Annotated in this window: 49 protein-coding genes (2 of these 49 only partly in view); 36 read left to right on the top strand and 13 right to left on the bottom strand. The window is 63.1% G+C overall.

Annotated elements, in window-relative coordinates:
• Together P0D70_RS09280 and P0D70_RS09285 are read right to left on the bottom strand one after the other, a co-directional pair.
• Positions 1–1,025 carry the 5' portion of a beta-ribofuranosylaminobenzene 5'-phosphate synthase family protein gene (locus P0D70_RS09280; RefSeq protein ID WP_408184219.1) on the bottom strand. It extends 4 nt beyond the left edge of the window, so the window shows 1,025 of its 1,029 coding nt (coding positions 1–1,025); it begins with the start codon at positions 1,023–1,025; its stop codon lies off the left edge, out of view.
• 193 nt (positions 1,026–1,218) lie between these two features.
• Positions 1,219–1,617, bottom strand: a complete 399-nt coding sequence (locus P0D70_RS09285; RefSeq protein WP_408184220.1) for a 4a-hydroxytetrahydrobiopterin dehydratase — start codon at positions 1,615–1,617, stop codon at positions 1,219–1,221.
• Positions 1,618–2,040: 423 nt separating this feature from the next.
• Between P0D70_RS09285 and P0D70_RS09290 the strand changes: the two genes are divergently transcribed.
• From P0D70_RS09290 to P0D70_RS09360, 15 genes are all read left to right on the top strand, one after another.
• Positions 2,041–3,858 carry a methanol/ethanol family PQQ-dependent dehydrogenase gene (locus P0D70_RS09290; RefSeq protein ID WP_408184221.1) on the top strand — a complete coding sequence of 606 codons (1,818 nt, stop codon included), beginning with the start codon at positions 2,041–2,043 and terminating at the stop codon, positions 3,856–3,858.
• Positions 3,859–4,028: 170 nt separating this feature from the next.
• Positions 4,029–4,448, top strand: a complete 420-nt coding sequence (locus tag P0D70_RS09295) for a c-type cytochrome (RefSeq protein ID WP_091803505.1) — start codon at positions 4,029–4,031, stop codon at positions 4,446–4,448.
• A 30-nt stretch (positions 4,449–4,478) separates the two neighbouring features.
• Positions 4,479–5,390 carry a substrate-binding domain-containing protein gene (locus P0D70_RS09300; RefSeq protein WP_408184222.1) on the top strand — a complete coding sequence of 304 codons (912 nt, stop codon included), beginning with the start codon at positions 4,479–4,481 and terminating at the stop codon, positions 5,388–5,390.
• The gene (locus tag P0D70_RS09305) at positions 5,387–6,160 is read left to right on the top strand and encodes a hypothetical protein (protein WP_408184223.1); all 774 of its coding nucleotides are present in this window, start codon (positions 5,387–5,389) and stop codon (positions 6,158–6,160) included. Before P0D70_RS09300 ends, P0D70_RS09305 begins: the two co-directional genes overlap by 4 nt.
• 15 nt (positions 6,161–6,175) lie before the next feature.
• Positions 6,176–7,138 (top strand): LysR family transcriptional regulator, encoded by a 963-nt coding sequence (locus P0D70_RS09310; protein WP_091803496.1) that lies wholly within the window; start codon positions 6,176–6,178, stop codon positions 7,136–7,138.
• The gene (locus P0D70_RS09315; RefSeq protein ID WP_408184224.1) at positions 7,135–7,719 is read left to right on the top strand and encodes a DUF3280 domain-containing protein; all 585 of its coding nucleotides are present in this window, start codon (positions 7,135–7,137) and stop codon (positions 7,717–7,719) included. Before P0D70_RS09310 ends, P0D70_RS09315 begins: the two co-directional genes overlap by 4 nt.
• 210 nt (positions 7,720–7,929) lie before the next feature.
• Complete coding sequence (locus P0D70_RS09320; protein WP_408184225.1) at positions 7,930–8,949, top strand: AAA family ATPase; 1,020 nt, start codon at positions 7,930–7,932, stop codon at positions 8,947–8,949.
• Positions 8,950–8,952: 3 nt separating this feature from the next.
• A complete protein-coding gene (locus tag P0D70_RS09325) occupies positions 8,953–9,816 on the top strand; it encodes a DUF58 domain-containing protein (RefSeq protein ID WP_408184226.1) in 864 nt (287 codons plus the stop codon).
• A gap of 119 nt (positions 9,817–9,935) precedes the next feature.
• Entirely contained in the window at positions 9,936–10,772 is an 837-nt protein-coding gene (locus P0D70_RS09330) for a calcium incorporation protein MxaA (RefSeq protein WP_408184227.1), read from the top strand.
• Positions 10,769–11,755, top strand: coding sequence for a vWA domain-containing protein (locus tag P0D70_RS09335; RefSeq protein ID WP_408184228.1), 987 nt, complete (start codon positions 10,769–10,771; stop codon positions 11,753–11,755). The genes P0D70_RS09330 and P0D70_RS09335 overlap by 4 nt, the downstream gene beginning before the upstream one ends.
• Positions 11,752–12,336, top strand: coding sequence for a tetratricopeptide repeat protein (locus P0D70_RS09340; protein ID WP_408184229.1), 585 nt, complete (start codon positions 11,752–11,754; stop codon positions 12,334–12,336). Before P0D70_RS09335 ends, P0D70_RS09340 begins: the two co-directional genes overlap by 4 nt.
• The gene (locus P0D70_RS09345) at positions 12,333–13,286 is read left to right on the top strand and encodes a vWA domain-containing protein (protein WP_408184230.1); all 954 of its coding nucleotides are present in this window, start codon (positions 12,333–12,335) and stop codon (positions 13,284–13,286) included. Before P0D70_RS09340 ends, P0D70_RS09345 begins: the two co-directional genes overlap by 4 nt.
• Positions 13,287–13,557: 271 nt before the next feature.
• Positions 13,558–15,291: a pyrroloquinoline quinone-dependent dehydrogenase gene (locus P0D70_RS09350; protein ID WP_091803476.1), complete on the top strand. Its 1,734-nt coding sequence runs from the start codon at positions 13,558–13,560 to the stop codon at positions 15,289–15,291.
• Between the two features lie 2 nt (positions 15,292–15,293).
• Complete coding sequence (locus P0D70_RS09355; RefSeq protein ID WP_408184259.1) at positions 15,294–15,914, top strand: c-type cytochrome; 621 nt, start codon at positions 15,294–15,296, stop codon at positions 15,912–15,914.
• Positions 15,915–15,929: 15 nt separating this feature from the next.
• A complete protein-coding gene (locus P0D70_RS09360; protein WP_408184231.1) occupies positions 15,930–16,592 on the top strand; it encodes an ankyrin repeat domain-containing protein in 663 nt (220 codons plus the stop codon).
• 103 nt (positions 16,593–16,695) lie between these two features.
• Here P0D70_RS09360 and P0D70_RS09365 read toward each other — a convergent pair whose 3' ends face one another.
• Positions 16,696–16,962: a hypothetical protein gene (locus P0D70_RS09365; protein WP_408184232.1), complete on the bottom strand. Its 267-nt coding sequence runs from the start codon at positions 16,960–16,962 to the stop codon at positions 16,696–16,698.
• Positions 16,963–17,337: 375 nt separating this feature from the next.
• On the opposite strand from P0D70_RS09365, the gene P0D70_RS09370 reads away from it, so the two are divergent.
• From P0D70_RS09370 to P0D70_RS09400, 7 genes are all read left to right on the top strand, one after another.
• Positions 17,338–19,380 carry a TonB-dependent receptor plug domain-containing protein gene (locus P0D70_RS09370; protein ID WP_408184233.1) on the top strand — a complete coding sequence of 681 codons (2,043 nt, stop codon included), beginning with the start codon at positions 17,338–17,340 and terminating at the stop codon, positions 19,378–19,380.
• A 1-nt stretch (position 19,381) separates the two neighbouring features.
• Entirely contained in the window at positions 19,382–19,912 is a 531-nt protein-coding gene (locus P0D70_RS09375; protein ID WP_177205119.1) for a YfiR family protein, read from the top strand.
• Positions 19,909–21,831, top strand: coding sequence for a putative bifunctional diguanylate cyclase/phosphodiesterase (locus tag P0D70_RS09380; RefSeq protein WP_408184234.1), 1,923 nt, complete (start codon positions 19,909–19,911; stop codon positions 21,829–21,831). Before P0D70_RS09375 ends, P0D70_RS09380 begins: the two co-directional genes overlap by 4 nt.
• 216 nt (positions 21,832–22,047) lie before the next feature.
• Complete coding sequence (locus P0D70_RS09385) at positions 22,048–22,326, top strand: hypothetical protein (RefSeq protein WP_091808875.1); 279 nt, start codon at positions 22,048–22,050, stop codon at positions 22,324–22,326.
• A gap of 339 nt (positions 22,327–22,665) precedes the next feature.
• Complete coding sequence (locus P0D70_RS09390; protein ID WP_408184235.1) at positions 22,666–23,871, top strand: trypsin-like serine peptidase; 1,206 nt, start codon at positions 22,666–22,668, stop codon at positions 23,869–23,871.
• A gap of 342 nt (positions 23,872–24,213) precedes the next feature.
• Entirely contained in the window at positions 24,214–24,726 is a 513-nt protein-coding gene (locus tag P0D70_RS09395) for a redoxin domain-containing protein (protein ID WP_408184236.1), read from the top strand.
• Complete coding sequence (locus P0D70_RS09400; protein WP_408184237.1) at positions 24,723–25,250, top strand: DsbA family protein; 528 nt, start codon at positions 24,723–24,725, stop codon at positions 25,248–25,250. Before P0D70_RS09395 ends, P0D70_RS09400 begins: the two co-directional genes overlap by 4 nt.
• Before the next feature lie 149 nt (positions 25,251–25,399).
• On the opposite strand, the gene P0D70_RS09405 is transcribed toward P0D70_RS09400, so the two are convergent.
• The 7 genes from P0D70_RS09405 to P0D70_RS09435 form a co-directional block, all read right to left on the bottom strand.
• Positions 25,400–27,664, bottom strand: a complete 2,265-nt coding sequence (locus tag P0D70_RS09405; protein ID WP_408184238.1) for a xanthine dehydrogenase family protein molybdopterin-binding subunit — start codon at positions 27,662–27,664, stop codon at positions 25,400–25,402.
• Entirely contained in the window at positions 27,661–28,173 is a 513-nt protein-coding gene (locus P0D70_RS09410; protein WP_091803447.1) for a (2Fe-2S)-binding protein, read from the bottom strand. The genes P0D70_RS09405 and P0D70_RS09410 overlap by 4 nt, the downstream gene beginning before the upstream one ends.
• A complete protein-coding gene (locus P0D70_RS09415) occupies positions 28,170–29,453 on the bottom strand; it encodes a c-type cytochrome (protein ID WP_408184239.1) in 1,284 nt (427 codons plus the stop codon). Before P0D70_RS09415 ends, P0D70_RS09410 begins: the two co-directional genes overlap by 4 nt.
• A 75-nt stretch (positions 29,454–29,528) precedes the next feature.
• Positions 29,529–30,662, bottom strand: coding sequence for an alkene reductase (locus P0D70_RS09420; protein WP_408184260.1), 1,134 nt, complete (start codon positions 30,660–30,662; stop codon positions 29,529–29,531).
• A 156-nt stretch (positions 30,663–30,818) separates the two neighbouring features.
• The gene (locus P0D70_RS09425) at positions 30,819–32,033 is read right to left on the bottom strand and encodes an MFS transporter (RefSeq protein ID WP_091803441.1); all 1,215 of its coding nucleotides are present in this window, start codon (positions 32,031–32,033) and stop codon (positions 30,819–30,821) included.
• Between the two features lie 37 nt (positions 32,034–32,070).
• Complete coding sequence (locus P0D70_RS09430) at positions 32,071–33,219, bottom strand: FAD binding domain-containing protein (protein ID WP_408184240.1); 1,149 nt, start codon at positions 33,217–33,219, stop codon at positions 32,071–32,073.
• Positions 33,216–33,869: a DsbA family oxidoreductase gene (locus P0D70_RS09435; protein WP_091803436.1), complete on the bottom strand. Its 654-nt coding sequence runs from the start codon at positions 33,867–33,869 to the stop codon at positions 33,216–33,218. Before P0D70_RS09435 ends, P0D70_RS09430 begins: the two co-directional genes overlap by 4 nt.
• Positions 33,870–33,987: 118 nt before the next feature.
• Here P0D70_RS09435 and P0D70_RS09440 point away from each other — a divergent pair, with 118 nt between their 5' ends.
• The 12 genes from P0D70_RS09440 to P0D70_RS09495 all read left to right on the top strand — a co-directional run bounded on the left by P0D70_RS09440 (position 33,988) and on the right by P0D70_RS09495 (position 52,115).
• A complete protein-coding gene (locus tag P0D70_RS09440; RefSeq protein ID WP_091808871.1) occupies positions 33,988–34,908 on the top strand; it encodes a LysR family transcriptional regulator in 921 nt (306 codons plus the stop codon).
• A gap of 365 nt (positions 34,909–35,273) precedes the next feature.
• Positions 35,274–35,963: a hydrolase gene (locus P0D70_RS09445; protein WP_091803430.1), complete on the top strand. Its 690-nt coding sequence runs from the start codon at positions 35,274–35,276 to the stop codon at positions 35,961–35,963.
• A 71-nt stretch (positions 35,964–36,034) separates the two neighbouring features.
• Positions 36,035–37,903, top strand: coding sequence for an amidohydrolase (locus P0D70_RS09450; RefSeq protein WP_091803427.1), 1,869 nt, complete (start codon positions 36,035–36,037; stop codon positions 37,901–37,903).
• A 39-nt stretch (positions 37,904–37,942) separates the two neighbouring features.
• Positions 37,943–39,415 carry a mechanosensitive ion channel domain-containing protein gene (locus P0D70_RS09455; protein WP_408184241.1) on the top strand — a complete coding sequence of 491 codons (1,473 nt, stop codon included), beginning with the start codon at positions 37,943–37,945 and terminating at the stop codon, positions 39,413–39,415.
• Positions 39,416–39,604: 189 nt separating this feature from the next.
• Positions 39,605–40,246 carry an HD domain-containing protein gene (locus P0D70_RS09460; RefSeq protein ID WP_091803421.1) on the top strand — a complete coding sequence of 214 codons (642 nt, stop codon included), beginning with the start codon at positions 39,605–39,607 and terminating at the stop codon, positions 40,244–40,246.
• Positions 40,247–40,274: 28 nt separating this feature from the next.
• Positions 40,275–40,517: a DUF1427 family protein gene (locus P0D70_RS09465; protein WP_091803418.1), complete on the top strand. Its 243-nt coding sequence runs from the start codon at positions 40,275–40,277 to the stop codon at positions 40,515–40,517.
• Positions 40,518–40,600: 83 nt separating this feature from the next.
• Positions 40,601–41,548 (top strand): VOC family protein, encoded by a 948-nt coding sequence (locus tag P0D70_RS09470; protein ID WP_091803415.1) that lies wholly within the window; start codon positions 40,601–40,603, stop codon positions 41,546–41,548.
• A complete protein-coding gene (locus P0D70_RS09475; RefSeq protein WP_408184242.1) occupies positions 41,538–43,034 on the top strand; it encodes an alginate export family protein in 1,497 nt (498 codons plus the stop codon). Before P0D70_RS09470 ends, P0D70_RS09475 begins: the two co-directional genes overlap by 11 nt.
• A gap of 99 nt (positions 43,035–43,133) precedes the next feature.
• Positions 43,134–44,855, top strand: a complete 1,722-nt coding sequence (locus tag P0D70_RS09480) for an FAD-dependent oxidoreductase (protein ID WP_408184243.1) — start codon at positions 43,134–43,136, stop codon at positions 44,853–44,855.
• Positions 44,856–45,143: 288 nt separating this feature from the next.
• Positions 45,144–45,530 carry a response regulator transcription factor gene (locus P0D70_RS09485; RefSeq protein WP_286162101.1) on the top strand — a complete coding sequence of 129 codons (387 nt, stop codon included), beginning with the start codon at positions 45,144–45,146 and terminating at the stop codon, positions 45,528–45,530.
• A gap of 1 nt (position 45,531) precedes the next feature.
• Positions 45,532–51,117 carry an ATP-binding sensor histidine kinase gene (locus tag P0D70_RS09490; protein WP_408184244.1) on the top strand — a complete coding sequence of 1,862 codons (5,586 nt, stop codon included), beginning with the start codon at positions 45,532–45,534 and terminating at the stop codon, positions 51,115–51,117.
• Positions 51,118–51,293: 176 nt separating this feature from the next.
• Positions 51,294–52,115 (top strand): alpha/beta fold hydrolase, encoded by an 822-nt coding sequence (locus P0D70_RS09495; protein WP_408184245.1) that lies wholly within the window; start codon positions 51,294–51,296, stop codon positions 52,113–52,115.
• Here P0D70_RS09495 and P0D70_RS09500 read toward each other — a convergent pair.
• From P0D70_RS09500 to P0D70_RS09510, 3 genes are all read right to left on the bottom strand, one after another.
• The gene (locus P0D70_RS09500) at positions 52,105–53,919 is read right to left on the bottom strand and encodes an ATP-binding protein (RefSeq protein WP_408184246.1); all 1,815 of its coding nucleotides are present in this window, start codon (positions 53,917–53,919) and stop codon (positions 52,105–52,107) included. The genes P0D70_RS09495 and P0D70_RS09500 overlap by 11 nt on opposite strands.
• 320 nt (positions 53,920–54,239) lie before the next feature.
• Positions 54,240–55,154, bottom strand: a complete 915-nt coding sequence (locus tag P0D70_RS09505; RefSeq protein ID WP_091803393.1) for a helix-turn-helix domain-containing protein — start codon at positions 55,152–55,154, stop codon at positions 54,240–54,242.
• 184 nt (positions 55,155–55,338) lie between these two features.
• Complete coding sequence (locus P0D70_RS09510) at positions 55,339–56,301, bottom strand: LysR family transcriptional regulator (protein WP_408184247.1); 963 nt, start codon at positions 56,299–56,301, stop codon at positions 55,339–55,341.
• A 290-nt stretch (positions 56,302–56,591) separates the two neighbouring features.
• Between P0D70_RS09510 and P0D70_RS09515 the strand changes: the two genes are divergently transcribed.
• Positions 56,592–57,584 carry an MBL fold metallo-hydrolase gene (locus tag P0D70_RS09515; RefSeq protein WP_408184248.1) on the top strand — a complete coding sequence of 331 codons (993 nt, stop codon included), beginning with the start codon at positions 56,592–56,594 and terminating at the stop codon, positions 57,582–57,584.
• A gap of 57 nt (positions 57,585–57,641) precedes the next feature.
• Positions 57,642–57,671, top strand: partial view of a DUF3331 domain-containing protein gene (locus P0D70_RS09520; protein ID WP_408184261.1) — the 5' portion only. Its footprint extends 456 nt past the window's final position; 30 of the gene's 486 nt are visible here — the first part of the coding sequence; the start codon lies at positions 57,642–57,644; its stop codon lies beyond the right edge, outside the window.

Consider the following 57,671-nt stretch of genomic DNA (forward strand, 5'->3'; position numbering starts at 1 on the left):
GCGGCGTCGATGTGCTGCTGCTGCCGTGCTTCGGCGGAGCGCACCGTCGCGCCGCGATTGCGTCCGGTGACGATCGTGCATTCGATGTGCGGCAGTCCGCGCGTGGCCTCGCGTGCCGTGGCGAGCGCAGCTTCGGCCTCGCGCGCGTTGGCGACGATCGCAAAGCCCGTCGGTCCCCACGAGGTCTGGCCGATGCCCGCGGTTCGCTCGGCGGCCACGGCGCGCAGCGCGCGCTCGACATCGGGGCTCGCGAACACGCCGCCTTGCACGGGCGCGAAGTATTCGCCGATGGTTTGCTGCATCTGCGTCAGACCCTGCGCAAAGGGCACGATGTTGCGCTCCGCGGCGCCCGGCAGAATCTTCATCAGCACGAGGTGGCACAAATGCGCGGCGAGTTGTTGCGGAAACGGCGCGAGCGCGGCGAGGCCGCGGCGCTCTTCAGCACCGTGCAGGCCCTCGCGGGCGTTGTCGCTGACAAGCAGCACGCGCCAGCTATCGGGAAACGTCTGGCGCGCGAGCAGAGGCGGCACGCCCGCATGCAGATCGCCGGACGGTCCCCCGTCCACCAGCAGGCCGCCGGAGTCGAAACCGAGTACGCCGATGCCCGAACGGGCGCCGCGTCCGAGCAGACTGGCAAGCTCGGCTGTGGTCGCCACGTGGCCGAGCAGACGAACGAAGGCGCTGCCCACGGCGAGCGAGAGTTGCGTGCCCGATCCCATGCCGCTGTGCGCGCGCGGCGTGCGGATCACTTCGATCGCGACGGGCGTCGGGTCATAGGCCGCGTGCAGCCGTTCCAGACAGATCGCAATGCGCTCGCGTTCCGCATCGGTCACCACACCGTCGATCCGGTCGCGCTCGGCGAGCCGCGCTTCGACGCGGGTGCCCGCGCCGTCGATGACCAGCCCGAGACTGCCGAACGCGCGTCCGAGCGAGGCGTTCGGATCGAGAAACCCCAGATGCAGCCGCGCGGGCGCGTCGACCGACACGGTGGCTTGAGGCGGAAGGCGGCGAACGTGAAGCTGCATCGCGAGTGTCCTTGTTCGTGCTTGAGTGGCCGCGCATGACTTGCAGTGCATGAGTTGCCGTGCATGAGTTGCCGTGCATGAGCGGGCATACTCGAAGAGGCCGCCGCGGCGACCGCGCGTGCCGCGGCGCGGCGGCCCGGCGGGGGACTTCAAGCGAAACCCGTACCAGGCCCGCGGCGAGCGGCGGCGCGCTTCAATCGCTCGGGGTGGTTTTCGGCTTGTCGTACTTGATATATCGGAAGCGTTGATCGTCCGTCGGCGTGCCTTCGAGGGGCCCGCCTTCAGTGCCCGGCTGCCACTGAATGAACGACTCGATCTTGCCGGCGAGCGCGAAGTCCTTGTCCGTGATGCCTTTTGCGGAATGCGTCTTGAGCTTCACGGTGACGAATGCGTAGGAGACCGTGAGATCAGGGTGATGCCAGGCCGCTTCCGCGAGATGGCCCACCGCGTTCACGACCATCAAAGTTCCTTTCCAGCCTTCGGTGCGGTATTTGCGCCGCAGCCAGCCGTCTTCCAGATACCAGTGCTGTAGCGGGCCGACGAGGCGTTGCTGGATCTCCTCGTCGGAGTAGACCTGTTCTGCGTTTGCCATGACCGTTGCTCCACACGTGTTGGAACCACCCTTAACCACATGATGCGCTGCAAATGACAGGCCAGTGAACGGGTCGCGCCCTGGGTGCGCGCGTTCTGTTGCTGCCTGCTTCGCGACGGACACGCTTCGTACCGGCGCGTGACACAGTATGTCCCACCCGGGGCGGCGCAGCCGTTGCGGCCACGCTGCCGATGCGCGGCACGCTTCGCCCCGCGGCGCGCCCGGACGAGCTTCTGGCGGCGAAGGATGCGCACGGTGGTTCGATTCCGGCATGGAATATGCGTTGGCCGTCATGCGCCATAAAGCCCGGCAACGATCGGGAAGCGGCGCTGATCGTTACCCGCATTCGAGGAGGCGCGCCCGATGCGACGAGGTAGCGTGGGTCATTCGTGAGTTGAACAGCAAGACCATTCTGGAGGAGACATGAACTTACGCACCACGGTTCTTGGGCTCGCGATCCTCGCGTCGGCAGCCTTGAGTTCTTTCGTTGCACAGGCCGACTCGCAGCTCGACGGGCTCATGAAGAATCCGTCCAACTGGGCGGCGCAGGCGGGTGATTATGCCAACCGTCGCTATAGCCCACTCAAGCAGATCAACGAAAACAACGTCGGGAAACTACAGGTCGCCTGGACCATGTCGACCGGCGTGCTGCGCGGCCACGAAGGCTCGCCGCTCGTGATCGGCGACACCATGTATATCCACTCGCCGTTCCCTAACAAGGTCATTGCCATCAACCTGAAGGATCAAACGTTCATCTGGCAGTACCTGCCGAAGCAGGACGAGTCGGTGGTCTCCGTGATGTGCTGCGATACCGTCAACCGCGGGCTCGCCTATGGCGACGGCAAGATCTTCCTGCAGCAGGCGGATACCAAACTCGTCGCGTTGAACGCGAAAACCGGCGATGTGGTCTGGACCGCGCAAAACGGCAATCCCAAGGCAGGTGAAACCAACACCAACGCGCCGCACGTGTTCGGCGACAAGGTGCTGACCGGCATCTCCGGCGGCGAGTTCGGCGTGCGCGGGCGTCTCATTGCGTATGACATCAAGACCGGCAAGCCGGCCTGGACGGCCTACAGCACGGGTCCGGACAAGGACATGCTGATCGATCCCGACAAGACGACGACCTATGCCGACGGCAAGATGGTGCCGGTGGGCGCGGACTCGTCGCTGAAGTCGTGGAAGGGGGATCAGTGGAAACTGGGCGGCGGCACCACCTGGGGCTGGTACGCGTGGGATCCGAAACTCAACCTTGTCTACTACGGCACCGGCAATCCGGGTACATGGAACCCGACGCAACGTCCGGGCGACAACAAATGGTCGATGTCGATCTTCGCGCGTGATCTGAACACCGGTCAGGCCAAGTGGGTCTACCAGATGACGCCGCACGACGAGTGGGACTATGACGGCGTGAATGAAATGATCCTGTCGGACCTGTCGATCGACGGCAAGAAGGTTCCGGCTATCGTCCACTTCGACCGTAACGGTTTCGGCTACACGTTGAATCGCGAATCCGGACAACTGCTGGTTGCGCAGAAGTTCGATCCGGCGGTGAACTGGGCTGATCACGTCGATATGAAGAGCGGCAAGCCGATTCGCAACGCGGCCTATTCGACGCAGGCAGCCGGCTCGGATCACAACGTGAAGGGCATCTGTCCGGCGGCGCTCGGCTCGAAGGACCAGCAGCCGGCAGCGTTCGACCCGGGCTCGAGCTTGTTCCTCGTTCCGACCAACCACGTCTGCATGGACTACGAGCCGTTCGATGTCGACTACGTGTCGGGCCAGCCGTATGTGGGCGCCACGCTGTCGATGTATCCGGGCCCGAACGACAACAACTCGATGGGTAACTTCATTGCCTGGGATGCTTCGAAGGGCAAGATCGTCTGGTCCAAGCCGGAGCGGTTCTCGGTATGGTCGGGCGTGCTCGCGACCGCGGGCGGCGTGGCCTTCTACGGCACGCTGGAAGGCTACATCAAGGCAGTGCGCATCAAGGACGGCAAGGAACTGTGGCGCTTCAAGACACCGTCGGGAATCATCGGCAACGTGTTTACCTACGAGTATCAGGGCAAGCAGTTCATCGGCGTCTATTCGGGTATTGGCGGCTGGGCCGGTATCGGCATGGCGGCGGGCCTCGAGAAGTCGAATGAAGGCCTCGGCGCGGTGGGCGGTTATCGCGAGCTTGCGAAGTACACGGCACTGGGCGGCACGCTGTTCGTGTTCGCCATTCCCGGCGGCAACAGCTGAACGGCCGGGTCGGGTTGAAACGCGCGGCCGGTTTGCCCTGTGAAGGTTCGGGCAGCCGGCAGCGCCTTCGATCACACGAGTCGTCTACGAGTTATCCGGGCCGCGCCTTTTCGTCTACGCGTCGATGAAACGCGCGAGGCGCGGCCCCACTTTGAAGGAGACATGTGCATATGAAAGGCCGATCAATCTTGTTGCGGGCGGCTCTGCCCGCCTTTTTCATCGTACTGCCCGCTGCGTTCGCCCAGACCAATCCCGCGATTGCCCAGGTGGCGTACAAGGTGGTCGATGGCAGCAAGGTCGACAGCAATACGCTGCAAGGATGGAAGACCTGGCGCGCGCTGGCCTGCGAACGCTGTCACGGCGCGCAGCAGCAGGGCATGGTCGGACCGTCGCTGGTCGAAGCGTTCAAGACGCTGGACAAAACGGAGTTTCACCGCACCGTATTCGGCGGCCGGGTCGACAAGGGCATGCCCGACTTCAGTTCGAGCCAGATGATGCAGAAGAACTGGGAGAACCTTTACGCCTATCTGAAAGGGCGCTCCGACGGCCAGATCAAGCCCGGCGATCTGCAGGCCATCGACGCGAAATAGCGCCCGCGTCTCTACTTCAGGAGGTTATCGATGCGTCATGGCAAACGAATGCCCACGCACGTCGCGCTCGTCGCCGCCGCGCTGTGCTACGCGGTGATGGCAGGCGGCGCGGTGCGTGCCGAAGGCGAGGCAATGCCGAATAACGATGGCGCCGACGGCGTGCTGCGAGTCTGTGCGGACCCGAACAACATGCCTTTGTCCAACAACAAAGGCGAAGGTTACGAGAACCGGATTGCAAGCCAGATGGCGAGCGATTTCGGCTACAAGCTCGAGTACACCTATTTTCCGCAGCGCATGGGCTTCGTGCGTCACACGTTGCGCGAGAAGGTGCCCGAGACGGAGCGCTACAAGTGCGACCTGATCATCGGCGTGCCGAAAGGCTACGACATGACCTCCACGACGCAGCCCTACCTGCGTTCCACGTATGCGATGGTGTTTACCAAGCGGCCTGAACTCGCCGGCATCAACACGCCGGACGATCTGCTCAAGTTGCCGCCGGACCAGTTGCACAAACTGCGCTTCGGCATTTTTTCGCAGACGCCCGCGGTCGACTGGCTGCTCAGTCATGACCTGATCGATCAGGCGGTTTCGTATCAGGTGCAAAGCGGCGATCCGCAAGAATATCCCGGCCAGATGATCGAAAAGGATCTGCAGGCGGGCAATGTCGATGTGGTGTTCCTGTGGGGGCCGATTGCGGGTTACTTCGCCAAGCGTTCCGGCGATACGGTCAAGCTCGTGCCATTCCCCGCCACGCCGGGGATCCGCTTTGACTATACGATCTCGATGGGCGTGCGCTACGGCGAGAAAGCGTGGAAGGACAAGGTCGATCAATGGATCGGCGCGAACCACGACAAGATCGACAGCATTCTCACGAGTTACGAAGTGCCGCTTCTGAAGCCCGTCGACACGCCGGCCGGCAAGCCCGCGGACGGGTCGCCATGAAGGGTGCGCGAATGCGGTTGCGCCGCGCGTGGCGGCAAGTGCTTGCGGTGGGTGTCACGTGCGTGGCGTGTGGGATGCATGCCGCGGCGTTTGCCGCGAACGCCGATGAAATCTCGGCCGCCGAGCGGCTCATCTTCACGACGGATCATTTGCAGGGCGTGCAGCAGCAGACCGAGCTCGACTACACGTTCCTCAGCTCGAATCAACCGGCGCACAGCACGGACGTCGTCAAGGTGCTGGTGCTCAGCGCGGACAATGCCAAAGGCGATGCCCAGGTGTCCGATCACAGCGGAGCCGTGCCCTTGCCGAATGCCGGGTTGCAGTGCAATCCGGTGATCATCTATTTCCTCGAACGCGATATCACGGAGATGCAGAACCTGACCGGCGGGCAACGGCGCTACTTCCAGCAGCGTCTGCGGCTCGCGCTCGCCGCGGGGCCGAAGATCGAGACGGTGACCAGTCAGATCGGCGGCAAGACGGTCAAGGCCCGGCAGATCGTCGTGCAGCCGTATCTGGGAGACCCCAATGCTGAACGCTTCGCGCAATACACCGGCAAGCGCTATACGTTCCTGATCGCGGATTCGCTGCCCGGCCGGGTTGCGCTGATCCGCACCGACGTGCCCGGCGCGAACAACGATTTTGCACATCCGGTGCAGACCGAGACGCTCAGCTTCCAGGCGGCGTTGCAAAAACTGCCGTCGCCGCCGCACGCGCCGCACGCGCCGACTACGCCGGTGAAGCCTTCCGACGCGCCTCGCGCGAGCCGTTAGCGAGGCCGCGCCAAGGTGAATTTCATCCGCTCGCTGACCTTGCGTCAGTTGCAGATCTTTGTGGTGGCGAGCCGGTACACGAGCTTCGCACGGGCCGCGGAGGAACTGCATCTGACTCAGCCGGCGGTGTCGATGCAGATTCATCAGCTCGAAGAGGCGGTGGGTCTGCGGCTGTTCGAGCGGATTGCGCGCAAGCTCACGTTGACCGAAGCGGGTGAAATGCTCAGCCACCACGCGAGCCGCATTCTAGGCGAGATCAAGGATGCCGAAGACGCGATGACCTCGCTGAAGCAGGCCGATAGCGGCTCGATCGCGGTGGGTATAGTCAGTTCCGCGACATACTTCGCGCCGAAGCTGCTCGCCATGTATTCGCACCTGTACCCCAAGGTCGATGTGCACTTTTCCGTCGGCAATCGCGACGCGCTGCTACGCCTCTTGCAGGACAATGCGATCGACCTCGCCATCATGGGTCGGCCGCCGCCGGAACTCGACACCACGACCGAGCCGCTCGCGTGGCATCCGCAAGTGGTGATCGCGCCGCTCGACCATCCGTTATGCGGCGCGCGGCGCTTTGATCTGCAGGAACTGCGCGGCGATACGTTCCTGCTGCGCGAGCCCGGTTCGGGTACGCGCATGGCGGCCGAGGAAATGTTCAGGCAGCATCTCTTCACGCCCGCGAAGGTCGTCACGCTCGGCAGCAACGAAACGATCAAACAGGCGGTCATGGCCGGCATGGGGGTGAGTCTGATTTCCCTGCATACGCTGCTGCTGGAACTGCGTACCAAGGAAATTGCGTTGCTCGACGTGAACGGCACGCCGATCGAACGGACGTGGCAAGTCGTGCATTTGCGGGCCAAACAACTGTCGCCGACCTGCACGGTGTTCCGGCAGTTCCTGCTGGAGCAGGCCGCCGTTTATCTGGAGCGCGAGTATGCGCCATACACCACGTTGCCCGCGAAATCAGGAGTGGTGAGATGAGCATGACAGGACGTGGGGCGTTTGTGCGATACGTGCCGTACGTGCGATACGTGCGGACCCTCGGCGTGATCTGCGTGGCGCTCGCGTGCCCGCAGGCGTTCGGCGCGCCGACCTCGATCGCGGTCATGGATTGCGTGCTGATCGACGATAACGCGGCCTATAACGATGCCGCGACCAACCGCATCCAGCAAGCGCGCATCGAAATGGTCAGCGAGTCGCTGCGCGAGCAGTTGCGCGACACCCAGCGCTATCGTGTCGCCGACAATGCGCCCGCCACCGGTCTGATCGCCGAACTCGGCGCGTCGCAAGATCTGAACGCGTGCGCTGACTGTGCGCGGCAGGTGGGACGCAAACTCGGCGTCGAACAGGTCGGCCGGTGCTGGGTCCAGAAAGTCAGCAACCTGATTCTGAATATCAACCTGCATGTCGAAGATGTCGCGAGCGGCGCAACCGTCTTCCAGCGTTCGGTCGATATCCGCGGCAATACCGACGTATCCTGGCGCCGCGGCGCAGCGGCGCTGGCCGGACTGCTTGCCGGCAGTGCGGCGGCGGGTTCGGCAGCGAGCGGCATTTCACCGTGAGAGGGTCCGGGATTCTTCAGCGGCGGCACACTGTGTACTCGAATACGTGACACGTTGACATCGTTCCTCGCGCGGGCGCGCCTGCTGCGCCCGGCAGCGTACTGGCACAGAGTATGCGGCGACGTCCGCGCATAGCCATGAGAAGCACATTCATTTGGTGGGTTCATGACGAGCCCGCGCCTGAATTGTCTGCTATAGGGGATTGCATCGATGGGTGCTGGCGAATTGCTTCAGGACTGGCGCGTGCATGCGCTGCAGATCGAAGATGAAGTCTCGCGCGTCGTGATCGGCCAGCCGCAGATCATCCGTCTCATCACCGTCGCCCTGTTTGCCCGCGGTCATGTGCTCCTCGAAGGCGGAGTCGGTGTCGGCAAGACAACCGTATTGCGCGCGTTTGCGCGGGTGGTGGGCGGGGAGTTCGAACGCGTGGAAGGCACCATCGATCTGATGCCCGGCGATCTCGTCTATCACACGTACGTCGACGCCGAGGGCAGGCCGCGCATCGACCCCGGTCCGCTGCTTCGACACGGCGAGGGGCTGAGCACGTTCTTTTTCAACGAGATCAATCGCGCGCGCCCGCAGGTTCAGTCGCTTCTGTTGCGCGCGATGGCGGAGCGTTCGGTGTGGGCGTTCGATCGCGAATTCCGCTTTCCGCATATGACGGTCTTCGCCGACCGCAACAAGGTCGAGAAGGAAGAGACCTTCGAGCTTGCATCGGCCGCGCGCGATCGCTTCCTGTTCGAGTTGGGCATGCCCACGCCGACCGAGCCCGACGTGCGGCGGGCGCTGGTATTCGATCCGACGTTCCATGACGTCGACATGCTGCTTGCGCGACTGCCGCCCGCGATCGTTCCATGGGAACAGTTGAACCAGGTCGGCGCGGTCATTCAGGAGAGTGTGCAGTCGAGTGAGACGATCGAGCGCTACGTTCTGGATATCTGGCAGGCAACGGAGACGCCACAGCGTTTCGGCATTGCGCTGGAGGGCGTCGATATGGATCGCCTCATTCTGGCGGGCGCGAGCCCTCGCGGCATGAGCGCGCTGCTGCGCGCCGCGCGCGTGGTGGCGTGGCTGGCCGGCCGTACGCATCTTGTGCCCGAGGATATTCATGCGGTGCTGATGCCGGCGCTGGGGCATCGCGTGTTCTTCACGCCGATCTACGAACTGCGCCGCCAGGAGCTCGCCGAAGCGCTCACGGCGCAAATCATGAACAGGCTGGCCGTACCCTGAGCCATGAACGCGACCCCCGAATTTCACTACCGTTTGCCGATGCGCGCAGGCGGTTCTCGTCCCGGCTCGCATCCGGGATCGAGCTTCGGCGCCGGCCAGGAATTCGCAATGCATGGCCGCCTTTTCGACTACCCGGATCCGCGCCGCCTGGATTTGCGCGCCAGCGTGCGCGCCGCACGCTCCGAATGGCTGGTGCGGGTTCACTTGCAGCGCGCTGCGGTGCCGGTGCAGGTGATCGTCGATGTTTCCGCTTCCATGCACTTCGGCACGCGCCAGACGAAATTGCAGGTTGCCGCCGACTTTGTCGAGGCGTTGGGATATAGCGCGTTTCGCGTCGGCGATCAGCTGGGCATGCTCGCCTTCGATAACGCCGCGCGTGACGATCTATTCATGCCGGCGCGATACGGGCGGGGCGTCGGCAACCTGCTCGCGACGATGTTGCGTGACAGCACGAGCGACACAGCCGGAAGCGGCGGCATTGCCGGACTGCAACGCGCCGCTTCGACGCTGGCCGGGCGGCGCGCGCTGATCTTCCTTGTTTCCGATTTTCACTGGCCGCTCGCGGAATTGCCCGCCGCACTCGACTTGCTGGTTCATGCCTGTGTGGTGCCGATGGTGGTTTGGGATACCGCTGAGATCGCACCCCCGCACGGCGCGCCGCTGCTTGCGGTCCGTGACGCCGAGTCCGCCCGGCAGCGCACGCTATGGCTGCGTGGCAGCGTGCGCGCGCGTTGGCGCGAGGCTGTCGCGCGGCGGCGTGCTGAACTCGCGACGATGTTCGGCAAGCGTGGCATGCAGCCGTTTTACATCGAGAGTGCTTTTGATCCAGAGGCGATGTCGCGCTATTTTCTGGAGACGATCGCATGAGACTCGATGGGCGCTGCGCTGGCAGATCATATAGTTCGCTGCGCGGGACATCTGTCGCGAAGAGGTTTGTCTCTTCGCTAGCGTGGTTGTTGGTGGTGGTGTTGGCACCGATGCCGTTAATGAGCGTCGCCGCAGGGCCGGCCGTTGTGTTTCAGCCAACGGTTCAACAGCCGCGCGCATTCGGCCACCTGCTCGGCGATATCCTCACGCAACGCATTCTGCTGTCCGCCGGCGATCACGATGCGGGTTCGGTGGCGCCGCCTTCCGTCGGCCGCACTGACGAGTGGCTGGAACGGAGGCCCGCCCGGTTCGAAACCGGTGCCGACGGTCGTCGCTGGATGGTAATCGACTACCAGATCGTCAACGTCGCGCCCACGCTCACCAGGATTGCTCTGCCGGCGTTGACATTGACCTCGGCGTCCGGCGCGACGCTGCAGGTCGCGGAGTGGCCGCTCAGCATCGGCCCGACGACACAGGTCGATGCCTTCGATGCCGGTGACCTGCAACTGATGCGGCCTGACCGGCAGGCTCCTGCGCTACCGACCGCGCCGCTGCGGCGGCAGGCGAGTTTCGCGCTTGGCCTGCTACTGCTGACGCTGCTGTCGTGGGCGGGTTGGTGGCGGTGGCGCAACTGGCGCGAGTCGGCGCGGTTGCCGTTTGCGCGCGCGTGGCGGCAGATGCGGCGGCTGAACCCGCCGAACGCGGACACGTCCGCCGATGCATGGCTCTGCCTGCACCGCGCACTGAATGAAACAGCGGGCCATGTCGTTCACGCGGGTTCTTTGCCCAGCCTGTTCGCGCGAGCGCCGTATTTGCAGCCGCTACGCACGCAACTCGAACAGTTCTATCAGCAATCGACCGAGCGCTTCTTCACGCCTGCACCGGTGCTCGCCCGTTATCCGCTGCGAGGGCTGTGCCGCGCACTGTATCGCGCAGAGCAGCGCCATCAGCGATGAACACGGCATTCGACTTCGCCTATCCGTGGCTGCTTGTTCTCGGGCCGTTAGCCGCGCTGCCGTTGTTGCCGCGACGCGGCGACACGCTGGCCTTCTCCTGGGTCGCATGGCTTCCGGAGGATCGCGTCGGGCAATGGCTCGGCTTCGTCGTGCGGGGCAGTGCCGTGCTGGCGATGGCGGCGATTGTGGTTGGCCTCGCCGGCCCGGGACGCTCGCAACGACAAGTGCTGCGTACCGGCAGCGGAGCCCAGATCCTGATCCTGATGGACCGCAGTGCGAGCATGGACGAAACGATGAATAGCAAAGGCGTGGAGTCGCCGGCGGGTGAATCGAAGAACAAGGTGGCGCGCGCTTCGTTGACGAACTTCGTGGCTCAACGGCCCAACGACCGGCTTGCGTTCATGATGTTCGGCACGAGCTCGGTGCTGGCGATGCCGTTTACCTACGACTCCCGTGCGATCGAAGCCGCGATTGCAGGTACGGCGGTGGGTCGCGGCATGCCGGACACGCAACTCGACCATGGGTTGCTGGCGGCCATCGGCGAGTTCAATGGCTGGGCATCGTCGGGGCGCCGGGCGATCGTGCTCGTCTCGGACGGTGGTGCGAGACTCGACGCGGAAGTACGGCGCCTCATTCAGGATGGACTGATGCGCAACCAGATCGCGCTTTACTTTATCTACTTGCGCAGCGGCACCTACAGTCCCGATCTGAACGCTGCGGTTCCCGCGAGTGAGTCTTCGGCCGAAGCCGAGTTGCATCGCTTCTTCCTCTCGCTGAAGACCCCGTACCGGCTTTTTCAGGCCGGCGATGCGCGAGCGATGAAGGACGCGATGGCCGAGATCAATCGCCAGCAAAACGCGCGGACTTCGTTTGTCGAGCATTTGCCACGGCAGGATCTCAGCCCGTATTGTTTCGCGCTCGCGCTGGCCGGTTGTGCGCTGTTGCTGGCTTTGCGGCTGCTTCAGGTGCGGGCCTGGTCATGAAGCGCGCGTCGATTCATCTCATCTTCGCGGCCGTCGCGCTGTGTTGCGCCGGTGTCGCGGCGTATGACGGGGTTCGCCTGCGGCACGCGCAGCACGTCAATGAGGCCGTCGCGGCAGTCGCGGCTGAAACAGCCAAAACAGCCGGCAAAGCGGCCGCGACAGGCGCTCCGCGCGACGAACAGGGTCGACGCGAGGACGGCCAGGTTCGACTCGCGCGCGCCATCGCGTTGTCGAACGCGGGTGCCTACGACAGGGCAGGCCCGCTCTTCGAGGACCTGATCCGCGACGGGCAATCTGGCGAGGTAGGGCGCGCGGCGCTGTTCGATCTTGGCAACATGTACCTGCGTGAGAGCATGGGCGACAGCCGCTCCGGCACGGTCCGGTCGGCCGCCATGATCGAGGAGGCCAAGGCGCGCTACCGGACCTTGCTGCGTGCCGCGCCGGACGATTGGGATGCGCGCTATAACCTCGAACGGGCGCTGTGGCTCGCGCCTGAAACGCACTCTACGGCGGAATCGCCGGAGGTCAAGTCGCAGCACAACGTCAAGGTGAGCGATCCGCAGAGCAAGGATCTGCCATGAGATTCGGCGCGCCGAAGCGTGGGCTTTCCGGACGGCGGCACTGGACGACGCCCGTGGCGCTCGTGTTGTTGATCGCAGCGGTCGCCATGCCTCGCGTGATACTCCCACGCAATACGTTCAGCTACATCGTCACCTTCGACATTACGCAGAGCATGGATGTCGAGGACATCGCACTGAATGACGCACCGGTGAGCCGCCTGGCGTTCGCGCGGGCTGCGGCGCGCGACGCGCTGGGGCGATTCCCATGCGGGTCGAAGCTTGGGTGGAGTGTGTTCACCGGTCAGCGGACGTTGCTGTTGCTGCCGCCCGTCGAAGTCTGCAGCAACTACGATGCGTTACTGTCCTCGCTCGACAGGATCGACTGGCGAATGCGCTGGACCAACTGGAGCCGCATTGCCGAGGGCGGCGTCTATTCCGCGGTTCGCGTGGCGCAGGACATCGGTCATGGCGCGGCCGTCGTGTTCGTCACCGATGGACAGGAGGCGCCGCCAATCCTGCCTTCGGATGCACCGGCGCGGGACATCAACCCCGCTCAGGTCAAGGGCTGGCTGATCGGCGTTGGTGGCGATCAGGCCGCGCCCATTCCGCGCACCGATGCAGACGGCCGGCGTGACGGCTACTGGCAGGCAGAGGACGTGATTCAGGTACCCACGCGGCCGGGATCCGAAACGCGGGCGGAAAGCCACGAGGAGCTGTCCGAATTGCACGGGCACTACCTTGCCGCCGTGGCCGAACAGATCGGCTTCGGATATCGCCGCCTGTCGAGCACTGCGTCCTTGAGCGAGGCCCTGCTCGATGCGCGATTCGCTCACCGCGAACCGGTGCCGACGGATTTGCGCTGGTGTCCCGCGCTGCTCGCGTTGCTGTTGCTCGCCTGGCGATTCGCACCGGAGTTCCACTCGTCGACGCGTCGCGTGAGCGCCGGACGTGCGAACTCGTCATACGGGTAAATCCGCTCTGCTCATTACCTGCCGAGGGTCTGGAAAATTTGGAGCGTATCGCCTACGCTTAAGCGAGCCGGCCTTTTGGGGCGAGGGCATGACCTTCGCCCGTCTGTGCGCAGCCGACCCATTCTGACAAAGCAATCAACGGTTCTAAATCGTACGCTTTTGTTGTTTGAGAGGGTTGTGCCATCCTGCTTTTCTACGCCATTGCTGGCGTGGATGAATGCCGCACTCCAGTGCTGAAATTCTTGAACAATAAAAAGCCAAGGAGACGCTCATGCCATTCGTTCGCATTCCAGATGCTATTGGTCTTTCCCTGCTCGCCATTGCATTCGGCCTACCCTCTGCTTTTGCCGCTGACGAAGTTCAGAACACTTCGACTACGACGAGCTCACCCGTGCCGTCGACGCTGCAGCCTGTAAGTCAGGATCAACTCGACAAGGCGGCCACCACGTCCAACGACTGGCTGCTTTCGAACGGTTCCTACGCGCAGACGCGCTACTACCGCGGCGCACAAATCAACAAGACGAACGTGGCGAAGCTCAGACCGGCTTTCATCTTCCAGACAGCCGTCAACGAGTCGATGGAAACGGCGCCAATCGTATCGAATGGTGTGATGTTCATTACCACCTCGTTTAACCACGTGTATGCGGTCGACGCGGTCACGGGCAAGGAGTTCTGGCATTACAAGCACAAGATGGGCTCGGTCACGACGTTTTGTTGCGGGCCCAACAATCGCGGCGTAGCTATAGCCGGCGACCGGCTCTTCATGGGCACGCTCGATGCGAAACTCGTCGCGCTCGACGCGAAAACCGGCAACGTGCTGTGGCAAACGCAAATTGCCGATCCCGATCAGGGCTACTCGGAAACGATGGCGCCGACGGTCGTCGACGGCAAGGTGCTGATTGGCACGAACGGCGGCGAATATGGCATTCGCGGGTTCCTCAAAGCGTTCGATGCAAACTCCGGTCAATTGCTGTGGACGTTCTATACGATTCCGGAAACCGGCCAGGAAGGCGTGTGGGCCACGAAAGATGCGACTGGCCGCGACGAGAAACGCGATATCGATGCCGAGAAAAAACAGCTCGCCGCGAAGGGGGGTGATTTCTACAAGACGCTCGGCGGCGGTGTGTGGATGGCGCCCGCCGTCGATCGGCAAACGCATACGGTGTTCTTCGTGGTGGGCAATCCCTCGCCGGACCTGTATGGCGCAATCCGCCCGGGAGACAACCTCTATACGGATTCACTCGTCGCGATCGATCTGGACAGCGGCAAGTACAAATGGCACTACCAGTATGTGCCGCATGACGTGTGGGATCTCGACGCCGTGAGCCCGCCGATGCTGATCGACGTGCGCGACACCAACGGCAAGATGATTCCGGGCGTGGTGCACGGCGGCAAGACCGGCCACGTGTACGTTCACGATCGCGCCACCGGGCGGCTGATCCGCTATTCGCAGGCGATGATTCCCCAGGAGAACATGTGGACGTTGCCGACAGCCGCGGGCGCGCGGATGCTGCCCGGCGCGAACGGCGGAGTCGAGTGGTCGCCAATGGCGTTCGATCCGCAAACGCGCCTCGTGTATGCGGCCAATCTGCATCAACCGATGACGTATCAGGTCGAGGACGCGGCCTATCCGGGTGGCAGCAAGCTCTGGCTGGGCGGCGCGTTCAAGACGATCGCGGCCGAACAGCAATGGGGCAAACTCTCCGCGGTCAACGTCGATACGGGTAAGGTGGCGTGGGACTTCAAGACCGAACAACCGCTGATAGGCGGCGTGCTGGCGACGGCGGGCGGTCTCGTATTCAACGGCGAAGGCAACGGCCTGTTCCGCGCATTCGATTCCGCCACCGGCAAGAAGCTCTGGGAGTTCCAGTGCGGCGCCGGCGTCAATGCGCCCGCGGTGTCGTACATGGTGCACGGTAAGCAATACGTCGCGGTCGCGGCGGGCGGCAATACCCAGCTCGACTTCAAGCGCGGCAACACCGTGGTGGTTTTTGCACTGCCATGACGATGCGCATGCCGATGCTACGGGGAACACGGGGAGCGGCGCGCCGCTCATGGACGGCATGGCTGTGCGGTTGGTTCGCCGCCGCATGGCTGCCGTTGAACGCGCACGCCGACGCCGAGGCGGGCAAAGCGAAAGCGCAGGTGTGCGTGGCCTGTCATGGGCCGATGGGCAATTCGACCAATCCGGACTATCCGATTCTCGCAGGTCAGAGCGCGCGCTATCTCTATCTGCAACTCAAGGACTTCAAGGAAGGGCGGCGCAGCGACCCGCGCATGTCGCCGATGGCGGCGAACCTTTCGCGCGACGACATGCAGGATCTGGCTGATTACTTCGCCGCGCAAAAGCTGGTGTCCGTTCCATTCAAGGCGGATAGCGCCAGCATCGAAGCCGGAAAGAATAAAGCTGCCGAGGTGTTATGCACGATGTGCCACCTGGGCGGCTTTTCTGGTCAGAACGAGATTCCACGCGTCTCGGGTCAACTGTATCCGTACATCGTCAAGCAAATGCAGGACTTCCGTTCGCATACGCGGACCAACGACGCCGGCAACATGGCCAGTGTGACCCGCAATCTGACAGACGACGACATTCGCAATCTCGCCGCATACATCAACAATCTCCAGTAGTAGGGAGGCGATGCCGTGAAACAAACTCTCATCCGTACCACTGCTGTTGTCGCGTTGCTTGCGGGCGCATTCGGGGCATGCGTGCCCGCGCATGCGCAAGACGACGGAGAAATAAACAGGCAACTGCTTGCGGCCGCGAAAGACGGAGACGAGCCGTCGGCTCTCGCGGCGCTTCAACGCGGGGCCGCAGTGGATGCCATGACCCGCATCGGCGACACTGCGCTAATTACCGCGTGCAAAAAAGGCGACGTGCGAACGGCGCGCATGCTGATCGAACATGGCGCGAACGTTCAGCACGCCAGCGCGCCGGGCGTCACACCGTTGATGGCCGCGGCGTACGGCGGCTTTGATGAAATCGTCGCGCTGCTGCTGGCGCACGGCGCCGATCCGCTTGCCACGGATCGCATCGGCAAGACTGCGATGGAGTATGCGGCCGGCCAGGGACAGTCGAAAGTGGTGAGTCAACTGCTCGATGCCGGGGTCGACGTGAATCGTCCTTATAAGAACGACCTCACTGCGCTGATGTGGGCTGCGGGATACGATCGCGCGGATACTGTCCGGCTGCTGATCGCACGCGGCGCGAATCGGGCGATGAAGGACAATCGGGGATTGACGGCGAAAGATATCGCGGTGCAGACGAAGTCGGATCAGGTGGCTCGTCTGTTATCTGCCGGATAGTGCGGGAATGAGTCCGGCATGCGCGGACGCACATGCGTTGAGAAGAGTGAGCGCCACGACTCCAGCATCAGACGGCGCTCATCGTTCGGAACGAAGCGCTCGTTCACCGAATACGGAACTTGAATTCAAGCACGGCCAACGAAGCGTCGGGCTGACCTTGCCGTTGCAGATCCTCCGCAAGAAGCTTTTGAAACAAGGCTAATTCTCGATCTCCATATAGTTCGACGAATTCGGCGAATACTTCGGTAATGGCATTGCTGCGTGTCGCCGGCGTCAGCGTACTGCCAATGTATGAGCGCCCTCTTGCAAGCTCGAGCGCATACGCAGAGCGAGCATTCCCGACGGCCGCGCTAATTTTTCCCCTTGCCATCTAATCTCTCTTTTTTTTGTGGGCCGACCGCAGGCCTTTTTAGGTCCGTTCATGCGAACCGGGAAAACGGTCTACCTCGAATTTAAGGGGAAATGCTGAAGGAAATCTTAAGGGAGCGGAATAGAGCAGACATGACGTGCCCCCTCTAAAACCGGAGGCCAGAAATCAGGGCGCACATTTTTCTTCGTCAGCGAATTCACGCGCGAAGAAGTTACCGATCGGATATCGGCATCAGTATCAACCCTTAGCGCTTGTCATAACGGGCCCACGGCTGAACGCGGCGCTTTGCGCCCGATTCAAGTTTGCGCCGGAAAAGCCGATAAGAAGCTGGATGAATGCACCATTTCCTGCGCTACGTTAGTAAGTTTTACTCCCATGTCCGATTTGCGTAACTTTGCGCGCGGTGTTAAGTGCACGTTGCGCCTCACATTACTTGCCGCAGCGTCTGCTGTTATCGCGGCACACAACGTTCGAGCGGCCGCGCAGGCGAAGCCGGAGCTATCCACGAGCGAGCATGCGCCGGGCGATCTGACCGCGCTACCGCTGGAGGCGTTGATGCAGGTCACGGTGAGTAGCGCCAGCCGGCTTGCCCAGCCGATATCCGACGCACCGGCCGCGGTCTTCATTCTGACGGCCGCCGATATCCGCGATTTCGGATGGAAGACCCTCGCGGATGCGCTCGCGTCGCTTCCCGGACTCTACACAACCTACGACCGGACCTATTCGTATCTCGGCGCACGGGGCTTTCAGCGCCCGGGCGACTACAACAGCCGGTTTTTGCTGCTGATCGACGGAGTACGAACCAACGACTCGGTATTCGACCAGGCTGCCATTGGCACCGATTTTCCGGTAGACCTGGATCTTGTCGAGCGTATTGAGTATGTGCCGGGTCCAGGATCGGCTGTGTACGGTTCGAACGCGCTATTTGGCGTCGTGAACGTGATTACAAAGACCGGCGAAAGTCTCCGCGGTGCTCAGGTCGCAGTCGCAGCAGGGAGTTTTGGCGAGAAGCAGGCACGCGCAACTTACGGCTGGCATGGCACGAATGGCGCGGACGTACTGCTGTCGGCGAGTTCTTTTGTCAGCAACGGGCAGAGCCTGTTTTATCCGGAGTTCGATACGCCCGACCAGAACAATGGCGTGGCACAAGGACTCGACTACGATCGCAGTCAGAAGTTGCTCGCCAAGTTCACGTACGGCGAGTTCGGCCTTAGCATGGGCTATGGCAACCGGACGAAGGGCGTCCCCACCGCGCCGTATGGCGCGATATTCAACGCGCCGTTCAGCACGACCGATACGCATAGTTTTATCGACGGCACTTTTCAGCACACAATCGCGGAAGGCATACAACTGGCGTCGAGCGCGTACTGGGGACGTTACGACTATCGCAGTCCGAGTCTTTATGCGCCAGGGCCGGTGGAGAACGTCGATGGCGACCACGCGCTCTGGTACGGCGTCGACGTTCACACCACGTTCACGTCCCTTCCGAAAAATAGAGTCGTGCTGGGTTTCGACTATACGCGCGACGCTCATCGCGATCAGTACAACTTCAACGTCGAACCCTACGAGAGTTTTCTCGACGACCGGCGCTCCGGTAACCGCACCGGAATCTACGGTGAAGACGAACTGCAATTGCCCGCGAATTTTTCGCTCAATGTCGGACTTCGTTACGACGTGGAGACAGCGGCAGGCGGCAACGTGAGTCCACGCGTGGCGCTCGCCTACAAGCCGACCAACAGCGACACAGTGAAACTGGTGTACGGTCGCGCCTATCGCGCGCCGAACGCCTATGAACTCTATTACGCTGTACCGGGGGTGGGTGGACAGTCCGCGAATCCTTCATTGAAGGCTGAGCACATCACGACCACCGAACTGATCTACCAGAGACAGTTTGGCGCGACGGGTCGCGCGACACTTTCTCTGTTCCATTACGACATTCGCGACCTGATCTCGGAAACGACTTCGCCGGCCGGGCTGTACGTTTTCGAGAACCTCGACCGGGCGAAAGCGAACGGCGCTGAAATAAGCTATGAGCAACGATTCGGTGAAACCCGAGTCCGGGCCAGCTATTCGTGGCAGATCGCCCGAGACGGCGCCACCGGAGACATTCTGCAAAATTCACCGCGGCATCTCGCGAAACTCAATCTGGTACTGCCGCTCTTTGGCAATGCGGCGCGGCTCGCCACCGAACTGCGCTGTGTATCAAGCCGACTCGCCGAAAGTGGCCACGCAGCAGGGTACTGCCTGGGCAATCTGTCCGTCGGCTCGACGCGCCTGATCCAGCATGCCGACGTGTCGTTCTCGGTGTACAACGTAGCCAACACACAGTATGCGGATCCGGCGGGCCCCGGCTATACGCAGGAGGTCATTGCGCAGCAAAGCCGCACCTTCCTCGTCAAAATGGTGTACGGATTCTAGTATGCGGTTCAATCGCACACTCCGCACATTCACCGTGTTGGGCTCGTTAGTCCTCGCGGTCATTGCCGGGCCGTCGAACGCACAGGTTGACGAAGCGATGCTGAGCGCAGCATACATCTACAACTTTACCCAGTTCACCACCTGGCCGGCAGGAGGGCTCTCCGATTCGAAGCTGGTCGTCTGCGCGAACGGTGAGAGCGCGCTGGGAATAGCGCTCGCGAACCTTAACGGAAAGATCGTGAGCGGACGCGCGTGGACTTTCGGCTCGCTGAGCCACGGTGATGGTCCGTCAGGATGCAACGTCGTTCTCGTCGAAGAAGGTAAGCCATTGTCGAAGCAAACGAGAGAAGTGCTCAACTCCGACAGGCCCGTACTCGTCATCACCAATTCCACGCTGGATACACAGGACACGGTGATTCGCCTGGTCACGGACGGAAACCATTTGCGTTTCGATATCAACAACCGCGAGGCGGCTCGGCGACATCTTTCGCTCAGCTCGAAGCTGCTTCAACTGGCAAGGACTGTCCTATGAGCTTGATCGAACGGAACAAGCCAAGTTTGTCGCGCGCGTTGGGACGGGTCAACATCATCGGAGTGGCGGTCGCTCTGGTGATTTCGAGCGTTGTCCTGCTCGTCTACGAGGCGGTTTCGCTTCGAGGCGCGCTTGCGGACAACGCCCGGCTTCAGGCCGCAATGGTCGCGGAAAATATGTCGGCGCCACTGATCTTCCGCGACAGCGAGGTGGCGAGCGAAGTGTTGGCGCACCTCGGCAAGCTCCCCTATATCGAAAGCGTTGCAGTCTTCGATGCGAAGGGCGGTCGCTTTGCCCGCTTCGTTCAGCGAGGGCTATCGGAATTTGAACAGAACGAAGGCACGGAGGCCGCGGCGCAGACACAAGTGCGCCTTTCTTTCAAGGACGTGATCGTCGCCGCACCCGTGGTTCAGGGTGGCGTGCGGGTCGGCACGGTGGTCCTCGTTGCGACGACCGACGGAATGAAGGCGGAATTCACGCGCTATGCCTGCTTCCTGTTTCTAGCGTCGGCGTGTGCGCTGTGGATAGCGTCGTTCGTCATGTCGCGTACCAGAGCGCGCGTCATCGAGGCGGAACGACAATTGGAATACTTCGCTCTGACCGACCCGCTGACTGATCTGCCCAACCGTCGCGCTTTCTATGACGAACTGGCTGGCTGTCTGCGTCCGGCTGCGGGTGTTTCCCCGCAGGTGACACTTGTCCTGATCGATCTCGACGATTTCAAAAAGATCAACGATACGCTCGGACACGGTGCCGGGGACGAACTACTGCGCGCGGTAGCGCACACCCTGCGGGGCACCGTTCAGCAACGAGATGTCGTGAGCCGTATCGGCGGCGACGAATTCGCGGTGTTGGCAACTTCGGATACCGACCGGATCCAAAGCCGAAGGACCGCGGAGAAGATCGTGCGCAGCCTTGGGCGGTCGTTCGAACTTGAAGGGACGATGGTGCCCGTCACCGTGAGCGTGGGCTTTTCGCGGTATCCGGATGACGCCGGCGATATTGCGTCCCTCGTGAGTAGCGCGGATATTGCGCTCTATGCGGCCAAAGGCGGCGGTAAAAATCTTGCGGTCGAGTTCCGGCCGAAAATGACGGCAGAGGCGCAGCGGCGTGCGTCGCTGGAGCGCGATCTGCGCGAAGCGGTCGAGCGCGATGGCCTGGACATTGCCTATCAGCCGCAATTCGATTGTCGCACCGGGCGGTTAGTCGGCGTGGAAGCGCTTGCTCGTTGGGATCACCCTTCACAAGGGGCTATTTCTCCCGGCGAATTCGTGCAGATTGCGGAGAGTAGCGACTTGATTCTGTCACTCGGCCGATGGATTCTGAACCGCGCCTGTCAGGATGCCGTGCGGTGGAATCGCGATGCCGCGACGTCTGTTAGCGTCTCGGTGAATGTATCGGCGCGACAACTCCGGCATCACACTTTCGATGCCGACGTGCTTGCAACACTGCAGGAGACCGGTTTGCGACCGGAGTTGCTTGAACTTGAACTGACCGAGAGCCTGTTGATGGAGAATGTCACGGTGGCGGCGGAGGTCATGAGAACGCTGCGTGCACGAGGTGTGCGCCTGTCGATCGACGACTTTGGCACGGGCTATTCGTCCCTGTCGTACCTGCAGTCGTTTCCGCTCAATCAACTGAAAATCGATCGCAGCTTTGTGAAGGCGTTACCGTATTCGGGGCAGCCAATTGTTACAGCCATTATTTCGATGGCGCACAGTTTTGGTCTCACTGTCGTCGCGGAAGGGGTTGAATATCCGGCGCAACTGGCGTGGCTATGCGATAGCGGGTGCGACTTCGTTCAGGGTTATCTCACGGGCCGGCCAATGACATTTACCGCATTGATGGAGGCATTGGAGGAAGAGCGCGAGCATTTCCTCGCCGCCGAGCGCACTGAGTCGGCTGGACCCGTCGCGTAGAAACATGTAACTTCACGTTGCGACTCTCAGGCTTAGTCCTGACGCAGCTTCAGTATCTTCCATGTGCAGGAGATGGAGTTGGGGCTTGCAAAACGATTCGATACGAATTGGCGTTGATCGCGTCAAAGTACCGAATCGCGCTGCTTGCGATCTTGAATAGTGGCCGCTAACGACGCGGCCGACACGCGGCGCGAGCGTCGCAGAATCGGGGGTGAGATGAAAAGTTTTTTCGTTGGCGCAGCGCTGGTGAGTATGGGCATCACCGCTTCGGGATTTGCGCATGCGACGGATATTGGCGTGGGCATTAACATCGGTACGCCACCTGTCGTGGTCGCGCCGGCCCCGGTCGTCGTCGTGTCGCCTGGATGGCACGGCGACCGCTATTGGGACGGCCACCGCTATTGGGATCGCGACGAATGGGAGGAACACCACCATCATCACGGACATAAGGACGGTCACTGCCCGCCCGGACACGCAAAGAAGGGCGAATGCTGAACCGCGCAACCATCCATGTCTCTGGCGTTCCGCCAGAGACATGGATGTGCATGAACAAAGTGTAGATTCGCTCGCGTCGCGTCTACCATTATCGGCGGCAGGCACCGTACGTTGGCGTACGGCCTGCCGTCGTGCTTTTTGGTTCGTCACGGGTTGCATGCACGCGCGCGCCTTCGAATGGCGCGTGAATGGATGAGCGGCTAGAGAGCAGGGCCCGAAAAGACCGGATTTCCCGGCTTTACCTTCCGTACTTGAAACGCAAGCGTACGGTTCGTTCTAGATACAGAGAAGACTTTCCCCGGTCGCCCTGAGAAGCACAGGACGCGGCGGGACAATTGAGTGGAAGGCACCCGTCACGCCGAGCTGCTGACGTGTGATGGAAACGATACGCAATGGTCTCTTTGCTTCAGCCCCCTCGACTATTTCAGGAGAGTCGTGATGCCCTATCATGCGAACCGTCTGCGGCCGTTGACCCGTGCGGAACTGGAAGTCCTCAGCCCTCTCAAGGCGACCAGAGAGAACCTGCGTGTTACCGCGAGATCCATCTGGTCTACTACCTACGTAACTGTGCCACCAGGCGTGGAGCTAGCGCCAAAAGTGAAAAACGAGCGAATGGATGTGCGCCCCGATGGTCAGAGCCTATGGAAAATCGGCATCGAGATGAGCGCCGGTTCGACGCCCGGACTGCCCATGGGCTGTACGGTCCAGACTCACGAAAAGACCGATACGATGGGACAGATTTCCGGCCACCCGTCGTTCCGGCCAGAATGGATGGACGTTCGATTCATTCCCAAAACGGGCATCCGCCGCCCGCAGCCGCAGATGCGAGACGGAAAAGGGCGCAAGGTCAAACCACTCACGGTCTTTCCCGGCGATGCACGCCAGGTTCTGTTCGATACAAGCTGGCCATGGCTACTGACGGGAAAGATCGTTACGAGCGACGGCACCTCCGGTTCGGGCGTGCTGATCGGCGACCGCCTCGTTCTGACAGCACGCCACGTCATGCCTTGGAATAGCATCGGAACCGGCAACTGGTGGATGAAATTCACGCCGTACTATTTTGACGGTACGGAGCCGTTCGGGTCGTCTTACGTCAGCGACGCCCGCCACTATGGGACCGACGACACGGACTTCAACCTGTCGCACGACTATGCGGTATTACGGCTATATGAGCCCTTGGGCAACCGGTTAGGCTATATCGGCACGACGAGTTTCGACGACGGCTGGAGAGGGCTGAACGTATGGGAGAACGTGGGTTACCCATTCGATGTCGCAGGCGGGGAGCGACCCGCGGTGCAAAGCTGGCAATCCTTCGAAGACGACTACGAAGACGACGACGGACAGACATTGGAAACGGAGGCGAGCCTGAACCACGGCAACTCCGGTGGCCCGTTCTTCGCATGGTTCGAAAATGGCAGTCAGGTTCGCGCGTGCGGCGTGGTATCGAGCGAAGTGAGTTTCGACGGCGACGCGGACAATTCGGTCAGCGGCGGGGACAATCTGGTCAACCTGGTCGACTGGGCGCGAGCGAATTGGCCGTTGTAGGGCGCTAAATGCGCAAGGCAATCCGGATTCGGGTGGCTCGGGGCAGTATGACGAGCAGCCACCCGTTTTCGATAGGACCGTATCAGTTGCCTGGAAACACGGGAATGGTCTTTCAGCAGCAGTCCCAGCATCTGGCCATCGGCGTCGAATCGCCGGCCGCCCGAATCAAACTCCCCTCGCTTGAAATCCCACCATACAAAGGTGTGACCCACACCTCCCTTTCTCTGATCCGCCGATCCCAACGCATAACTATTCCGGCGATCCCATCCGGCCTATTCTGCTGAACACAACGAGCCGCAGCAAAGTCGTGGCCCGAAATGCTTCGAGTGGAGAGTATCCGACATGACCGTACCGCTTTCTCGCCCCGCCATTCCCGTTCTCGAAGCCGGCATGCCGGCGCCGGATTTCACGTTGCAAGCCACACCCGACCAGAAGATCACCCTGTCCGAGTTGCGCGGCACGCCGGTGGTCATCGCGTTCTACCCGGCCGACTGGAGCCCTGTGTGTGGCGACGAACTCGGTCTTTTCAACGCCGCGCTCGGTGAATTCCGCCGGTTGGGGGCGCAGCTGATCGCCATTTCCGTGGATAGCGCGTGGTCGCACACGGCATATGCAACACAACGCAAGCTTCACTTTCCGCTGCTTTCGGACTTCGAGCCGAAGGGTGAAGTCGCACGAAGCTATGGTGTGTACCGCGCAAAGGAGGGTGTTTGCGAACGCGCGTTGTTCGTTCTCGATGGGAACGGCATTGTGCGGTGGGCCTATGTTTCTCCCATCACCGTGAACCCGGGCGTCGACGGAATACTCGGCGCACTCGAACAAATGAACAATTCCACGCAACAGGACACCCCATGAGCCATCTCTCAGCGCCGGTCGGATCTCTGGACCATATCGAGGGTGCGTTCGGCGCGCCCGTCACGTTGATCGAATACGGCGATTTCGAATGCCCCTATTGCGGGGCGATGTACGGTGTGATCAAAGCGGTGCAGCAAGCCATGGGACCACAACTGCGATTCGTCTTCCGGCACTTCCCGTTGACGGATATGCATGCTCACGCGCTGCACGCCGCGCAGTTTTCGGAAGCTGCGGCGACTCAAGGCAAATTCTGGGAAGCGCATGACATCCTGTATGAAAATCAGACGGCACTGAGCGATACGGATTTGGCGCGGTATGCGGCGCAACTCGGCCTGCACGCGCGCGATCTGGCCGCGGCGTTCGAAGGCACTTACGACGGGCGTATCCAGCATGACTTCGACAGTGGCTTGCGCAGCGGCGTGAACGGCACGCCTACTTTGTTCATCAACGGCCAGCGTTATGACGGCGAGCGCGACGCCGAAACTCTGCTCGAAGCGCTGCGCGCCGTCGCCCGTCACGTGTGAGTGTGCGGATAGAAGAAAAGGGCGGCAAGGTCAACCTTGCCGCCCTTTTTCACGAGCACGCGAAAGCGTCGAAAACAGAAGTCATCCGCACGCTCAGCGCGATGCGGATGACGGATTCCCCAAACCGCTAAACGTCGATCAAACCTCGATCAAACGTCGATCAGTTTGCGCAGGCTTTCGCCGGCAAGCGGCATGTCGCGCAGGCGCTTGCCGGTGGCATCGAATAGCGCATTGCCGAGCGCGCCCGCGGTCGGTCCCATCGACGCTTCCGCCGCGCCGAGAAACGGTGCGCCCGGCCGGTCGATCAAATGCACATTGACGCTGCGCGGCACCGCGGAGAAGCGCAGGATCGGATAACTGCTCCAGTCGAAGCTGCGAATCCGCTTCGTATCGAACTGCAATTGTTCATACAGCGTCCAGCTTGCCGACTGAATCACGCCGCCCTCGATCTGATTGCGGATGCCGTCGGGATTGACGATCTGTCCGGAATCCACCGCGACTTCAGCGTGTTCGAGAATCACCTGACCGGTTTCGGGCACGACGGATACCTCGACGGCAATCGCGACATAGGCCATCAGGTTCTTATACTTCGCGAACGCAAAGCCGACGCCGTGATTGCGCTTGCGCGGCGCACGCGGCCAGCCGAATTTCGCGGCGGCGAGTTTTATGACGTCACGGGCACGCGGGTCCTGCATGTGCTTCAGCCGGAACGCCACGGGGTCCTTGCCGGCAGCGGCGGCCAGTTCGTCCATGAACGTCTCGATCGTGAAGATGTTCATGTGCGCGCCGAGCGAGCGCATGGCCGACGTATGCAGCGGCATGGTCGGCGAGAAGTTGTTCATCACGTGCATGTTCGGCAACGCGTACAGCGGGATCGCGTTGCGATCGCCGCCGCCTTCGGGCTGCACCATCGGCACCGAGGGCGCGGGCGCGAATGGCTGCTCCAGCAACTGCGCCGGAATGAGCCGGCCGGCGTTGACGATGCGCTCGTTGTGCGAACTGCTCCACAGCGCGTAGTTCCAGTCGACGATGCTGCCGCTCGCGTCGAGCGAGGCGCTGACTTCGGTCACCATCGCGGGCGTGTAGTGATCCCACGTGTTCTCCTGTTCACGCATCCACTGCACGCGCACCGGCTGGCCGTCCATTTCGCGTGCGATCAACGAGGCGTGCGCGGCCACGTCGTCCGCGCCGTTGTGGCCGTAGCAACCCGATCCTTCCACATGAACACAGCGGATCTTGTCTTTCGGCATGGCGAGCATTTCGGCAAGCCCGTCACGCAGCGGGTAGACTCCTTGCGAATGGGTCCAGACGGTCAGCGCACCGTCCTTGAAGAGCGCAACCGAGCAGGACGGCCCGATCGAGCCGTGCATCATGTAACGCTTGGTGTATTTCGCGCCGAGCGTTTTCACGGCAGTGCCGGTGGTGCTGTGCGTGTTGGCGATTTCGATGTGTTCGGTGGAGATCGTCTTCAGATCGCGATGTACGGTAGCGGGGTCGGGCAGTGCGCGCCCGGCCGTCCATTGGCTTCCAGCGGCGAGCGCGCGTTGCGCCTGCACGGCTTGCCACTCGCCTTTGGCGACCACGGCGAGCATGCTGCCGTTTCTGATGACCTTGAGGACGCCCGGCATCTTCAGAATCGCGGGCGTGTTCGTTTGCACAAGCCGCGCCTCGTAGACGGGTGGCATCACCACACGGGCGTGCACCATGCCCGGCATCATCATGTCCTGCACATAACTCACGCCGCCCGTCACCTTGCGGGGAATGTCCACGCGCGGCAACGAGGTGCCGATCATGTCGAACGTCGCGGGGTTCTTCAACGGCGAGACGGGCGAGGCCATGCGATGCAGGTCGACGAGTCCCACCGCCTCGCCATAGGTCATGCTGCGGCCATCCGGCGCCTTGATCACCGCATTGCGCGCGCTCAGCACCGTGCTGGCGACGCCGAAGTGCTGGGCCGCGGCATCGACCAGCAGTCCGCGCACCTGAGCCGAAGCGTTCAGCAGCGCACTGCCGCTGTCGGCGATCGTGTGACTGCCCGCGGTGAGACCTTCATCGGGCGACGCACCCGTGTCGGCGGTCAGAAACGTGATCAACGAGGGCGCCATGTCCAGCTCTTCCGCTGCGATCTGCAACAGCGCGGTGCGTACGCCCGTGCCCAGTTCCACCTTGCCGGTGTAGACGGTCATGTTGCCTGCCCGATCGATTCTGATCCACGAATCGAGGTACGGGTTGGTCTTCAGGCTGCCGGCGAGCGTCTGGGTCGCCTTGCCGATATGCACGGCGGCGCCTTCGTCCGCGATCACTTCCTGCGCCATCGCGCTCACGCCCGGAACCATGCTGAAGCTCACGACGAGTGCGCCGGACAGCAGAAAGCGACGGCGTCCTTCGTTGATTTCCTCTTCCTTGACGGTCATTGCGCGCCTCCGTGGCTTGCCGCGCCTTGGGGTTTCGCCGCCGTCGCGTCACTTGCCGGCAGATGCGCGACTTCGCGAATCGCCGCGAGAATGCGAGTGTGCGTACCGCAGCGGCACAGGTTCGGTTCCATATGATCGAGCAGTTCGCGCTCGGTAGGCCGCGGATTGCGATCAAGCAACGCCTGCGCGCGCATGATCATTCCGGCGATGCAATAACCGCACTGCGCCGCCTGGTGATCGATGAACGCCTTTTGCAGCGCACCGGGGTGTTCGATCGTGCCGAGACTTTCGATCGTGCGCACGGGCCGTTTGCCGATCGACGAGACCGGAACCAGGCACGAGAACACCGCTTCGCCATCCACGATCACGGTGCAGGCGCCGCATTGTCCGAGGCCGCAGCCGAACTTCGCGCCATGCAGTTGCAGGTCGTTGCGCAATGCGTAGAGCAGTGGCGTGGAAGGATCGATATCGAGCGCGTGCTGCACGCCATTCACGGTTAGATTGATCATCGCGCGTTGTTCTCCTTTCTGACCTTGGCCGCCATCGCCTCGACGTCCTGCCACGGGCCGCGCTGCGAATAGGTCGCGCGAACGTAGGCGGCGAGATCGGCGATCTGCTGGTCGTCGTAGATCTGGCTGAAGGCGGGCATGTAGTTCTCGCTGTCTTCGCCATGCCAGCCGTTGCCGCTCAATATCATCTGGACCGCGTTGCGCGGCGTCGCGGCATTGACGGCGGTGCTGAACGCAAGCGTGGGGCGCTCGCCGATCGACTGCATCGGCGCAGCGGGTCCGTGGCATTGCGCGCACGAGGCGGCGAACAGGGTCGCGCCGCGTTGCGCCCCGGCAGACTGGACACCCTGGTTGGCAGTGGACACGCTCGCCGGGAGCGGCTGCGGTTTCTGGATCGACAGCAGATAGGTGGCAATCGCCTGCACGTCCTCCACTGGCACGGTGGCGAGATCGCGCGTGACGGGCAGCATCGGTCCGGCCGCCGCGCCGTGTTCGCTGGCCCGGCCCGAACGTAGGTACGTGACCAACTGGTCTTGGGTCCACGGCTTGGGCGCCGCGCCGAGCGCATTGAGCGCGGGCGCTTCCCAGCCGTCGACCACGCCGCCGTCGAATGCGTGTCCCGACTTCTCGCCGCCGATCGGATTGAGCGGCGAATGACACGACGCGCAGTGGCCGAGGCCATCCACCAGCAATTTGCCGCGGTTCCACTCGGCGTCCTTCGACGCCTCCGGCTGCTGCGCGCCGGGATGCAGAAACAGCACGTTCCAGAACGCCAGCAGCGGCCGGAAGTTCAGCGGGAAAATCAGTTCGTTGGCGGGCGCGACCGCGTTGACCGGTTCACGTGTCATCAGATACGCGTAGGCGGCCGAGATGTCGGTATCGGACATGCGCGTGAAGTGAATATACGGAAACGCCGGATACAGCAGATGCCCGTCGCGCGCGACGCCATGACGAAGCGCGCGCGTGAAGGCTTCGAGCGACCAGTTGCCGATGCCCGTTTCGGCGTCCGGCGTGATGTTGGTCGCGTAGATCGTGCCGAACGGCGTGGCGAGCGGCAGGCCGCCGGCGAATGGCTTGCCGCCCTTCGCGGTGTGGCACACGATGCAGTCGCCGAGCGCGACGACACGCGCACCCGCGAGCCTCGTCTGCGCGTCGAACGAGGTCGGCGCGGGCGGGCTGACCGGCGCGATGGCGGGCTTCCACATCAGCAGGAAGGCGACGGCCAGCGCGGCCACGACAACCACGCCGCTTCCCGCCAGCAGTCTAGACTTGCGAGTCATTCATGCACCTCTCACCAAAGTCCTGGAACGAACCGGCCGCGTGATTCGCGCCGGACGTTTGCCGCATCGATCGCGTCATGCTCGTGCCGCGCCTGCTTCTACGCCCTGGCCGGCGCTGCCGTGGAACGGATAGTCGATATAGCCGGCCGCGTCGCCTGCATACCAGCCAGTCGGCTTCGGGGCCGCGAGCGGCGCGTGGGCCGCAATGCGTTCGACCAGATCGGGATTCGCGATATACGCGCGAGCGAACGCCACGAGGTCGGCCTGGCCTTCGCGAATCAAGGTCTCGGCATGCTCGACGGAAATGCCTCCGTTGACCATCAATGTGCCCGAGAACGCGCGGCGCATGCGTTCGATAATGCGCGGCAAATCCGGCTGGCCGCTCCAGCCGTTCGTATCCGCCGCATGCACGTAGGCGACGCCGAACTCGTCGAGCATCTTGCCGACGTAGTCGTAGGTCGTGTCCGGGTCCGCGTCGCGTACGTTGTTGTAGTGCGCGTACGGCGAGATGCGTACGCCGACCTGGTCGAGCGGGACCACCGAGCCGATCTCCGTGAGAATGTCGCGCAGGAAATTCGCGCGGTTCGCCACCGAGCCGCCGTAGCGGTCATCTCGCGTATTGGTGGTCGATGAGAGGAACTGATGCGGCAGATAGCCGTTCGCCGCGTGCACTTCCACGCCGTCGAAACCGGCGGCGATCGCGTTGGCCGCGCCCTGGCGGAACGCGTCGACGGCGAGCTTCACTTCGTCGAGCGACATGGCGCGCGACGGCGTGGCGTGAATCTTGGTGTACTGGCCGTTGTGCAGTTGCGCCCACACCTGCAACTGTTCGAGGTCGTCGTTCACGCCCGAAGGGGAGAGCGGTGCTGCGCCGCCGAGCAGCGCGAACGAACTGACGCGGCCGCCATGCCACAACTGCATGAAGATGCGGCCGCCCGCGGCATGCACCTGGCTCGTGATATGACGCCAGCCGTCGATCTGCTCTGCCGTGATGATGCCGGGCGTCAGGTCGAACGCCGCTGAGGCCGGACTGACATTCGTGGCCTCCGTGACGATCAAGCCGGCCGACGCGCGCTGCACATAGTACTCGGCCATCATCTCGGTCGGCCGGCCGCGCAACGGCGCGCGCGAGCGGGTCATGGGCGCCATCGCGACGCGGTTCGGCAAGCTCAATCCCGACAGGTCGTAGCCGTCGAGCAGGGGCGAAATGGAGGACATGGTGATTCCTTGATGAGCAATCGAGCGTCGTTCAGGTGAATGACTCTGCTGGTCAGCGTATCGCCGAGCCCGCGAAATTTCCTGAAGCCACGCTGAAATGTTGTTAATCCGGACAGCGAGCCGCCCGGTTGCGAAGCAATGCGTGTATCAGGCGTGGCGGGCGGCGTACGGACGGCCGATCACCAGGTAGTGCGCCAGCGCGACGATCGGAAAGGCCGTGGCAACCGCGGCGACGAGCGGCCAGCCGCCGTGTTCGTAAAGCGGGCTGGCGAGCGCCGAGCCGAACGCGCCGCCCACGAAGATGCTCGTCATATACAGCGCGTTCAGGCGGTTGCGGCTCGCCGCGTGCAACGCATAGATCTCGCGTTGACCCAGCACCATGTTCATCTGCACGGCGAAGTCGAGCACGATGCCGGTCGCGACAAGCCCGAGCACGCCCCACGCGGGATGGATCAGCGTGGGCGCATAGGCGAACGCGCCCACCACCAGCGCGATCAGCGTCGCGCGCACCGTATGGCCCGCATCGGCGAGACGGCCCGCCACCGGCGCGGAGGTCGCGCCGATCGCGCCGACCAGCGCGAAGATGCCGATCTCGGTTTGCGAGAGCCCGAACTGGCGGGTCAGCTCGACGGGAATCGCGGTCCAGAACAGGCTGAACGAAGCGAACATCAGCGCCTGGTAAAACGAACGGTGACGCAGCACCGGCATCGTGCGAACCAGGTGGCCGAGCGAGCCGATCAGTTCGAAGTACGTGGCCTGGTGATCGGGCTGGCGGCGCGGAATGGTCAGCGCGAGCACGCTGGTGACGATCGCCATCAGCACGGCGGCGGAACCGAATACCGCGCGCCAGCCGAAGTGCCCGGCCACCACGCTGGAGATCGGCCGCGACAGCAGGATGCCGAGCAGCAGGCCGCTCATGATGGTGCCGACCACCTTGCCGCGCGATTCGTCCGGCGCGAGATGCGCGGCGAGCGGAATCAGGATCTGCACGGCAACCGAACTGAAGCCGACCAGCAGCGAGATGCCGAGGAACACGGCCGGTTGCTGCGCGAACGCCGCGGCGGCGAGGCTGGCGATCGACACCAGCGCGGTGGTGATCATCAGCTTGCGGTTTTCCAGCAGGTCGCCGAGCGGCACCAGAAAGAACAGGCCGAATGCATAGCCGATCTGCGTGAGCGAGACGATCAGGCTGGCGGTGCCGCCGGACATGTGGATGGCCGGTGCGATCAGTTCGGTGATCGGCTGCGCGTAGTACAGGTTCGCGACGATGGCGCCGCAGCAGAACGCGAACAACGCGATCAGTCCGCGTGTCAGCTTGACGGGGCTGTTGGCGGCCGCCGTGGTGGATGCCTGGGTTGACATGACAACTCCTTGAAGAAAAGAAACGGAATACGTGGACTCAGCGCGCGAGGTTCATCACGCGGTCGCCGAGTGAAATACCCAGATCGGTCATCAGCCTGCCGCGTTGCAACTGTTGGTTCTCCCAACGTTTCAGGGCTGAATCGATCGTCGCGCCGCTTTGCCAGGTCGAGGACAACGCGAGCGCCAGCGCATGGGCATTGGCGGCCGCTTTCGCCGTGCTGCCCGCCGTGTGAGGGCGCGGCACCGAAGCGGCGTCGCCGAGCAGCACCGCGCGGCCGAACACCATCTTCGGCGAGCGCAGATCGACGATCGGCTGCATGAAGGGCGCGTCGGTGGCATCGACCAGTGCGCGGAACGTCGGCCCTAACGACGCCTGCGCGTCTTCGCGGAGCTGTGCGATGTCGGCGCCCTTGGTCGAGCCGGGCGGCAGCGAGAACGCGCGCCGGATGCCGTGACGATCGACCAGCAACTCTTCGAGCCTTGCCGCGCTGTACTTGCGATACCACACCCAGTTGAAGCGCCGCTCGCCGGCCACGGTCGAATCGTTCTCGCCCGGAATCAGATAGGAGAGCCCCGAATGCCCGTCGCCTTGCTGAAACGCGAAGCGCCCGCGCAGCATGTCCGCTGCGTGCAACGGCAGATCGGCTTCCTCGACGAGGCCGCGCCATGCGACATAGCCCGCATACTGCGGCGCGACTTCGGGCAGCAGGCGCCGCCTGAGCGTCGAGCGGATACCGTCGGCGCCGATCAACAGATCGGCCTGTTCGCTGCGACCGCTCTCGAACTGCGCGACGATCCGCTCGCCTTCCATGTGGAAGTCGGTAAAGGTTTCGCCGGTATGCAGGTAAGACGCGGGCAGTGCGTTCTTCATGGCGCGGTAGAGCAGGCTCCACGAGGTCTGCATCTGCGGCATGTGGAGTTGTTCGACCACCCGGTCCTCGCGGTCCAGGTAGATGCGATCGCCCGAGGCCACACCGGGCGGGTCCGGCAGTTCGACCCCGGCGAAGGCGAGCGCGTCCAGCACGTCCGGCTGAAGCACCACGCCGCCGCCGCGGCTTTCGAGCTCGTTCGGCGAGGTCTCGAACACGTCGACGTCCCAGCCGGCCGAGCGCAACGTATTGGCCGTCAGCAAGCCGCCGAGCGATCCGCCAATCACGACGGCACGCGGTCTTTCGAGCGATCTCATGCTGCTTTCCTTTGCCCTGCCGAACGCAGCGCGTTGATGAAGACCACGGGCGGTTGCGCGCCGCTGATCACATCGCCGTCTATGCGGATGGTCGGCACGGCCTGAACGCCCAGACTGTCAGCCCGCGCGCGCGCCGCGTCGATGTCCTGATTGCCGGCGGCGCTCAGCAAATACGCGCGCACCTCGTCCGCGTCGAATGCATGTTCCGCGGCAAGCGCGACCAGCGTGTCGAGCGAGCCGATGTCGCGGCCTTCGGAGAAATAAGCGGCGTAGATCGCCTGATACAACGCGGCCGTCGCGCGCGGGTCATTGCGCTGCTGCGCGAACTGCATCAGACGATGCGCAAGACGCGTATTCGGCGTGCGCAGCACCTTGTCGTACTGGAAGCGCGCGCCGGCCGCCAGTCCGGCGGCGGTGACCTGCGCATCCATGATCTGCGAGCGCGCCCAACTGCCGAATTTCCCGCTGCGGTACGCGCGCCGGTCCATCCCTTCGGCCGGCATGGCCGGATTCAATTCGAACGGCACATAGCGGATCGAAACAACCGTGTCCGCGCCGGCCTCCGTCAGCGCCGACGCGAGGTTCCGTTGGCCGATCCAGCACCACGGACAAATGAAGTCGTAATTGACCTCGACCTGAATGGCTTGCATGTCGCTTCCCTCACTAGGTAACGCATGCAGCTTATCCGTTGCGTTATCGTTGTTGAATATGGATAAAATGCAAGCTAACGTTGCGTTTTTTGCAACCAAACCGTCAATCAGGCCGAACATGGACAAATTCCTCGCCGTCAAAACCTTGCTTGAAGTGGCGGACGCCGGTGGCTTTTCGAAGGCCGCGCAACGTCTCGGGGTGGCGACCTCGTCGGTCACGCGCCTGATGGACTCGCTGGAGGCCTCGCTCGGCACCGCGCTGCTGACCCGCACGCCGCGAAAGGTCAGTCTCACGGACGCCGGCATCGCTTACGTCGAACAGGTCGCCAAGGTGCTCGACGATCTGGCCGAGGCGGACGAGAGCGTGTTCGACAGCGGTGCGTCGCCGGTCGGCGCGCTGCGAATTTCGGTTCCGTCCACCTACAGCCGCCTGCGCCTTGCGCCGCACCTCGCCGCCTTTCTCTCCGACAATCCGCGGGTGTTCCTCGACGTCGTGGTCGCCGATCACTTCGCCGATCTCGCGCTCGACCGGATCGACGTCGCGATCCGGATCGGTCTCGCCGATCGCGACGCCAACCTGATCGTCAAAAAACTGGCGGACAATCCGCGCTACGTGGTGGCGAGCCACGACTACCTCGAACGCAGCGGCACGCCGCAAACACCCCAGGAGCTCACTGACCACGAGTGCCTGCGTTTCGCCTATGGCGGCGGCTACCGCACTCGCCAGGCCTGGACCTTCCAGCGCGAGGGCGTGGAGCAACGCGTCGACGTGCACGGCCATCTGCTGTCTAACAATCTCGACATCCTGCTCGAAGCGGTGATGGCCGGGCGCGGCATCGCATTGCTACCCGAATGGCAGGTGGCGGCCGAAATTCGCGCGGGCCGCCTGCTGCGCCTCTTCGAACACTTCGACGCGAGTCCTCATGCGGGCGACGCCGTCGTCTACGCCGCGTATCTACCCAACCGCCGCCAGTCCAGCAAAGTGCGCGCGCTGGTTCAGTTTCTCGAGACGCGGCTTCGCGTGTCGCTCGAAGGTTGAACGGTTGCGCGCGCCGCGCTCACTCGGTGCGTTTTTCAGCGCGCATTCCACCGGTCTGACTGATCGAAGTCGCGAAAGGGTGATTCAACGCTGACTGCAGTGTAGGAATGCCGCGCCCATAAAGTCCTGCAGAAAACATGAAATGTTCTGAGCGGGCGCCGGCGCTCGGCCGCGCCAGTGTGAACGCGCCGCAGGCGTGCGCGCCGGAACGCGCCTGGCCGACCATATTGTTTAAGAACTATTAAGGTCGTTCGCCAAGGACTCGGCAAAAACCCGTGGCTAGAATGGGCTCCAGCTTTTCTCGCACTTCAAGCGAGTGCGGCCTGTCCTCCCATGTTCACCAAACCTTTAGGAAGTACAACGCCATGGCAAATCCGAAACTGGAAGTCCTCACGCCTGCAAACTCGCAGATCATCTTTATCGACCAACAGCCGCAAATGGCTTTTGGCGTCCAGTCCATTGACCGTCAGGTACTCAAGAACAACGTAGTAGGACTCGCGAAGGCAGCGCGGGTGTTCAACATCCCTACCACTATCACGACCGTGGAATCAGAAAGTTTCTCCGGCTATACGTACCCGGAGTTGCTGGACGTATTTCCGGAGCACAAGGTGCTCGAACGCTCGTCCATGAACTCGTGGGACGACCAGAAGGTTCGTGACTCGCTTGCTGCGAATGGCCGAAAAAAGGTAGTGGTGGCAGGTCTGTGGACCGAGGTTTGCAACAACACGTTTGCGCTATGCGCCATGGCCGAAGGTGACTACGAAATCTATATGGTCGCCGACGCGTCGGGCGGCACCTCGAAGGACGCGCATGACTACGCGATGCAGCGGATGATTCAGGCCGGCGTGGTTCCGATGACCTGGCAACAGGTGCTGCTCGAATGGCAACGCGATTGGGCACACAAGGAGACTTACAACGAAGTCATGGCGATTGCCAAAGAGCATTCGGGCGCGTACGGGATGGGCGTGGACTATGCCTACACCATGGTGCACAAGGCTGCCCAGCGCGCGGCGGGGACGCATGAGGTTCTGGCGCCGGTGCCTGCAAAGAAGTAAGCAGCGACGAGCGCCCGCTTCCGATGAATAGCTCCGCGCTTGAAAGCGGAGCGCTCCCTATGAGGATCGCCATGAATTCCAGTACTTCCGAATCGACGCCGGCCGAGGTCGTGTTCTTCAACGGCAAGATCGCCACGCAGGACGACAAGCGTTCATTCGCCGATTCGCTCGCCGTCGCGAACGGCCGTGTCCTCGCTGCGGGCTCGCGTGAGGCCGTGATGCGTCACGCGAACGACGCCACGCGCCATGTCGACCTCAAAGGGCGCACGGTCATTCCCGGACTCAACGACTCGCATCTGCACATCATTCGCGGGGGCCTGAACTTCAATATGGAGTTGCGTTGGGACGGCGTACCATCGCTTGCCGACGCGCTCGACATGCTGCGCAAACAGGTGGCCCGCACGCCGGCGCCGCAATGGGTGCGGGTGGTGGGCGGCTGGAACGAATTCCAGTTCGCCGAGCGGCGCGGCCCGACGCTCGAAGAAATCAATGCGATCGCGCCGGACACGCCGGTGTTCATCCTGCATCTGTACGACAGCGCGCTGCTCAATGCCGCGGCGCTGCGCGCGGTCGGCTACACCAAAGACACGCCGAACCCGCCGGGCGGCGAGATCCAGCGCGACAAGCGCGGCAACCCGACCGGCATGCTGATCGCCCGTCCCAACGCCGGCTTGTTATACGCCACGCTCGCAAAGGGGCCGAAGCTCGGTCTGGAAGACCAGCGCAACTCCACACGCCATTTCATGCGTGAGCTGAACCGCCTCGGCGTGACGAGCGCAATCGACGCGGGCGGCGGCTATCAGGCCTATCCGGACGACTACGCGGTCATCATGGAAATGGCGAAGCACAGCGAACTGACCGTGCGCATTGCCTACAACCTGTTCACGCAGAACGCGAAGAAGGAAATCGAGGATTTCGCCAAATGGGTGAAGATGACCAAGCCCGGCGAAGGCGACGATTTCCTGCGCGTGAACGGTGCTGGTGAGATGCTGGTGTTCTCCGCCGCGGACTTCGAAGACTTTCTCGAACCGCGCCCGGATTTGCCCGAGTCGCTGGAGACCGAACTGGAAGCGGTCGTCAGGCTGCTGGTGGCGAACCGCTGGCCGTTCCGTCTGCACGCCACTTACAACGAATCGATCGAGCGCTTCCTGAACGTGTTCGAACGCGTGAACGCCGACATTCCGTTCAACGGTCTGCGCTGGTTCTTCGACCACTGCGAGACCATCACGCAGAAGAACATCGATCGGGTAAAGGCGCTCGGCGGCGGCATTGCGATCCAGCACCGGATGGCGTATCAGGGCGAGTACTTCATTCATCAATACGGCGAAGAGGCGGTGAAGCGCACGCCGCCGATCCGACACATGCTCGACGCCGGCCTGCCGGTCGGCGCGGGCACGGACGCTACGCGCGTCGCGAGTTTCAACCCGTTCGTGTCGCTGTACTGGATGGTGTCGGGCAAAACGGTCGGCGGCACCGCGATGTATGGCAGCGAGAACAAACTCGATCGCATGGAGGCCTTGCGCCGCTATACGGTGGGCAGCGCGTGGTTCTCGAACGAAGAGGACAAGAAGGGCGCATTGGTGCCGGGCCAGTTCGCGGACTTCGCGGTGTTGAGCGAAGACTTTTTCACCGTCGACGAGAGCCGCATCAAATTCCTGACCTCGAACATGACGGTGGTGGGCGGCAAGGTCGTCTACGCGGACGACGAGTTCGCGCCGCTCGCGCCGCCGGATCTGCCGGTCAGCCCGTCATGGTCGCCGGTGGCGGAATTCGGCGGCTATAGCCGCTACAAGCCGACGGCGGTGGCGTGCGTGGACGGCTGCGTGAATCTGTGCGGCGTGCATGCGCATGCGCACGGTTGGGCGTGGCGCAAGAACGTGCCGGTCAGCGATTCGAACGGTTTCTGGGGCGCGTTGGGATGTAGCTGCTTCGCGTTCTGATCACGCCCGTTTCGTAGCACCACGCGAGCGAGGACCTTTATGCCGACCCTGACCGACGGCGTGCTGTTTGGACTGGTCATTCTGGTCCTCGATTTTCTCGCGTGGCGTTTCATGAGCCGCAAGAGCGACCAGACCCGGCTCGCGTTTCGCGCGCTGATGTTCGCTCTGTCGAGCTACGTGCTGTTCAGCTATGGCATGAATCCGCTGCGCGCGGCGCCGTGGCCGGACGAGCCGCTGCGTCATCTGCTCGCGCAGGTGCTGGAGATCGTGTGGTGGCTGCAAGGGGCGCGGCTTGTCACGATTCTCCTCGATCGCGTGGTGTTGCCTGAGGCATGGCACAAGGAGCGATTGTTTCAGGACGTGTTCGGCGCGCTGGTGTTTCTCGCCGCCGCGGTCGGCGCGATTGCCTTCGTGTTGCAGTTGCCGGTGCGCGGCCTGCTTGCCACTTCGGGCGCACTCGCGGTCGTGCTGGGCCTCGCGATACAGAGCACGCTCAACGACGTGTTCTCCGGCGTCGTGCTGAATGCGACCGAGCCATTTCGCCTCGGCGACTGGGTGACGATCGGCGACGTGGAAGGCAAAGTGGTGGAAAGCAACTGGCGCGCAACGAGCCTGCTCAACGGGCAGGGCAACATCGTCGTGATTCCGAACAGCGTGGCGGCGCGCGCCCATATCGTCAACGCCAACGAACCGTCGCATACGCACGGCATTAGCGTGGTGCTGCCCATCAAGCCGTCGATCCGGCCGGCACTCGTGCTGGAGGCGCTTGCGAGCGCCGCCGAAAGTTCGCGCGATGTGCTGGACGATCCGAAGCCGGTGGTGAGCGTGCGGCGCGCCACCAACGACGCGATCGAGTACGAGATCGTCTGTTTCGTCAGCGAGCTGGCCAAGAAAATCACCGTGCGCAACGACCTGTTCGATCTTGCGCACCGCCATCTGCTTTCGCGCGGCGTGGTGTTGCGGCCGTTGTCGGTGCCCGAACCCGTGACGGGCGGCACCGCCGACGAGAAGCTACGGCTCTTGCGCAACGTGCTGATCTTCCAGACGCTGGCGCGCGACGAACTCGCCGAATTGGCCACGAAACTGACCCAGCACGAGTTCGATGCCGGCGACACGATCTACACCGCGGCGGATGAAAGCGGTCACGAGCTGCACATTCTGGCGCAGGGCGTGGCCAAAGTGGTCGTACAGAAAGACGGTGGCGAGATCGAACTGCGCAGGCTCGCGCCGGGCGACTCGATCGGTCAGTCGGGGATTCTTGCGGGTGTCAGGACTGCGGTGGTGGTGCGGGCGCTAACGCGCGCCACGGTCTTCCGGCTCGACAAGAGCGCGTTGACGCCCGTTCTCACGCAGCGGCCGGAAGTGGTCAAGGAAATGTGCCGGCTGCTGTCGGAACACCATGCCACCGAGGAAATGCTGCTGGCTTCGCCGTCGAATCTGGATGACAGCGGCGGCGGCCTGCTGAAATGGATTCGCGATGGCGTGCGGCGCTTCCACGAACTGACGCTGTGAGCAGATTCGCATAAGTAGCGTAGCGATTAAGGGTTTTTAAGAATCCGCCAAAGTCTTTATAGATTTATTTCGCTACGCTGCGGTGGATAGTCCCTGGACTCTCATCGATTCGCCACGCGGGCGGGTCGCGGCGTCCGGTCGGCATGCGTGAAGACGCGTCGGGAAAGGGGCTGACACGGAGGAGTTGACATGAAGAAGCGCATTGCCGGTGTTGACATCCCAGACGGTGTCATGGCCCAGGCGGCAACTGACCTGATCCGCGGCACGGAGTCGGAACTGATGTTTCATCACGCGCTGCGGGCCTTCCTGTTCGCCGCGCTGATTGGACACCGCGAGAGCCTGACTTTCGACGCGGAACTGCTGTATGTCGGTGCGATGTTTCACAACGTGGGCCTGAATGCGAAGTACGAGCGCTCGCCATACCGCTTCGAGGTGGACGGCGCGAATGCCGCGCGCGATTTTCTGCGGCAGTACCGCGTGGCCGAGCGCGAGATCGAAGAAGTGTGGGTGGGGATCGCCTTGCACACCACGCCGGGCATTCCGGAGCATCTGTCGGCGCTGGTTGCGCTCATCAGCGCCGGCGTGCAGATGGACGTGCGGGGCGCTCGATACGACGAATTCACCGCGCATCAGCGCGACGAAATCGTCCAGGCGTATCCGCGCGAATCCGGCTTCAAGAAGAAGCTGATCGACGCATACGCGCACGGCATGGCGCATCGGCCCGAGACGACCTTCGGGACCGTGAATGCCGACGTGCTGGACCGGTGGGATCCGAACTATCGCCGCCTGAATTTCTGCGGACTGGTGCTGGGATCCGACTGGCCGAATTGATGAATGGTTGACAGAAAGGAAGATAGGCATGGGCTACATCATTTCACTCGGAGTCGGCTTCGGCATCGGGCTCCTCTACTGGCTGCTTAAGGTTCAGTCACCGGCGCCGCCGCTGATCGCGCTGGCGGGCCTGCTCGGCATGGTGCTGGGCGAGCACGCGATCCCGGTCGTCAAGGCGCAGCTCTTCACGCAGACGGCCACGGCGCAGGTCGCCGAACCGCTCAAGGGCGCCGCCGTGCAAAAGCCTGACGCGAGCAAGGAAGGCGGTTGATACGCAAGGCGCGCGCAGTTCGCCGGACGGAATGCCGTTCGCGGGCCGTCATTCAAATTTTGCCCACTCAAACGGATAGTCAAATGTTCAAGTCGCTTCATAGGTACCGCTCCATCGCGCTCGTGTGCGCCGCGCTGCTGGTCGGGTTCACGCCGGTTTCGTCAGCCCTCGCCGATGCGGGGCCGCCGGAAGTGCCGGGCAGCAAGGTCGCGCTGGTGAAACACCCGGACGTGTCAGTCGGTCCGCAGTACGACACCACGCATGTATACGTCGCCTCCGCCGATCTCGACGCGTTCGTCAACAGCTTCCTCGCGACCTTCGGCGGCAAGGCCTCGCCGCGCGCGGTTTTCACCGTGACGCCGACGCCGAGCAAGACGGCCTCGCAATACGTGCAGACGCCGGTCGGCATGCTGTCGGTGTTCGGCTTCGAGACGCCGGTTCCCTATCCGTTCGGCAATGAGCGCACCGGCTACCTCGTTACGGATATCGACCAGGGCGTGAAAGCGGCGCGCGCGGCCGGCGCCGACGTGCTGGTCGAGCCGTTCGACGATCCGATCGGCAAGGACGCGATCATTCAATGGCCGGGCGGTCTGACGATGCAGCTGTATTGGCACACCAAGGCGCCGAATTACGCGCCGTTGCAGAGCGTGCCCGACAACCGCGTGTACGTGTCGCGTTATGAAGCGAACAACTTCGTGCGCCGCTGGCTGCACTTCTCGCATGGCAAGGTGGTGTCGGACAACCCGCGCGCGGATGCCGGCGTGATCGGCCGCCCGGGCGAGACGGTGCGCGAGATCCGTATCACGTCGGGCTTCGGCCGCATGATCGTGTTCGTGACGGACGGCAAGCTGCCGTTCCCGTTCGGACGTGAAACCACCGGCTACGGCGTCGACGACGTGGCGCAGACGCTGGAGCGCGCGCAAACGGCCGGCGCGAAGGTGGTGTACCCGGCGTATGCGAGCGGATCGGGCAAGACCGCGATGCTCGAATTCCCGGGTGGGTACATTGCCGAAGTGCACGATGGCAAGTGAGGCAAACGTCGTGGCGCCGTTCAGAGTGCGGCGCATGCGCCGCGCCATCCGCGCGTTGCTGATCAGCACGGGGCTGGCGGCGGCGCTGCCGGCTGTGGCCGCGGACACCGCGCTCGGCGGCGCGGACGACACGTCCACGACCGGCAGCACGGCGGCCGCGGCGGCGCCGTCGTGCGCGCGGCCCGCGATCATGTTCAATCGCTGGCAGGAAAACTGGTCGGCGCTGGCCAACCCCTGCGTGCCGAAAAAGCCCTTCGATTCGCTGAAGTACATTCCGCTGTTCGGCAATCCGGACGCGTATATTTCGCTCGGCATGGTGCTGCGCGAACGGCTCGAAATCAACGACGCGCCGCTGTTCGGCCTCGGCGCGGCGCACGACGACACCTACCTGCTGCAGCGGCTCGAAGTTCACGCGGACGTGCGCCTCGGCCCCCATGTGCAGATCTTCACGCAATTCGAAGACGCGCGGCCTTACGGCAAGGATGTCGTTACGCCGGTCGACAAGAACCCGCTGGATCTGCGCCAGGCGTTCGTGGCGATTACCGAACCGCTCGGGCCCGGTACGGTGAAGTTTCGCGTCGGCCGCCAGGAAATGGCGTTCGACTTGCAGCGTTTCGTTTCCGTGCGCGACGGCCCGAACGTGCGCCAGGCGTTCGACGCGATCTGGGCCGACTATGAAACCGGCCCGTGGCGCTGGATCGCCTACGCAACGCAGCCGGTCCAATACCGCGACAACTCGGATTTCGACGACGTCTCCAATCGCGATCTGACTTTTAGCGGTGTGCGCGTGGAGCGCAAGAACGTCGGGCCGGGCGATCTGTCCGCGTATTACTCGCGCTACAACCGCAATAACGCGAAGTTCCTCGACGCGAGCGGCGACGAACACCGCGACGTGTTCGACGCGCGCTACGCCGGCAATGTCGCGCCGATCGACTGGGACGTCGAGGCGATGTATCAGTCCGGACATGTCGGCAGCAAGACCATCGGCGCGTGGGCGGTCGGCTCGCTGGCCGGCTATACGCTGACCTCGTTGCCGTGGACGCCGCGCCTCGGCATTCAGGTGGACGCCGCTTCGGGCGACAGTCATCCGAAAGACGGGCGCATCGGCACCTTCAATCCGCTCTTTCCGAACGGCTACTACTTCGCGCTGGCCGGCTACACCGGCTACACGAACCTGGTGCACGTCAAGCCGACGCTCGTCCTCAAGCCGAGCAGCAAGCTCACGCTGCTGGCCGGCGTCGGCCTGCAATGGCGTCAGACCACCGCGGACGCCGTGTACGGCCAGGGGTCGTCGGTCGTGCCGGGGACGGCGGGACATGGCACCCCGTGGACCGGCTTCTATACGCAACTGCGCGCCGACTATGCAGTTGCTGCCAATCTTGCGGCGGCGCTGGAAGCCGTGCATTTTCAGGTCGGTCCGTCACTGCGCGATCTGGGCGCGCGCAATGCCGACTACGTGGGCGCCGAACTCAAGTTCGGCTGGTAGAGGTATAGAACAGCAGCAAGAGTGTATTGAACAGCAAGCGGTAGCGTACGCGCTACCGGCAAACCGTCGTTACGGCGACGGGCCAGATGAGGTCAAGCTATGAGCACTCCGGACATATCCGTCGACGCAACCACGCCCTCGGAACTCGAGTTTCCGTATTCCTCGCTGGAATATCGCAGGCATCAGATGTTCCCCCGTCTTTCCGCCGCCGAGATCGCGAGCCTGCGCCGCTTCGCGCGGCCGATGTCGTTCAAGGCCGGCGAACTGATCTTCGAAACCGGGCAGGTGGCGCTCGGCCTGTTCGTGCTGCTGCATGGCCGCGTGCGGATCGAGTCGCGCGACAGCTTCGGGCGCTCGACCGTCGTCACCGAACATGACGACGGCCACTTCATGGCGGAGATGGCGCAGCTCTCCGGCAAGCCGGCGTTGATCGACGGCATCGCGCTGACGGACGTCGAGACGCTCGTGATCGAGCCGGAGCGCTTGCGCGCGCTGATCGTCGCCGACGCGCAACTCGGCGAGCACATCATGCGCGCGCTGATTCTGCGGCGGCTCGGGTTGATCGAGCAGGGGCTCGGACCGGTGATCGTCGGCAATGGCGACGACGCGCGGCTGATCCGGCTGCAAGGTTTCCTGCGTCGCAATGCTTATCCGGCGATGGTGATCGACGCCCGCACCGATCCCGAAGCCATGAAGCTGCTGGGCGGCATGACGACCGGTCCGGGCGATTTCCCGCTGGTGTTCTGTCCGAACGGCTACGTGCTACGCGCGCCGGACGAGGCGCAGCTCGCGTCGTGCCTCGGCCTCGTGCCGACCTTCGAGCAATCGCGCGTGTATGACGTGGCGATCGTCGGCGCCGGACCGGCGGGACTGGCCGCCTCCGTGTATGCGGCCACCGAAGGTCTGTCGGTCGCCGTGTTCGACCAGCGCGCGCCGGGCGGCCAGGCCGGCGCGAGTTCCCGCATCGAGAACTATCTGGGCTTTCCCACCGGCATTTCGGGCCAGGCGCTCGCCGCCCGCGCGTTCCAGCAGGCCTTGAAGTTCGGTGCGCATCTGGCGATTCCCGGCAAGGTCATGGACGTGAGCCGTCATGACGGCATCTTCATGCTCACGCTGGAGGACGAGCAGCGCATCAGCGCGCGCACCGTCGTGGTGGCGAGCGGCGCGGCGTACCGCAAGCCGACGGTGCCCGGGTTCGACCGTTTCGAAGGGCGCGGCACGTTCTACTGGGCATCGACAATCGAGGCCAAGCTCGTGAAAGGGCAAGACATCGTGCTGATGGGCGGCGGCAATTCCGCGGGCCAGGCGGTCGTGTTTCTGGCGAACTTCGCGCGCAGCATTCGCGTGCTGATACGCGGCGCGGATCTCAACGCGAGCATGTCCAGATACCTGATCGACCGGATCGGGTCCTTGCCGAACGTGACGCTTTGCACGCGCTGCGTGCTACGCGAACTCGGCGGCGACGAAAGCGGACTGACCGAGGTACGTATCCGCCATGAGGACGAGGGCGCGGACGAAGTGATTTCCACGCGCCACCTGTTTCTTTTCATCGGCGCGGACCCGAAAACGGATTGGCTCGGTTCGAGCGGCGCGGAGCTCGACAACCGCGGCTTCGTCGTGACCGGCTTCGCGCGCAGCGAGCACGGCTTCTCCGAGTCGAGCGCGCGCTATCCGCTCGAAACCAGTGTGCCGGGCATGTTCGCTGTTGGCGACGTGCGCTCGGAGTCCGCGAAACGGGTCGCGGCGGCGGTGGGCGACGGGGCTGCCGTAGTGAGTCAGATTCACGCGTATCTGAGCCAGCTCACGAAGGTGGCGGCTTGAGGCAAACGGTTCAGACGGAAGGGTTCGCGAGCGCGATGCCAGCCAGCATGCGGACGACGGAACAGCCGATGCAGGACCTGGCCGGGAGCGCCGGCGTGCATCACGGCGTCATACCTAAGTGTGATAGTGCGAAGCGCCGGCCGGCCCCTAACATGCAAAGGAATGGGATCGTGCCTCTGCTCGTGCGTCGCGCGCAAGCGCGGCGCAAGGTCAGCATGACGCCGGGCGGGGCGCGCCTGAAACCTTGAAGGTCGCGCCAGAATCGAGTGGCGGCATGACATTGGCGCAATGTGGGTATCCGCAGCTATGAGCTTTATTTGCATCGTCGACGACGACGCGTCGTTACGCAGCGCTCTCGGCAACCTTCTCAAGTCGGTGGGCTACACGACGATGACGTTTGCGTCGGGCGAGGCATTTCTCGCCTCGCCGGTCGTCGACGACGCGTTGTGCGTGTTGCTCGATCTTAGAATGCAGGGCATGCAGGGTCTCGACTTGCAACGTCGACTGCAAGAGGATCATAGGCAAATTCCCGTCGTGCTCATGTCCGCGCATGGCGACGACGAAACCGTTCGGCGTGCGATGCAACGCGGCGCTGTCGGGTTCGTGCGCAAACCGTTTGCGGATGACACTCTGCTAGAGCTGATCCAGCTAGCCATTAGAAGGAAGGGGAAGTGAATTGAGCACCGAGGCATTTGCCGACGGATTGCGTGCAGTGTCGCCTGATGCCGGCGCCACGGCGCATTTCGATCAGGTCTGGTTCGATCAGCTCATGCTCGAGGCGCTGCTGGTCGACGGCAACATCGTGCGCTATCGCGCGAGGAAGCGCGACGGCGCGCAGTCGTGGCTGGTCGCGGTGCCGGCCGATGTGCCCTCCGAGGCCGTCTTCCGGCGTCTCGCGCAGGAGTTCGCGCCGGCCGACAAACTCGACTCGGCGTGGGGCGTTCGACCACTCGCGCTCGTCCAGCTCGCGCGCGGCCCGATACTCGTGTACGAAGACAATGGCGGCGCGCTGCTTCTGCCGCCTGCCGACGGCACGATCGCGCTCGGCCGTTTCCTGCGCATCGCGGTCGGTGCCGCGCGTGCTCTGCGGCTCGCGCATAGGCGCGGCGTTCTGCATCGCGACCTCAAGCCGTCCAATCTGCTGGAAGGCACTGACGGTACGGTTCGTTTGCTGGGATTTCGCGACGCCTTCCATCTCGCGGCGGATCCTTGCGCCGAGTCGCCGGATATCCTGTACGGCACGCTCGCCTATATGTCGCCGGAGCAGGCGAGGCGCGCCGAAGGCCAGGCCGACGAGCGAAGCGATCTCTATTCACTCGGCGTGACGTTGTACGAACTCTTGACGGGCCGTCTGCCTTTCGAAGCAGCGGACGCGCTCGAATGGGTCTACAACCACGTCGCCCGTCAGCCCGCCGATCCGCGGCAGTATCGTCCGTCGCTGCCCACGGTGCTGAGTTCGATCGTCCTCAAGCTGCTGGCGAAAAGCCCGGCGGATCGCTATCAAAGCGCGTCGGGTCTCGAAGCCGATTTGCGGCGTTGTCTGGCCGACTGGAACGAGATGCAGCACATCGCGCCGTTCGAGCCGGCCGCGGAAGACAACGTCAGGAACCTTGCTGTCACGCATCGCCTGTTCGGCCGTGCGCACGAATACAACGCGCTGCTCGAAGCCTTCGAGCGCAATGCGCAGCAGGGCGCGGCGCAGCTCATTTTCGTGTCCGGCTACTCGGGTGCGGGCAAGTCTGAACTCGTGCGCAGCGTGCACCGCGCGACCGCGCAAACGCCTACGCTGTTCGCCTCGGGCAAGCTCGAGCAGTACGGGCAGAACGCGCCCTACGCGCCCTTGATGCAGGCGATACGCTCGCTGTTCCAGCGCATCCTGGGCGAGAGCGACAGCGAGCTCGCGCGCTGGCGCGACGTGTTGCGCGAAGCGGTCGGCGCGCAGGGTAAACTGATCGCGAGCTTCATTCCGGAACTGGAACTGGTGATCGGCGAGCAGCCGGAGGTGCCGGATCTGCCGCCGGTCGAAGCGCAACTGCGTTTCCAGGCGCTGATCACGCGCCTGTTGTCCGTGTTCGCGACGCAGGCGCATCCGCTGGTCCTGTTCTTCGACGACGTGCACTGGTTCGACGACGCCACGTTGAAGTTCATTGCGCAATTCGTGGCGACCGTGGAGATCCGCCATGTGCTGCTGATCTGCGCCTATCGTGACAACGAGGTGGACCGGTCGCCGAAGTTCAAGGCATTTCTCAACTCGCTACCGAGCGCCGCTGCGCACGTCGCCACGCTCGCCGTCGGCCCGCTCGATATCGCGAATGTCATGGCGCTGCTCGCCGACGCGCTGCATTGCGACGCCGCGCAGGTTTATCCGTTGGCGGCGATCGTCCACGAGAAGACCGGGGGCAATCCGTTTTTTATCAAGCAACTGCTGCTTGCGCTGGCTGACCACCAACTGATCGCTTATGACGGCATGGCCGGGCGCTGGACCTACGATATCGACCGGATCAGCGAGTACGAATCGTCCGATAACGTGGTCGATCTGATGGTGGCGCGGCTGTCGCGCCTGCCGCGCGAGGCCCAGGCCGTGCTCAGGCTGCTGGCGTTCATGGGCCGCCGGCTCGACCGCTCGACGCTGATGCGGATCGATCATGCCGGCGGAGCGGAACTGGAGCGGCGGCTGCAACCGGCCATCGAGGCCGGCCTGGTGGTATCCGACCGGACGGGTTTCGCTTTCGCCCACGACCGGGTTCAGGAAGCCGCATACGCGCTGACCCCCGCTAACGGGCGCGGTATCGAACATGCCCGCATCGCCGCCATTCTGACGGAAGATTTCGACGCGCGCGCGATGAGCCAGTCGGCCTTCGATATCGCGCATCATATCGAACGGGCTCAGGCGGCCGGCGCGCTGCGCGGTCTCAATCCGGACGAAACGGCTGTGTTCGCGAAGATCTGTTTGCAGGCGGCGCGCCACGCAAAAGAAGCGATCGCCATCCAGTCAGCACTGAGCTATCTCGACGTCGCGCAGACACTCCTCGACGCGAGCGTGGTGGACTACGCGCAGTCGTTCGGCTACGAGATCGGGGTGCTGCGGGTGCAGTGCCACATCCTGAATGCGAACTTCGATGCCGCCGGCGCGGAGATCGCGAGGCTGCTGCGGCAGGACCTGTCGGTTGTCGCTCGCGTGTCGGTCTACAAGCTGAAGGTCGACATGCAGCAGCATCTGTCGGACTATGAAGCCGCGGTCGACACCACGCTCGAAGGCGTCAAGCTCTTCGGCACGTATCTGCCGCGCTATCCGGAAGCCGCCGATGTCGAAGCCGCATACAGCCGGCTCAACGAATCGCTCAAGACGCGAAGCATCGCCTCGCTCGCGGATTTGCCGATGTTGCGCGACGAGAAAATCGAATCGGAAATGAATCTGCTGGCGAGCGTCTATGCGCCTGCATCGTTCGTGAACGAACGTCTGGGCTTCCTGCATCTGTGCCGGATGGTGCAGCTCACCGTCGATCACGGCATCACCGCGGCTTCGGCGCATTGTCTATCGTGGTTCGGTGTGTACGTGGCGGAATTTTTCGGCCGCTACGAGGAAGGCTTCGAGTTCTCGCGGCTCGCGCGCACGCTGGTGAAGGAGCGCGGTTTCAACACCGTCGCCACGAGCGTGCTGGTCGCGCTCGACACGGTCGCCGTCTGGACGCAGCCGCTGCCCTACGTGCTGGACTGCGCGCGCGATGCGTTCGAATCGGCGCGCCCGAGCGGCGATCTGACCATGAGCTGCTACTCGTGCAACCACATCGTGTCGGATCTGCTGACGATCGGCGCGCCGCTGGAACAGGTCGACAGGGAAATCGATCTCGGCCTGTCATTCGCGAGGCGCGTGCGTTTCAAGGACGTGGAAGACATTCTGGAACTGCAGAAGCGCTACGTTCACAGTTTGACGGGCGGCCCTGGACTGCCGGGCAACTTCGGCGTCGTGGTGGACGGCCGCATGACGTTCGACGCCGATCTGCTCGACACCCAGATGACGACGCTGCGTTTCTGGATCTGGCTGTTCAAGGGCATCTCCTGCTATTTCCACGGTGACTACGCGAACGCGCGTCATTGCCTTGCCGAAGCCGGCGAGCTGAAGTGGTCGACCCCCGCACATATCCATCTGCTGGACTATCACTTCTATACGGCGCTCAATCTCGCCAAGGTCTACTCGGGCGATGCCGATGCAGCCGGCGCCGTCGCACGCATCGAACCGCATCTCGCGAAACTGAAAACCTGGGCGCGACTCAATCCCGCGACCTTTCAGGATAAGCTACTGCTGATCGAGGCCGAGGTGGCGCGTCTGGACGGCGCGCCGCTCGCGGCCATGGCGCTCTACGAACAGGCCGCCGCGGCGGCTTCGGAAAGCGGCTTCAATCACGGCAACGCGCTCGCCCACGAACTGGCATCCATATGCTGCGAGGCGAACGGTCTGTTCAGCGCGGCGCGTCACCACCGCCGGCGCGCGATCGAAAGCTACACGCGTTGGGGCGCGCTCGCCAAGGTCGAGCAACTCGAACGCGGCGACCGTCCGGTGCGCCTCCCGGTCGAACAGCCGGTGGCGTCGCGCCCCTCGATTGAAATCGCCGATGCCCAGCATCAGTTCGACCTCGTGGCTGTGTTGAAGTCGTCGCAGGCGTTGTCCGAGGAGATCGTGCTCGAGAAACTCATCCGCACGCTCGTGACACTGGCCATTGTTCACGCCGGCGCGCAGAACGGCATGCTGATCCTGTCGAAGGGCAACGTGCCGGTCATCGAGGCGAGCGGGCGGGATACGGCGGACGGCGTTCAGGTGACGTTGGGCGGCGACAGGCTCACGCGCGAGGATCTGCCGGCCTCGGTGTACTACACGGCGTTGCGCACGCGCAAGCCGGTCGTGGTGGAAGACGCGCAACGCGATGCGCGCTTTTCGTTCGACGTGGCCTTTTCGAAGCGACTGGTTCGTTCCGTATGCTGTCTGCCGCTCGTCAAACAGGGCAAGGCCATTGGCGCGCTGTATCTGGAGAACAACCTGAGCGCGGGCGTGTTCACGGAGTCCCGCACGTCGGTGCTCGAAATGCTGGCTTCGCAAGCGGCCATTTCGCTCGAAACGGCGCGCCTCTATGCCGAGTTGGTGGAGGAAAACCGGCGCCGCCAGGAAACCGAAATGGCTTTGCGCATGAGCGAAGAGGCGCTCGCGCTCGGACAAAGGATCAGCCGCTCGGGCAGCTACATCTGGAACGGTCTGACGGGCGAACGGTACTGGTCCAAAGAGCTTTACAACGTGTTCGGCCTGCCGCAGGAAGACGTGGGGCCTGGCACCCAGGCGATCCTCGAGCGGATTCATCCGGAAGACGTCGCCTTCTATCAGCAGACCGTCGAGCAGGCCGCGCGTGATCGCACGCCGTTCCGGCAGAAGTTCCGCGTCGTCGTGCCGGACGGAACGGTCAAATATCTCGAAGTGCTCGGCGAGCCCTCGGGCGTGAGCAGCTTTGTCGGCGTGGTCACGGATTTCACCGACCGGCATACGACCGAACTGGCGTTGCAGAACGCCAAGCTCGAGTTGGCGAAAGCCTCGCGCGCCACCACGATGGGCGAGCTCGCCGCCTCGATCGCTCACGAAATCAATCAGCCGCTTGCTTCGATCGTGTCGAATGCGAGCGCGGGTGTGCGCTGGCTCAACCGGCCGGTGCCGGACATTCCGGAAGCATTGGGCGGCTTGCGCGATATCGTGAAAGACGGCAAGCGCGCGGGTGAAATCATCCGCGCGTTGCAGTCGCTTGCGAAGGAGGCCAAGCCGAGCTTCGTGACGACCTATGTCGACAATGTCGTGCGCGAAGTGTTCGAACTGGCGGCGGCTGAAATCGAACAGCGCAGCCTGGTGGTCAGGCTCGATCTGGCCGCCAACCGTTCGGTGCTGGCCGACCGGGTGCAATTGCAGCAGGTGCTGTTCAATCTCGTCATGAACGCCGCGGATGCGATGAGCCATCTCGACGCGCGCCAGCGCCTGCTTACCGTCACGTCTTCCGTCGACGATCAGGGCGCGGTGATCGTGTCCGTGCAGGATAACGGCAGCGGGATCAGCGAGGATATCGCACCACGTATTTTCGATGCGTTCTTCACAACGAAGTCGACCGGCATGGGCATGGGGCTCGCCATCTGCCGATCGATTGTCGAAGCGCACGGCGGCACGTTGTCGGCCGCGCCGGGTGAGCCGCGCGGGACGGTGTTCGTTTTCAGTTTGCCGGTCGCCAGCTAGCATGGGCTCACGCTGCGCATCACCGAAAGGAGTGAGCGACAAGCCGCACGACCGGCCGTGCGAATCTGAAAAATGTGGGCAATCAGAAAGAGGCGAAAACTGAAGGTCAGCAATACTCAGTTGACGCATCGGAAGCCGGCACACGCCGGTCAATCACCTCGAATGGAGCAACAGCGATGGCTTATATCACCACCAAAGACGGCACGCAGATCTATTACAAGGACTGGGGTACGGGCCAGCCGATCACGTTCTCCCACGGCTGGCCGCTCGATGCGGACGCCTGGGATGCGCAGATGCTGTTCCTCGCGGAACACGGCTATCGCGTGATTGCGCATGACCGTCGCGGCCATGGCCGTTCGTCGCAGCCGTGGAACGGCAACGAAATGGACACCTATGCGGACGATCTCGCCGAACTGATCGAAGCACTCGATCTGACCAATATCGTGATGGTCGGGCATTCGACGGGCGGTGGCGAAGTGGTTCGCTATATCGGCCGTCATGGCACGAAGCGTGTGGCCAAAGCGGTACTGATCGCAGCCGTGCCGCCGATCATGCTGAAGACGGAAGCGAATCCGGGCGGCCTGCCGATGTCGGTGTTCGACGGCATTCGCGAGGGTGTGCAGAATAACCGTTCGCAGTTCTTCAAGGATCTGGCCGTGCCGTTCTACGGTTTCAACCGCCCGGACGCGAAAGTCTCGCAAGGCACGATCGACTCGTTCTGGCAGATCGGCATGCTGGGTTCGATCAAAGGCCTGTACGACTGCGTGAAGGCGTTCTCGGAAACCGACTTCAATGAAGACCTGAAGAAGGTAACGGTGCCCGCGCTCGTGTTGCAAGGCGATGCCGATCAGATCGTGCCGCTCGACGATTCCGGCAAGCTGTCGGCGAAGATCATGCCGAACGCGAAGCTGAAGGTGTACGAAGGTGCTCCGCATGGTATGTGCACGACGCATGCGGACCGCGTGAATGCGGACCTGCTGGAGTTTATCAAGTCGTAATGGAGCAGGCCGGCGGCCCGTGCGGCACCGGCTTTTTCGCCGCCTGTGCCGCGCGCGCGGGTTTCGCGGGCACTGGCGGCGGCTCGCGAACAGCCCGCGAAGCCGAGGCCAGCGCGGCGCGCAGGCGTTTCTCGCTGGCGGCGCTCACCGTTCCCGATGGTAGCCTGGTCAATGCATCGACGGCTTGTGCGGCGCGTGCGCAGCACTCTTCGAACAGTCGGGCGTCAAGCAGTGCATCGACCAGATTCGACGCCAGCTCGATCCCGGTGCGCGGGTCGCCGTCGGCGGAAAACGCCCAGTCGAAAGCGACGCGCGCATCCTCGAACATTTGCTGACGATCCGGCGAAGTAGCGGACTCGTTTTCGATATTTCGCATCCCACCGAGCAACTTGGCCTGACAGCGGCGCGACACGTGGTACGCGTTGCGCGCAATGATCTCCCGCAGCTCGCCCTCGGCCTTGAGCTGCTCCAGCGCGTAGGCCCGGGTCGATTCCGAGAGCCGGTATTTCGCCGTGGCCCCGGCGAACTCGACGCTCACGAGCGACTTCGCCACCAGTTCGGTGATGCCGCCAATCGCATTCGCCGTTGTGTGTTCCTCGTCGCACACCACTGCGCACATCGATTCGAAAGAAAACGTGCCGCTAAATAGCGCGAGACGGCGGAACACGGCCCGCGTGACCGGGTCGAGCAGCGCGAAGCTCCAGTCGAACGTGGCGCGCAAGGTTTGATGGCGCGGCAGCGCGGTGCGATAACCGCCCGCCAGAATCGCCATGCGGTCGTCCAGCCGGCGGCACACGCCTTCCACACCGAGCGCGACGACGCGTGCGGCGGCCAGTTCGATTGCGAGCGGAATGCCGTCCAGGCGGCGGCAGATTTCGCCGACGAGCCGTAGCTCCGCGCTATCTGTGGCCACGGTCTTCTGCAGGGAATTGGCGCGCAGAACGAACAGGTTGACCGCGGCGCATCGCAGGATGTCCGCGTCGCCGGCATGCGGCGGCGGCACATCGAGCGGCTCGACCCGGAATACCGTCTCGGCCATGATGCGCAGCGGCTCCCGGCTCGTGACGAGCACACGCAGGTCCGGGTTGCCGGCCACCAGCGCGTCGGCGATTTGCGCCACGGCGCCCACCACGTGTTCCGCGTTGTCGAGCAGAAGAAGCCTGGGCTTGCCGGCAAGTGCCGCGGCCACGCGCCTCACGTCGATCTGCGCACCGGGGAGAGCCAGCCCGCAGCTTTCGGCAACGGCGCAGAGCACGGCTTCCTGCGTGGTCAACGCAGCGAGTTCGACAAAGCAGACCGGGTCGGCAAACTCCGCCGCGCTATGGCGAGCCGCTTCGATCGCAAGATGGGTCTTGCCGATGCCGCCCGCGCCGACCAGCGTCAATACATGCGCCCGGCGCAGCATCGAGCGGATCAGTTCGACCTCGGCGTCGCGCCCCAGCAAGCCGGACTTGGGCGGGGGAAGGCGGCGCCCACGGGCGGCCGGCGAACGGGCTTCATCGAGCAGCGCGTTTTTCTTGCGCGGCAACAACTGATAGCCGCGGCCGGGCACGGTGAGGATCAGGTCGCGCTCCGTCCCGAGCACCTTGCGCAATGCCGATAGATGAACCTGAATGTTGTTTTCTTCAACGATGGTGTCGGGCCAGACAGCGTTCATCAACTCGTCTTTCGTAACGAGACGGCCGCCCGCCGATGCGACCACGACAAGAATGTCGAACGCGCGCGATCCGAGACGCACGACTTCGCCGTTGCGCCGCAAAGTGCGCATTTCCAGATCGATCTGAAAGCTGCCTATTTCCATCATGGCGTTGACCGGTTGAGGATATCGAGCGAGGTACGGAGGCGACGTCGATGGGCCGGCGGAGATAGGGGAGAGGGGTTGCATGCGCCGGGGCTGGTAGGAGGGAAGGTACCGCGCCCCTGGCCCGCGTGTCTTGCATGTTAGTGCGATGGTTTGTAGGAAAGTCTATTGGTGCGGATGTGGTTGAGGCTGCGGCTGAGGCTGCGGCTGAGGCTGCGGCGGTGACTGAGGCTAAGGCTGCGCCAGTGGCCGCGGCTGCACCCGCGCCCGATGACCACCCGGCTCAGTCGTCCCTTGCGCGAGTCGGGCGCCCCGCGATCCGCTCAGTTGCCGGCGCGTCGGCGCCAGCTTCCCGGCGGCGTGCCGACCAGTTGCGTGAAGGTGCGCGTGAAGTGGCTCTGATCGGCGAAGCCGCAGGCGATGGCAATCTCCGACAGTGACGAATCGGAACCGCGAAGCAGCTGGCGAGCGCGTTCGATACGCTGCTCCAGCAGCCACTGATGCGGCGTGCGATGCGTCGTCTCGCGAAACGCACGGATGAAATAGCTGCGCGACAGGTTGCAGGCGTTCGCGATCTCTTCGAGCGAAACACTGCCTTGGGTCTTCGCGAGCAGCATGTCTTTGGCTCGCGCCTCGTGCAGGCTCGAGAGTCGCCGGCCCGACCTGACCGATTGCGCCGGCGCGCTGCCGTAACGATCGACCAGATGCGTTCCGATGGCGACGCCGAGTTGCTCGATGAACAACGGGCTTGCCTCGCTCGTACGATCCAGCGCGAGCGCGAGCACCTGCGCGAGGTGGCCGAAGATAGGGTCCTTGAGGCCCGGCCGCGCCGAGAAGCCGGTCATGTTCGTGCCGCTTCGTTCGTAGCCGGTGTTCGCGATGAACGCGCGCGAAAACTCCACCAGCACGAAATCGAAAGCGCCGTGCAGGTCGGCACGGTAGTCCTCTTCGAAATTGCGAATGTAGACCGAGTCGCGGTCGAACTCGTGCATGGCCGAGCGGCTGCCCGAGATAATGCGCCGGCGATGGCCGGTGCCGAGCGACACGCCAATCAGGACGCCGCGGTCGGATGCGGGCGTGACCACTTCGCTGGTCTTTTCCTGACGACGGCACTTGCGATAAAACGTGAAGTCGCCGGCTTCGAGTTCGAGGTCCTTGTGCAGTTGGTTCGAAAGACAGCCCAGCGAATCCTTCTTGCGAGCTGCCGTAGGGGAGGCAATTTCAGTCTGGTTCAACATGATCCGTCACCTCTGGTCGTCGCGGTCCATGCGCCCGTTCGCGTTGCCAAAATCAAGAGATGTCAATAACCGGCGGAGTGGCGCGATTATCTCGGAAATTATTTTCGTTGAATATTAATTTTCGTTTAGGTTTGAGCGTTGCAAGCGAAAAATTAACCAGATGACTGACCAAGGGCCGTGCCGGTCAAGCTCGATGCGCCGCTTTGGGCCGTTCTGATGGGATTGCCGGTGGGTCGGTCAACGCCAGATTCGCAATACGCAAATCGAGTTTCTGTTTCAGTGTCACTATGAGGAATTCAACGAACGTTCTTATTTTTGCATCGACAAAGCGACGCGAGGGATAAACCACGAACACGTTGGTCGTTTGCAGGGGGTAGTCTGGAAACAGCGCAACGAGCTTGCCTTCCCGGAGTTCGTCCGCGACCGAATAGGTCGGCACGGCGCCCACGCCGGCACCCGCCAGCAATGCGACTCTGAGCGCCTGCATGGTGTTGACGACGAAATGGCCGGACTGCTCCGGATTGCCCGCGACCCGGCCCGCCAGTTCGGACGGCGGGTCGAACGACGAACTGGTCTGCATGAGCGTGTGGTTCGGCAGGTCTTCCACGCTGCGCACGGGATGCCGCGAGAGATAGTCCGGCGAGGCGACCAGAATGCGCTCGCAACGGCCGATGAGCCTGCTCACATTGCGGGAGTCCGGCAACGACGAGGCGGATACGATCGATACGTCGAACTCGTCTTCGATCAGATTCGCCATGTGCGGCAGCAGCTTCAGGTCGACGGAGACCGCGGGATACGCGTGCCGGTATTCGACAATGGTGGACGTCAGCTGTTTCAGTCCGATGTCGGGCACGGCGTGAACCCTCAACTTGCCGCGTGGCAGCGTGTGCGCGTCGCTGGCTTCAGCGTCGGCTTCGTCGATATCGGCGAGGATTTGCTTGCAGCGCCGGTAGTACCGCTCGCCGCACTCGGTGAGCGACACGCTGCGCGTGGTGCGCTGGAGCAACCGCGTGTGCAGATGTTCTTCGAGCGACACCACCGCTCGCGAGATATTGCCGGCGCTGCGTTCCATATGTTTGGCAACTTCACTGAAGTTGCCGGTTTCCGCCACTCGCGAAAACACGCGCATGCTGAAGATTCTGTCCATAGCCGCTGTGACCTCTTGATCCGGTTGAATCCGGCAAAACGGTTTGCCTGATGTGGAAACAATACGACCCGCGGCAGGCTCGCGCTATCCCTACATACGGGTGGCGCGTTCATCCATGCATTCACGCCTCTAATCCGCTCGTATGAGCGCATGCGATGCCTGTGAACATGTGGACATGCAGGGCGCGGCGCTGAGCAGCGTCCACTCAGGACAATTAATAAAAATTAGCAACGGTTTCGAACGCGCCGTCGTATGCTTTTTTCATGATCGCAACTGGCACGGGAAACGGAATGTTGGCACTGATTCGGCGCATATCGCTCATGCACGTTGGCTGGTGGTGCGTACTGATCCTGAGCGTTTGCGCGGCGATAGGGCCGCACGCCGCGTTGGCCGCCGCGCCGGAGGTCAAGACGCAGGGGCCGGGCTTTTACCGGATCATGGTCGGCGACTTCGAAGTGACCGCATTGCTCGACGGCACGCATCCCTTTCCGATCGATACCGTCGTTCAAGGCGTACAGAAGTCCGACATCGCGCACGACCTGTCGCGCGACTTTCTGCAAGCGCCGGTGCAGGGATCGATCAATGCGTTCCTGATCAACACCGGTTCGAAGCTGGTTCTGATCGACTCCGGTGCGGGCGTGCTCTATGGCGACTGTTGTGGCCGGCTGACCGGCAACTTGCGCGCCGCGGGCTACCAGCCCGAACAGGTCGACGAAATTCTGCTCACCCATTTGCATAAGGACCATGTCGGCGGTGTCATCGTGAACGGGGCGATGGCGTTTCCCAACGCGGCCGTGCGGGTGAGCCAGGCCGAAGCGGATTACTGGCTGAATCCGGCAAACAAATCCACGGCGCCCGCTTTCCTCAGTTCATTTTTCGACGCCGCGAACGCTAGCGTCGCGCCGTATGTCGCGGCCGGCCGCTTCAAGCCGTTCAGCGGCGACGTCGAACTCGATCCGGGCATTCGCGCCGTCGCGCTCCCCGGTCATACGCCGGGCCACACCGCGTATCTCGTGCAGAGCGATTCGAAGGATCTGCTGGTGTGGGGCGACGTCATCCATGTCGCGGCGATCCAGTTGCAAAACCCCACGGCATCCGTCGAATACGACACCGACGCCGCCGCGGCGCAACGCTCGCGGCGCTATGCACTCAAGCTCGCAGCGGACAAACGCTATCTCGTGGGCGCCGCGCATATTGCTTTTCCAGGCTTGGGGCATGTCAGGAAAAACGGTAACGCCTACGACTGGGTGCCGGTCAACTACGAAGCCGAGCCGGGGCATTGAAGCCGGCTCGCGGTGCCCACGGTCAGTTGATGGGAGCAAGCGATGGGAGCAAGCATGATGCATAGCGAAACCCACTTGAAGCGACGC

This window comes from Paraburkholderia sp. RL17-381-BIF-C (genome assembly GCF_046026435.1).
Taxonomy (GTDB): Bacteria; Pseudomonadota; Gammaproteobacteria; order Burkholderiales; family Burkholderiaceae; genus Paraburkholderia.

Bases quoted from the DNA above. Each gene is read 5' to 3' on its own strand.
- P0D70_RS09340 (WP_408184229.1), top strand. From the start codon at position 11,752: ATGAAGCGCGCGTCGATTCATCTCATCTTCGCGGCCGTCGCGCTGTGT.
- P0D70_RS09485 (WP_286162101.1), top strand. From the start codon at position 45,144: ATGTGGGTATCCGCAGCTATGAGCTTTATTTGCATCGTCGACGACGAC.
- P0D70_RS09300 (WP_408184222.1), top strand. From the start codon at position 4,479: ATGCGTCATGGCAAACGAATGCCCACGCACGTCGCGCTCGTCGCCGCC.
- P0D70_RS09495 (WP_408184245.1), top strand. From the start codon at position 51,294: ATGGCTTATATCACCACCAAAGACGGCACGCAGATCTATTACAAGGAC.
- P0D70_RS09460 (WP_091803421.1), top strand. From the start codon at position 39,605: ATGAAGAAGCGCATTGCCGGTGTTGACATCCCAGACGGTGTCATGGCC.
- P0D70_RS09410 (WP_091803447.1), bottom strand. From the start codon at position 28,173: ATGATCAATCTAACCGTGAATGGCGTGCAGCACGCGCTCGATATCGAT.
- P0D70_RS09405 (WP_408184238.1), bottom strand. From the start codon at position 27,664: ATGACCGTCAAGGAAGAGGAAATCAACGAAGGACGCCGTCGCTTTCTG.
- P0D70_RS09445 (WP_091803430.1), top strand. From the start codon at position 35,274: ATGGCAAATCCGAAACTGGAAGTCCTCACGCCTGCAAACTCGCAGATC.
- P0D70_RS09350 (WP_091803476.1), top strand. From the start codon at position 13,558: ATGCCATTCGTTCGCATTCCAGATGCTATTGGTCTTTCCCTGCTCGCC.
- P0D70_RS09450 (WP_091803427.1), top strand. From the start codon at position 36,035: ATGAATTCCAGTACTTCCGAATCGACGCCGGCCGAGGTCGTGTTCTTC.
- P0D70_RS09500 (WP_408184246.1), bottom strand. From the start codon at position 53,919: ATGATGGAAATAGGCAGCTTTCAGATCGATCTGGAAATGCGCACTTTG.
- P0D70_RS09320 (WP_408184225.1), top strand. From the start codon at position 7,930: ATGGGTGCTGGCGAATTGCTTCAGGACTGGCGCGTGCATGCGCTGCAG.
- P0D70_RS09470 (WP_091803415.1), top strand. From the start codon at position 40,601: ATGTTCAAGTCGCTTCATAGGTACCGCTCCATCGCGCTCGTGTGCGCC.
- P0D70_RS09505 (WP_091803393.1), bottom strand. From the start codon at position 55,154: ATGTTGAACCAGACTGAAATTGCCTCCCCTACGGCAGCTCGCAAGAAG.
- P0D70_RS09370 (WP_408184233.1), top strand. From the start codon at position 17,338: ATGTCCGATTTGCGTAACTTTGCGCGCGGTGTTAAGTGCACGTTGCGC.
- P0D70_RS09380 (WP_408184234.1), top strand. From the start codon at position 19,909: ATGAGCTTGATCGAACGGAACAAGCCAAGTTTGTCGCGCGCGTTGGGA.
- P0D70_RS09510 (WP_408184247.1), bottom strand. From the start codon at position 56,301: ATGGACAGAATCTTCAGCATGCGCGTGTTTTCGCGAGTGGCGGAAACC.
- P0D70_RS09355 (WP_408184259.1), top strand. From the start codon at position 15,294: ATGCGCATGCCGATGCTACGGGGAACACGGGGAGCGGCGCGCCGCTCA.
- P0D70_RS09455 (WP_408184241.1), top strand. From the start codon at position 37,943: ATGCCGACCCTGACCGACGGCGTGCTGTTTGGACTGGTCATTCTGGTC.
- P0D70_RS09290 (WP_408184221.1), top strand. From the start codon at position 2,041: ATGAACTTACGCACCACGGTTCTTGGGCTCGCGATCCTCGCGTCGGCA.
- P0D70_RS09475 (WP_408184242.1), top strand. From the start codon at position 41,538: ATGGCAAGTGAGGCAAACGTCGTGGCGCCGTTCAGAGTGCGGCGCATG.
- P0D70_RS09435 (WP_091803436.1), bottom strand. From the start codon at position 33,869: ATGCAAGCCATTCAGGTCGAGGTCAATTACGACTTCATTTGTCCGTGG.
- P0D70_RS09365 (WP_408184232.1), bottom strand. From the start codon at position 16,962: ATGGCAAGGGGAAAAATTAGCGCGGCCGTCGGGAATGCTCGCTCTGCG.
- P0D70_RS09345 (WP_408184230.1), top strand. From the start codon at position 12,333: ATGAGATTCGGCGCGCCGAAGCGTGGGCTTTCCGGACGGCGGCACTGG.
- P0D70_RS09335 (WP_408184228.1), top strand. From the start codon at position 10,769: ATGAACACGGCATTCGACTTCGCCTATCCGTGGCTGCTTGTTCTCGGG.
- P0D70_RS09325 (WP_408184226.1), top strand. From the start codon at position 8,953: ATGAACGCGACCCCCGAATTTCACTACCGTTTGCCGATGCGCGCAGGC.
- P0D70_RS09515 (WP_408184248.1), top strand. From the start codon at position 56,592: ATGTTGGCACTGATTCGGCGCATATCGCTCATGCACGTTGGCTGGTGG.
- P0D70_RS09465 (WP_091803418.1), top strand. From the start codon at position 40,275: ATGGGCTACATCATTTCACTCGGAGTCGGCTTCGGCATCGGGCTCCTC.
- P0D70_RS09415 (WP_408184239.1), bottom strand. From the start codon at position 29,453: ATGACTCGCAAGTCTAGACTGCTGGCGGGAAGCGGCGTGGTTGTCGTG.
- P0D70_RS09395 (WP_408184236.1), top strand. From the start codon at position 24,214: ATGACCGTACCGCTTTCTCGCCCCGCCATTCCCGTTCTCGAAGCCGGC.
- P0D70_RS09295 (WP_091803505.1), top strand. From the start codon at position 4,029: ATGAAAGGCCGATCAATCTTGTTGCGGGCGGCTCTGCCCGCCTTTTTC.
- P0D70_RS09425 (WP_091803441.1), bottom strand. From the start codon at position 32,033: ATGTCAACCCAGGCATCCACCACGGCGGCCGCCAACAGCCCCGTCAAG.
- P0D70_RS09305 (WP_408184223.1), top strand. From the start codon at position 5,387: ATGAAGGGTGCGCGAATGCGGTTGCGCCGCGCGTGGCGGCAAGTGCTT.
- P0D70_RS09315 (WP_408184224.1), top strand. From the start codon at position 7,135: ATGAGCATGACAGGACGTGGGGCGTTTGTGCGATACGTGCCGTACGTG.
- P0D70_RS09430 (WP_408184240.1), bottom strand. From the start codon at position 33,219: ATGAGATCGCTCGAAAGACCGCGTGCCGTCGTGATTGGCGGATCGCTC.
- P0D70_RS09285 (WP_408184220.1), bottom strand. From the start codon at position 1,617: ATGGCAAACGCAGAACAGGTCTACTCCGACGAGGAGATCCAGCAACGC.
- P0D70_RS09480 (WP_408184243.1), top strand. From the start codon at position 43,134: ATGAGCACTCCGGACATATCCGTCGACGCAACCACGCCCTCGGAACTC.
- P0D70_RS09440 (WP_091808871.1), top strand. From the start codon at position 33,988: ATGGACAAATTCCTCGCCGTCAAAACCTTGCTTGAAGTGGCGGACGCC.
- P0D70_RS09400 (WP_408184237.1), top strand. From the start codon at position 24,723: ATGAGCCATCTCTCAGCGCCGGTCGGATCTCTGGACCATATCGAGGGT.
- P0D70_RS09385 (WP_091808875.1), top strand. From the start codon at position 22,048: ATGAAAAGTTTTTTCGTTGGCGCAGCGCTGGTGAGTATGGGCATCACC.
- P0D70_RS09375 (WP_177205119.1), top strand. From the start codon at position 19,382: ATGCGGTTCAATCGCACACTCCGCACATTCACCGTGTTGGGCTCGTTA.
- P0D70_RS09330 (WP_408184227.1), top strand. From the start codon at position 9,936: ATGAGCGTCGCCGCAGGGCCGGCCGTTGTGTTTCAGCCAACGGTTCAA.